This is a genomic window from Sphingobacterium sp. MYb382 (genome assembly GCF_037572665.1).
In the GTDB taxonomy this organism is placed as follows: Bacteria; Bacteroidota; Bacteroidia; order Sphingobacteriales; family Sphingobacteriaceae; genus Sphingobacterium.
On record NZ_JBBGZT010000019.1, the window covers coordinates 2,052 to 59,722 of the forward strand.

Sequence of the window (57,671 nt, forward strand, 5' to 3'; positions counted from 1 at the left end):
CTTGTCGAAGCATCATTTAGAAAGGCTTATTGCACAGTCTATCGTCATCGTTTGAAACGAGGATGCCAGAGGATAGCGTTTGCAACGCTTTATTGGAGTCTTTTGCTTAATTATTAGAACGTGTCCTTAGCCAGGACAGGGCTTCACCCTTTTCCTTGATGAAAAGTGTGGCAAAAATCAAGGCTGGCATACGCTGCTATCTCCATTTGTAAATTCCGGAACAAAACGAACTCGCTACGCTCAGACAGCGTTTTCTTCTTGCGGAATTTACGGCACTACGATTTTACGCAGCAGATGCCTAGGCCTTCTTCTTAGCAACTGCAAGTCATTTATGTTTTGAACACATCTTTCTTTTGTAGTTCCCCATCCAAATTGTCATGCTGTCCTTCGACAGGCTCAGGATGACAACAAGTCGAAGAATCGTTTAGGAAGGTTTGCTTCTATATATAAGGAATACCAGATTTGCTACTGTTCGCTAGTTCTCTCCGTTTGTTTGCACTGCCTATCGTCTTCGTTTGAAACGAGGATGCTGGAGGATAGCGTTTGCAACGCTTATTGAAGGCTTTTGCTTAATTATAGTGCGTGTCCTTAGCCAGGACGAGGCTTCACCCTTTTCCTTGATGAAAAGGGTGGCAAAAATCAAGGCTGGCATACGCTGCTATCTCCATTTGTAAATTCCGGAACAAAACGAACTCGCTACGCTCAGACAGCGTTTTCTTCTTGCGGAATTTACGGCGCTACGATTTACGCAGCAGATGCCTAGGCCTTTTTTCTAGCAACTACAAGATTCAGATTTTTGCAGTTCATCTCGGTTTTGAACTTATTCATTCTTTTATACTTATTGAAACCTTCGACGGGCTCAGGGTGACAGAGCGGCTATTCGCTCACATAGTATATGTATTCCTTACATATACATGCTTTATATATGTATTCCGTTTGTTATATAGCGATAAGGGCTTGTTGAATAGTAGTTGCGCTAGGGATTGGAGCGATTGTTTGAGCTCTTTTGTTTTTTGGGGCTCGAGCGGTACGCGAGGGGAACCACAAAACAAAAAGCGAGTGCGGAAAGCCCGACGTAGGGGCGTAATTTAAAAACGCCCCTAACGGAGCGCCCTCATTATTCTTTATATGTATCTTCTATTATAACTATACGGCTTCTTTGGTATCGAGCTCTTCAAAGATGGAGTTCTGCGAGACAAACTCGGGCACAATTTCCTTCATCTTAGCAACGAGGTGCATGGGCTGTGGCGATGAGCTTGTATTTTTTATAAAGGCACATAGTGTATTTATCTTTGTTTTCCGGTGTTCGACATCGTAGAGATTGACTTTGGCTATCATAATTTTCTCGTGATGTGTCTTTACCGTGTTTTCATCATTAGCGAGTAGCTCTTCGTATATTTTCTCGCCTGGTCGTAATCCGGTGACAACAATTCCGACATCTTGCGGATAGCGATATCCTTTTAGGCGGATCATACGTTTCGCCAATTCCATAATCTTTACGGGCTCCCCCATATCGAAAACGAATATCTCTCCTCCTGCTCCCATCACCGCAGCATCTTGCACCAGTTGGCAAGCTTCGGGAATGGTCATAAAATAGCGGGTAATATCGGGATGAGTGACGGTCAAGGGGCCTCCTTTATTCAGCTGGCTTTCAAAAAGAGGGATTACGGAGCCATTTGACCCTAATACGTTACCAAATCGGGTAACGATAAAATTCGTTGCTGTCTGTTTATTTAATGCGGAAACATAGATTTCGGCAATACGTTTTGTAGCACCCATTACGTTTGTTGGGTTCACTGCCTTATCGGTGGACACCATAACAAACTTATCTACGCCATGTTTTACGGATAAATCGGCAATTACTTTGGAACCATAGATGTTTGTAAGTATTGCTTCATATGGATTTTGCTCCATGAGTGGCACATGTTTATATGCGGCGGCATGGAATACGACATCTGGTTTATACTTTTCAAAAACAGTATCCATAAAGTGAATATCCCGCACATTGCCGACAACATAACGGAGTCCATGTGCCGCAATGTGTTTCAGTTCTTGTTGCAAATCGTATAATGCGGACTCGGCTTGATCAAGAAGGACAAGCTTACTAAATTTGGTGTGTGCAATTTGACGTGCTAGCTCGGAGCCAATCGAACCGGCTGCTCCTGTTATTAATATCACCTTACTACATAAAGATGCTTGCACTTCGGGGTTATTGAGTTTTATGGTCTCTCTACCTAACAGATCGCCTATATTTAATGGGCGTAGCTGCCTTGCTGCTACCTCACCACGAAGTAGCTTGGCGGAAGATGGCATTATTTTCATCTTCACGGGTAGTGGTTCTATATGTGCTGAGATTCGCTGTAAGCGTTCTTTATTATTATCATCGAGGGCTATGATTACGGTTTCTATACCCAATGTTTCCATCATTTCAGATGTCAGCAGTCGAAAATCAATTATATTAAATCCATTTACTCGCCTTCCGATGCGTGCTTCTTTATCATCGGCAATAAGGACAATTTTATATCGGTTTCTAATATCTGTTTTCAGGAGGTTTTGCGTCACTGTTCCCATTTGTCCTGCACCGATTAATACGATAGGTTCCACGTGCCTCCCATAATAAAACAGCTGTTCGTACATATATTTATATACAATGCGTGCTGCCACCATCGCTACCATCGTGAAGACAGCGTGCATAAATAGGACTGCATAGGACAGGTTAAACATGGAATTGCTTGCTATTTCGGCAAAATGACGCAAGCAGAAGGATAGAAACATGAGTGAAACGAGTGCTGAAGCACATGCGGCCATGATACCTTGAGCATCTTTAATGTCGGCCTGACGAATAATTCCTCTATAGGTTTTATAAAATAAGAAGGATAGTCCAAAGACGAATGTCACTAAAAAGGCCTGCTGCATCATCAGCATTTCATCGAGCCGACCTCTGAAGCTATTAATCACATAGTTTGAAAGTAAAAAACAACAGAAGACGATCAATACATCCACCAACAAAACAACCCACCTGGGGTTGTCACGACTCAATCGTTTCTTTATCTGATAAAAGCTCATTCCTAACTATTCGAATACCGGAAATATAACATCAAAAACAAGACCAATTTTATTTTAAAAGAATAAAATTAATCGAATAACAAAAACACTGGGCGTGTAAATTCACGTGAAACAATAAAAAACTACGTTTGCATTTTTTTGTTGTTTAGGGGCGCGCTCTACTTTATCGGGAGTAGGCTTTCAAAAAGGCATATTAAAAAAAAGCTGATCTCTAAAAGAGATCAGCTTCTCCACGATTGCATCGTGCTTATTTTAGGTTAAAGTATTGTGATTATTCGGCACGTAATATTTTAGCAGCTTCTACCATTGATTCTAAAGCAGCTTTAGTCTCTGGCCAAGCACGTGTTTTCAATCCACAGTCAGGGTTAACCCATAATTGTTCTGCAGGAACTACGGCTTTTGCTTTGCGCAATAACTCAACCATTTCTTCTGTACTAGGTACACGTGGCGAGTGAATATCGTAAACACCAGGACCGATATCGTTCGGGTATTTGAAGTCAGCTGCGAAAGCATCTAACAATTCCATTTGCGAACGTGAAGTCTCGATTGTGATTACATCGGCATCCATTGCTGCGATATCTTCGATAATATCGTTGAACTCAGAGTAACACATGTGTGTGTGAATCTGTGTATCATCATCAACATTAGAAGAAGAAACACGGAACGAACGTACTGCCCAGTTTAAATAATCTTGTTGATCAGCTTTACGTAATGGTAAACCTTCACGGATTGCTGGCTCATCAATTTGGATGATTTTGATACCTGCTTTTTCTAAAGCTTGTACTTCATCTAAGATTGCTAATGCGATTTGGTAAGTTGTTGTTGAGCGCGGTTGATCGTTACGCACGAATGACCATTGTAAAATCGTAACCGGACCTGTTAACATACCTTTTACTGGACGGTTTGTCAATGATTGTGCATAAGCAGACCAACGAACAGTCATATCTTCTGGACGGTAAACGTCACCGTAGATTACTGGTGGTTTCACACAACGCGAACCGTAAGATTGTACCCATCCGTTTTTAGTGAATGCATATCCTGCTAATTGCTCACCGAAGTACTCTACCATGTCGTTACGCTCGAACTCACCGTGTACTAATACATCGATATCTAGTTCTTCTTGTAAACGGATTGTTCTTTCCGTTTCTTCAGCGATTTCTTTATCGTATTCCGCTTGTGTGATAGCTCCTTTTTTCAAGTCTGCTCTCCACTTACGTACGTCTTTCGTTTGTGGGAAAGAACCGATTGTTGTTGTTGCGAATGCTGGTAAGTTAAATTTCGCTTGTTGTGCTGCTTTACGTGATGCAAATACTGAAGTACGCTTAGCGTCATCATCAGTGATGTTTGCTGTACGCTCTTTAACCTCTGGTTTGTGGATTAAAGGAGAAGTACGGCGTTTTTCTGCTGCATCTTTGTTAGCTTCGAAACGTTCGGTAGTTTTAGCATCAACTTCGCCATCAGCTAAGATTGCTAAGTCTTTTACTTCCGCTAATTTTTGCTTAGCGAATGCTAACCAGTTTTTAACTTCAGCAGGTAGTGACTCTTCGTTATCTTCATTTTCCAAATCAAATGGAACATGTAATAAAGAAGATGATGGAGCAACCCATACACGGTCAGCACCTAAAGCATCTACTGCTTTTTTAATTTGTCCTAACGATTTCTCGTAGTCATTCTTCCAAATGTTACGTCCTTCAACAACACCTAATGAAAGTGTTAAAGAAGCAGGAACTTTAGCAAGAACAGTATCTAATTGATTTTCTCCACGTACCAAGTCAAGGTGTAAAGCATGAACAGGAAGGTTCAACGCTACTTCCTCGTTGTCGCGAAGAGCTTCGAAATAAGTTGCAACGATTAATTTGACACCTTTAGCTGCTGCTGCAAGTTTTTCGAAAACACGTGCATATAAAGCTTTGGTTGCCGCGTCGATATCTAAAGCTAAGAAAGGCTCATCGATTTGCACGTGCTGTGCTCCTGCTGCTGCCAATTTGCTTAAGATCTCTTCGTAAACAGGTAATAAATTATCGATAAGATCAATACGGTTGAAACCTGTTTCTTTTTCTTTACCTAATAAAAGGTAAGTGATAGGGCCTACTAATACTGGTTTTGTTTCAATACCAATAGCTTTAGCCTCATTGTATTCGTTTAAGAATTTCTCTGAAGTAAGTTTAAATTCTTGGTTTTTAGTAAACTCAGGAACGATATAGTGGTAGTTAGTATCGAACCATTTTGTCATTTCCATTGCTGTAACGTCAACGCCACCTTCTTGGAAACCACGTGCCATCGCGAAGTATAAATCTAAATTATACTGACGATCGATTTTGTCTAATAAAGAGCTGTAACGCGCTGGGATAGCACCTACAGTAAGTGATAAGTCTAATACTTGATCATAAAACGAGAAGTCGTTTGAAGGAATCAAATCGATGCCAGCATCCTTTTGAGTCTTCCAGTTGCCTTCACGGATTTTAAGTCCAGCTTGCAATAATTCTTCCGCGCTGATTTTTTTTGCCCAATAAGCTTCATTGGCTTTTTTCAATTCGCGGAAAGCTCCCACGCGTGGGTAACCTAAATTGTTTGTTAATAACATAAATTCTACTTGTTAAAATCTCATCCTAAAACTATTGCTTGAAGAGAAGGCCACACAGGAGCGGTGACTTCGGCTTATCTTTCCCTAATTAAAGAGTAGAATGTAGCACCTTGTCTAGTGACAGGTTGCCAAGGCTTCATCGGGTCTATTCCCTCTGCCTTTCTCTATAAGCGACGCTAAGGTATGGCTTAGTTTTGAAATTTCAAAACAAATCGACAGAAATCATTAAAATTCTTTATTAATTGGGCTATGGTTTCATAATATTCATAAACGATTCTATATCCTAGATAGGTTTAAGGCCATATTTTTGCATCTCCTTGCTGTAATAGTGCCAATGTTCTTTTTTCCAATAGGCCAAACTTTTGTCACCCTCTCCTTCTATCGCGGCATAGTCGGCATCGATGGCATTAAATGGTAGAACCTCCACTTTTGTCGTTCTTACGATGGCTTTCGGTTCGCCCGCCCAGTTTGTAACAATAGCCACATCGCCAGGCTTGGGCAGTACTTCGTTATGAGTTTCAAACCACCAACGTGACGGAGAAGTTGCCTGTTTAATTTTACAACGCACCAATTCGGCACATTCGTCGGCGACGGCTTTATTATCACCATAGTAATAATGCATAGGCATTTCACTATCTTGGAAAGCGAGATTGGCTGCTTGAAAAGATTTCCAGTAGATTTCAATTGGGTTCATGCTATGAAAATAGTATTTTTATTAAAAACAACACTAAATATGATTCATTTACAGCAAACAAAGGCTAACTCTTCTGATTTCGCAGTCCTTATCGACCAACTTAATCTTTATCTCCACAGTATTAACGGTGAAAGTGACGCTTTTTTTAAGCAACACAATCAAGTAGACTTGAATATGCTGGTTATTATCGCTTACGCGGATGAAAAAGCGGTCGGCTGTGGTGCTTTTAAAGTAATAAACGACCAATACGTCGAAATAAAAAGAATGTTTATCCTTCCAGAATACCGAAAAAAGGGAATTGCTAGTACATTATTGGTCGCTTTGGAGGAGTGGGCTAAAGAACTGGGGTATCAAAAAGCTCGCTTAGAAACTGCGAAAAGTATGGAAGATGCTGTATTTCTCTACCGCAAAAATCACTATTACGAGATTCCTAATTTTGATCAGTATATAGGCGTAGAAAGTAGTGTCTGCTTTGAGAAAAATTTGGCAAAATAGTAGGTAAGAAAAAAACTTATTTTTAATAGGCTACAAGGTTTAAAATATATTAAGCTGACTCCGTATTATATATGCATATTAGCGTCCACATCGTTCAACTAAGTAAATTATCCGCTATTTAAAATTCAAGTGACAAATAAAAACCATAGCAAGATTTCTGTTTTTTAATTTAAATTACAGGCTTCGCACCATTTCTATTCTTGTAATTAATTCATCCACCATGTCATCAACCTTGTACGAAGATCCTTCTATATGAAATCTTATATTTCCTTCTTGATCTACAATTATCTTCGTTGGGAGTAGCTTTACATTATATTTAGTTGCTATCCGCTTATCCCAATCGTTCATTTCATCAAATAAGACATGAAAAGAATAATTATTTATCTTGATAAAATCTGATACTAAAGTTTTATAATTAGATTCCATTTGCGAGGTATTGATAAACAAAAATTCCACTCCTTTATCATTTTTATACTTTTGAATTACAGACTCCATTCCTGGAAAAGAACTTATACAGGGGCCGCACCAAGTAGCCCAGAAATCCAAAACCACTACTTTTCCTTTAAAATCAGACAGTCTAATCTTTTCGTTTGACATATTTAATAACTCAAAATCTTGAGCCTTAATTTTTATCAACTGTTTTTCGAATTGATCAAATTGATTATTCTTAGCTTTTGTATTTAAGCCTGCTAAATATTCTTCTAGACCAATCGAACTACCTTTTACTTTGGTATATACATGTTGAAAATCTGCATCCGTTAATAATTCAGTTAAAGAATAATTGTTTTGAAGTAAATTATCTTCAACAATTTTTAAGACATCTTGATATTTCCCTTGCTTCTGGTTGTTGGTTAGCACATATTTTATGAGGAATAGCTCTCTATTTCCTTTCGTATACAACTTTTTAGCGAGTAAAGAAGCAGCCTTTGTACAATCATTTGCTATTAAGGCCTTTAAATAGACCTGACACACCTCTTCTGCACTAACGTTAATATTATCAGGATTATTTACTATTTTTTGCTGTTGTAGCATCGTATAAGCATCGCTTGATAGTTTTAGTGCCCTGCTAAACTCTTTTTCCTCCAATAAAAGTTTAGCTATTTGCGTATAGCTATTTATTTTATTCGCTATAGAATCTGTTTTAAGGATATAATATACAGCCAAATGGTATTGTTTATTTTCAATGAGCTTTTTGGAAACTTCGAAATAACTCAAATCATAAAATGATAATACCGCAAAACCATATTTTTCGGCCTGTTTGTGATCCTCAAAATATGATTTAGGAAATGTTTTATAAAACTCTTTCAAACGAGGTTCAAGCTCCATATTAGAAAGGCTTTTATCATGTATTAATTGATCAAATTCTAATTGTCGGACTAAATAACCTTTTGGATATTTTTTGCGTATGGCAATTTCTAAACTATCGGCTGCTTTATTATCACCTGAAGCCTGCATTGCAGCATATCCTATCATATTAAGATTTTCATTTTCCAAACGCATTAAACTACTTGACATTTTTTTTAGGCCAGATTTAGATGAATCGGAACCAATTTGGTATAATTGATTTAACTTCTTAACCGCCGAATCAAGATTTAAGGATTGATAGTTACTTACTTGCGAAAAAGACAAGTTCACAGATAAAGCTACTAGTAAGAATAGAAATAGCTGCTTCATAGCACATAATTTAGGTTGTTTTAAATCTACTGATTATTATCAATATAATTAGTGGGGAGATTTCTTATCCAGAAAAATTAACTAAACTGTATCTTTGCACTATTAAAATGCACCCATGATTTATTTCCACATTCCTTTTTGCAAACAGGCATGTCACTATTGTGATTTTCATTTCTCTACTTCCTTAAAATATAAGGAGGAGATGTTGGCGGCTATGCAGCAAGAAATAAAGATGCGAGCACAATACTTAGATGATAAGACTGTTCACTCCATCTACTTTGGTGGAGGCACCCCATCTATCTTAGGTGCAGAAGAAATAAACCGTTTAATTGATGGTGTAGCTCAACATTTTGAGATTGCGAGCGATGCTGAGATTACGCTGGAGGCCAACCCTGATGATTTACATAGCGAAAAGGTAAAAGGCTTACGTAATAGCCCGGTGAATCGTTTCTCCATTGGCATTCAATCCTTCTTTGAGGAAGATTTACGTTGGATGAACCGTGCACATAATGCAGCGGAGGCTGAAGCTTCCATCAAGCGTGTGCAGGACGAAGGTTTCGAGAATATCACCTGTGATCTAATCTATGGCTACCCTTTGCTTAGCGACGTAAAATGGAAAGCTAATATGGCACAACTCATCGAGAATCATGTGCCACATATTTCATCCTATGCGATGACTGTGGAACAAAAGACAGCTTTGAGCAGTATGATTAATAAGGGGAAAACTGCCCCAATGAATGAGGAGCAAAGTGCAACCCAGTTTGAGTTGTTGATGCATACCTTACAGGAGCATGGCTATGACCATTATGAGATATCCAACTTTGCTAAGCCTGGCCATTATGCTAAACATAACAGCAGCTACTGGCGAGGCAAATCATACTTAGGGATTGGCCCGTCGGCACACTCCTTCAATGGCACATCGAGAAGCTGGAATATTGCCAATAATGCTTTGTATATCGCGGATATCCAAAAGAACGAACTTCCTTTAGAAACCGAACAGCTATCATTAGCTGACCGCTTCAACGAGTATGTGATGACGGCTTTACGCACGATGTGGGGTATTGACCTGAACAAGGTACAAGCAGATTTTGGGTCAGATTTAATTTATCATATCGAAAGAGAGACTAAAGGGTATTTGGAAGCCAACGATATTGAAAAAACTGAAGCTAACTTCTTGCGTTTAACTCGCAAAGGAAAACTATTGGCAGACCGCATTGCTTCAGATATCTTCTGGGTAGAAGAAGAGTAACAATCTTAAATTCAATTACTATTATTTCTTGAAAGAGCTTTATAAAAAGCACAAGGCATAAAAAAAGCTAGCGGTATATATTTCTATATCCCGCTAGCTTTTTTATGTAATAATAAGAACAAGGCTATCCTCTCTTTTTCAAAGCACGATTAGCTCTTCTTTTAGCCGTATTAATTTTATAGTGAAACCACTTATCGCTAAAAATCTTACGCATGGTATCATCAAAATAGCGCGTTACAAATAAGTTACGTGCTCCTTTCAATTTCTCACTAACAGAGTTAGGTAAAGCACGCACAGAGATTGAATACCCTTCGGTCTCATATTGAATATAGTGCCACCATCCTGCAGGCATATATAGTGTTTCTCCTGGATGGATAACAGCCTCATAGCCGTCTAAGAATTCCAACCCTGGATAATCACCAACACTGCTTGTTTTTAAATTCGCAATGCTATGGAAGTTGTAAGGCAACTTATACATCAAATCGGACTGATCATTCGGGAATACCCAAATACGCTTTGCCCCTTGGAACTGAGAAATAAAAACATGCGACATATCGATGTCGAAGTGATTACGTGTCGCGGACCCCTCTCCTCCAAAAAACATATAAGGCAGCCACTGCAATACCTTGCCTCCGGTGACATCATTATAGATGACATCTTTCTTCAACTCTGGACGAAGTTTCAACAGGTTAAACATAAATAAACGAAACTCTGTCGGCGCCGCACTAATCTTATCCAGATACTCACCAAAGGTCATACGACCGATAGGTGGACTCGCTGCATGATTTTGAGACTCCTCTTCCCGACCATAAATATCGACTTTCTCATTCCCGGCTATTTCCTTGAAATAGTCATAACTCCACTTTTGCCAACAAGCACTATCTTTGCTGATAAAATCCTTAATAATTACAGGGTGACCTTTCACAAAGTAATTCTTCAGAAAATCTTTTGGAGCTACTCCCGATATACTATCTACTGGTTTTAGTTTCACAAGTTTTTCACTTTACAACCCAATCAAATAAAAAAATATTTCTATCAAACCTACTTCGGTTCCTAATCAGAATTACCTTTTTAGAACCTGTACAATTTAATAGAAATATTCCTAATCTCCTATGACAATAGTCATATTTTTATTAGTAGGACCAAAGGTCCTGCTCGTAATCCATTAATGCTTTTTTGATGCGTTCAGATTCATAAAGACGTCCAACACCATCAGCGATGTAATCTTTAATACGAAGATCTTCAGGGTTCGACTCTTTGACAATGTAGCTTGCAAACATACGTTTAACAAAAACATCGTCGTAACTCAATCCCGTTGCATCATTATTCCGATTCACGACCTCTTTGTTCACAAAGATATGACGAGCCTCCGGAAAGTAAATCCAGAAAGCTGGTGTAGGGTCAACCTGCGGATTGAAACCTTGATCAATCACAGGAGGAGCTACATTATTTTGTGCGCCAGCAGGTTGTTGTGTAGGCTGTACAGCAAACGGATCGAAAGGATCAACAGCAGCTGCACCACCGGCTGGTGTAATTCCAGCAACACTACCCATACCTGGAATCTGTGGCGTAATTAAAGGAGCGATACCAACAATACGTGGTTCAAAAACAGAACGCTGTTTGTCAAAAATCCAATCCTCTTTAATTCTAAACTTAATTACATTTTCACCACTAAAGCCACGTGCCTCATAATGGGAAGAAATAACCTCATTGTTCTCATTGAACTCTTCCACCAATACACTATCAGCACCAAAACGAGCCAATACTTGATCCGAAGGAAGCACGTTTTTGAAGCTATCACCATTAGGATCATTTTCCGTAGGTGTAGGATCGTAAGCCGTCAATTCGCCCTTCATGATCGCTTGAATAATAATATCAATCAATCTTGATTTAGGTGAACTAAAAGACTTGTTCATCTTCTCGCGCAAGTCAATCTCACGCCATACACGCTTTTTATAGGCAACATCCGTTTGACGAATCGTAGCATAAGGAATAACCTTACGATTCTCAATATCTGTTTGCACAAAATAACCATCAACAGGCGGTTCCTCCGCATGAATAGGCTTTGTACTGTTCGAAAGATTTCCCTGTTGCGCGAAAGCGACAAAAGAACAAGCGACAGCTATTGTTGAAAATAAAAACTTTTTCATTGCACCTAAATCTATCTTTTCTACTAATTCGTTACTTGGAACGTAATCGGATCCAAGTTTTGTGCTACACCATCAGGGCCAACGCCCACGATGTCATAAATCATGACTACCGTTCCTGATGTAGCTGCTGCTAATCCTGTTTTCATCTGTGCAGAGAAACTAGCTCCACTCGTCGAATATGGGCCAATAGGGTCTACACGAGGCTTAGCGATATATACGTTAAATTTACTAATTGTAAAGCGTGCATCAAACTCAAAATTGTCTAATGAAGCCGATACCACATTTTGTCCACGTAACTGAGCCGCTGAAATACGTCCTCCTGTTAAGCCTGCAACGCGTGCCGTAGGCTTAGGAATACGCTTCACACGAAACTTAGCGCTACCAATATTTTGGCTTTTACCGTCTACACGTGCTGAAACATTAATCGTAGCCTCACCTGTACTGCTTACATTAGCCACATAACGGTTACCCGATTTCTTAATCGATACTCCCGAGCCTGTAACTTCCAAATTCTCATTTGGTATACCTGGAGCTGAAACCGAAATTGGGTTGTCAACACCGATATAAAGAACATTCATCGCGTCAGGAGAAATAACAGCGGAAGGTTTTGCCACCTGATAAGTCATTGGCTCTGTTTGGTATGTTTTTACCGAACCATCTGTTTGCTGCACACGCACTGTACCTTGCCAAGTAAACACTCCAGCAGTACTGGTATTAACTTGATAAAGACCTTGTCCGTTTGTAACGGATAGATTGCTTCCGCCAACGCTAATTTGAGGACTAGATTTCGAATCGTAAGCCGTCAAAAACACTTTCGCCGTATAAGGCTGACCCTGGATTAAGTAAGACGTTGGAGCAACCGCTACTGCAGCAAATTTATCCAAATTTACTACCGCTTGATCCATCTTACCGAAAACATGCTTCACCGCTGCCGATTCTGCATTTTTAGCATCTGCATTAATCTTCTCTAAGGCTGTAATTGCCGCCGTAAGCGGAATACCATTACCAAAACTAGCCTCTTCCCATGATGTTTTTAATCCTGCACGAGGTGCTGGATCATCAGCATCCAAAGAAAAGCTAATTTCATTATTCGTCAATTTCAACAACTCTGCTTTCGTCGAAACAATAAGCTCACGCAGTTCTTGTGCGCGCTTCTCATTAATCATCAAACGTGCTGAGATATCTGTCGAACTACGATATTTTACGTCACCAGTCTCTTCATCAACGCCACCACCTTCATTTGTCAAAAGCGTATTCAGCTCTTTAAGCTTATCTGTTAATTTCTTAACAGCAGCTTGCGCTTGTTCTGCCTTATCCAAAATTGGCTTTGCACGCTCTGGATTTTCTTTCAATTTCGTTTCCCGGAACGCTAAAAACATGTTATCGATGCCGCTTTGCGTATTCTGGGTTGATGTATTTAAACTATTCCCTAAATTCTTAAAAGCGTCCAAGATAGAGTCACTTACATTCAATGCTACTAAGCCTAGTAACACTAAATATAAAATGCCTATCATCCGCTGTCTAGGAGTCTCTTTTTTACCTGCCATAATGTGTTTTTTTCAATGAATACAAGAATCAATTAAAATACATTATGAACGATTCGTGTTCATAGCCGACAACATATTGCCGTAAATAGCATTTAAAGAAGATAAGTTTTTATTGAAGGTGCTCACCTGCTCTTTGAACTGCTGCATATCTGCAGAAGACTCATTGAACGTTTGTAAGTCGGCAGCTGCACGTTCGAAAGCGTGGCTCAATTGAGCTGCACCCGAAGAAGCTGCATTTAATTTATCTGCAAATTGATTCGTTGCTGATGCCGTATCAGCAACCTTAGAAATAGAAGCTACTTTATCGCCAAAAGAACGTAAGCCATCACCTAAATTTCCGATTAAGTTCTCATCAATCTTTGCATCTTGAAGCAATTTATCTAAAGCCGCAGTGTTGCCAATCGCAACAGGCTGTGCTACTGCTGCTGGACGTGCACTACGTGTAGGAAGCTCTCCATTGAAGTCTTCATCCAATTCCGGATAAACGCGTGTCCAATCTGGTTCTTGCTCCGCCTGCATAAAGCCCATTACAAAGAAAAGTAAAGCCTCAACAGCTAAACCAATACCAATCATCCATTCGCCGCCTTTAAAGTGTAATATCTTGAACATAAGTCCAATGATAACAACCGTTGCTCCCCAGTTAATCAGGGTGTTAATCCCAAATCTGAATTTTCTTTTCTTAGCCATTTTATAAATTAATTAAGATGATTGATTAGCGTGTAGATACGCCCGTATAACGTGTAACGGAACGGAAACCAATATAAGACTTCGCTGTATCTTGGTATTCATACTGGCGCGTACTATTCTGTAAGAAGAAACCTACGTCCTTCCATGATCCACCACGAACAACCTTACGCTTCAATGTTTCGTGATCCGAAGCTTTAGCGTTATAGGTATATGAAGGGTTCATATCGTGGATGAAAGTATTTGCGGATTCATTATAGCTAGATTGTGTCCATTCAGCCACATTACCAGCCATATTATATAAACCAAAGTCATTTGGCCAATAGGAATATACAGGAGCTGTATAGGCAGCACCATCGTCGATATAATTACCACGGCCTGGTTTGAAGTTAGCCATTAAACAACCACGCGCATTACGTGCCGTTGGGCCTCCCCAAGGATATTGCATACCTACTTTACCACCACGAGCAGCATACTCCCACTCCGATTCTGAAGGTAATTGATAGGGCATACGTTCCACTTGTTTATTTCCTGCCGCAGCATCATTAAACAAACGGGTTCTCCATGTATTGAAAGCCTGCGCTTGGCGCCATGTAACCCCTACAACAGGGTAATCATCAAATGATGGATGCGAGAAGTAGCCTTCCACCATAGGCTCATTTTGTGCATAACTAAAATCATTCAACCAAACGGTTGTATCTGGATAAATCAACATTGTGTCACGCATAATAAAATCAGAACGTGATTTCGATTTATCATTTTTTGCGGCTGTCGCCGAACGTAAATCGTACCATTCATAATGGTATTTCAATAAGTTGACGTCAAGCTCATTTTTCCCAAAAATGCGGTTTTCACCTTGATAAAACATGCTGGAAAGACGCTGACGCGCATTCTCATCCTTGGTTTTCCACGGCGAATTGCTATTCACTTTCTTCCAATCTATATGACGTTCGCCATTTCCTTTATCGACAAAGTAGCTATCATCACCCAAAAAGTTGTAAACAAGAATAGAATCCCGAACCCAGTTTACAAACTGACGGTATTCACTATTAGAAATCTCCGTATCGTCCATATAAAATGGAGCAATCGTAACTTGGCGATTTTGAGCCGTTTGCGAAAAGGTGATATCTTCATCAGACTGGCCCATAATGAACGTACCTCCTGGTATTAAAACCATTCCGTAAGGCACCTTACTAGGCTTCAGCTTATTCAAGCGCACCCCAACCAACTCACCTGAATTTGTTGGCCCCTTACATCCGGACAAGCCCAAAAGACATAAAGACAAGAAAACAATAAATTGGTTTGAATATAATTTCATATTAAATGTAATGCCTTATTAGTTACAAAAATCTACTAAAGATAAAACAAACTATTGAATGCAACAATGATTAGTGGGCGAAACTTAGCAAATATACATTAGGTATGCCTTAGCAATAGCCGTGCAAAGAATGTTAAATTGTAAAATTGCTTCTACAATTTAACATGTTTTAACATAAAAAAGTAGCGTTTAGCTACTTTTTATGTTATTTGTTTACAAGTTTTATGTATTGCTCAACGGCCATCGTCATACTTGGAGACGCTGGCGTAGGCGCTGGAATATCTAAAATTAGGTTGTGTTTCAACAACTCTTGCTGGGTACTTGCTCCGAAAGCGGCAACCCGAGTATTCTTTTGCTGAAAATCAGGAAAGTTCTCGTACAAAGATTGAACACTAGAAGGGCTAAAGAACACGATTATATCGTAATAAACTTTCTCTAGATCCTGGATATTGCTAATAACCGTACGAAATAAAACCGCAGGCGTAAAGCTATAACCATTATCTTGAAGCCACTTTTGTGTTTCCTCATTTGCTACATCAGAACAAGGTAAAAGAAACTTCTCTTTACTGTGTTTCTTCAATACCTCTTCCAAATCTTTCGCAGTCTGCTTACCGAAGAAAATTTTACGCTTACGGTATTGAATATACTTTTGAAGGTATAAAGCAATCGTTTCTGAGATACAAAAATATTTTAACTCAGAGGACACCTCGTAACGCATCTCTTCACAAACACGGAAAAAATGATCCACTGCATTTTTACTTGTAAAAATTACAGCGCTATAATCTGCAAAATTGATTTTGTCTTTACGAACATCCCTTGCTGGAACGCCCTCAACGTGAATAAATCCACGAAAATCAAGTTTAAGATTATACTTCTCTGCCAAAGCGAAATAAGGAGATTTGTCATTTTCAGGTTTTGGCAAGGTAACTAAAATACTTTTTACCTTATTGGCTCTTGCTACATCTACTTGCATATTCAACTTTTTAACTACTTAATAGTTTTACCAATATTAATATCGGAGCAACCTCGAGAGTGCAAAGATAAAGAATTAAATAAAAAACTGAAAATCTAAGATTCCCAAAAAGCCTAAAAAATGTTCTTAAAAACCTATAAACAAATAAGCTAGCCACAATCACACTAAACAAAATTAACAAAATCTTAAAATAGGTTGACGGCACAAACAGTAAAGCGAGCAGAAAGGGCATCAGAAAAAGCATGCTATTAAAATACACTAAGTACAAGACAGTCACGTACTCACGTACTAATCTATCCAATTCGAAGATGAAAGAAACAAAACGAATCAAGAGAATTTTAACGATAAAAAGAAGAGAAACAACAAGTGAGACACGCAAATAATTATCGAAACGCAATAAATAATAATGTGTAAATGAAGATTCAATTAAAAGCATAAAAAGACCTAAAGCCAAGCTAAAAATCAAATATAAGAACACATATGGCCATGAAGTCAGCATATTATCTTCCTTACTCACCTGCTGCAACGTGCGCTCATTATAATAAGCATCAACAATCAACATGAAGTCTGTAGGAAAAATCAAACGTACCAAGCCTACGGCAAAGAAAAGAATAAAAACAACAGCCAACACCCACGTCGGGCGCATCTCTTTCTTTCCGCCCTCAGCACTTTCAACCAACCTAGGCTGCGTACCGATAGCGTCCATAGCTTTCTCTAAAGACACACTATTAGCTTGAATCTCCGCCATAAAACGTACAAACAGTTGGTTTGGACGATTTGCAGGAGGGAACACATAATTAAAAGAATCAACAACAATATGTGCTGTCGAATCGGCCGACATCTCCGCTACCACGCCTGGCTGAGTCAACGTATCACGCTGCGCAACAGCAAGCTGAGACATAGCAACAAAAACTAAAAGACTCTGGAAGAAATATCGTAACAAATGCATGAAGCTAAAAATCTTTACTTTGCCGTAAAGTTAGAATAATTTATAACGCTAAAAAAGAAAATAGGAAGCTTCCTGAAGTAGGCATACTACATATTGACCTTACAAGGAAGTTACGCCAAGCCCTAGTAAAGGTCAGCTTATGACAACTTAGCCAATCCTTGTGCAAGGTCAGCAAGAAGATCGTCAATATGCTCAATCCCCACAGAGATACGTAATAGCCCCAACTTTATTCCACCAATAGTCTTTTGTTCAACAGCATGATGACCACCCCACATGCTCGCCGGATGAACAATCAACGACTCCACACCGCCCAAACTAGCCGCATTACTAAAGACCTTCAATGTACCGAGTAACTGTTGCGCCTTCGCAAATTGATCAGCCTCCCCTGCTCCTTCCAGCTCAATGCAAAGCATACCGGTGAAACCACGCATCTGCTCCTTGGCTAAAGCATGCTGCGGATGAGAAGGCAACCCCACATAAGTCACCGCACGAACAGCCTGATGCCCATCTAGCCACTGGGCCAATTGCAATGCATTTTCATTTATTTGTCGAACGCGCAAGGCCAATGTTTTTAACCCTCGTAGCAACAACCAGGAGTCAAAAGGACTTAACGAAGCTCCCAATACTAAAGAACGCTTCCATACTTTATCAATAAAAACCTTTGTCCCACAAACCGCTCCAGCGGTCAAATCACTATGCCCACCCAAATACTTCGTTGCGCTATGCAAAATCACATCAATACCAAAAACATGAGGTTGCTGGTTAATAGGCGATGAAAAAGTGTTATCCACCATCGTCAGAATACCATGCTCTTTCCCCAATTTACCCACGAAGGCCAAATCAGTAATTGCTAAATTAGGATTCGAAGGCGTTTCAACATAAATCAATTTCGTTTCCGGACGAATAGCTGCAGCAATCGCCTCGTTATCCGTTTGATCAACAAAAGTAACCGCCACCCCATAATCTGCCAAAAACTCACGCAGAAAAAGCGAAGCTCCCGAATAGTGTGCATGCTGCGCAATGACATGATCACCAGCTTGCACAGCAGCCAAAACAGCCGTACTAATAGCAGCCATTCCCGTTGCAAGCACAAGCGCATCCTCCGTTTGTTCCAAATGAGCAAGCAACTCCGCCACCTGACTATTCGTCGGATTACCATGACGATGGTAAAAAGTAGGGTGCTTTGTCGCCGTAGCAGCTTCAATATAAATATCGAGGTCATTATCTGCGTAATAAGTAGATGTCTGAAAAATCGGACTTACGACGGCTGAAGTGGTATTGAAATGCTCTCCTTGGTGAACAAGCGCAGTTTCGGTTCTTTGCATAGTTTTGTTTTTTTCAAAAATATAAAAATAACCCACTAAAACCATAGATTAAATATAAAGCAAAAGACCCAAATAATTAACAAAAGCGAATAATAACACGATAAAGATTAAGATATTAGTAAAGCTAATCCCATTTAGCATAATTGATTACCAAATCTTCCCAAAACAAAAAAAATAGCTATTTTAATATTTATGTTTGTTCTTAAATCGCTTAGCCACAGCCTAAAGAAAAAAGATGCCGCAATTTGAGCAGATATTCTGAAGGCTTTTATAAATCATTGCGCACACAAACAGGCTCAATAATTCAAATGCTAAGTTAACCTTATTGTCAATTTTCGTTTGTAATATGCCCTTAAGGGCTTTAAGAGGGCTTTTTCAACAAGCCCTCTTTTATTTACCCCTACTTATCCCAATTCAAATTCTTAACTTTGTTGTATGACTAAAAATCTGCACGTAACAATCGACAAAGACTCAGGTTTCTGCTTCGGAGTTGTCTACGCCATCGACATGGCAGAAGAGATTCTAGAAGAAGAAGGATATCTCTATTGCTTGGGCGATATCGTACATAACGATGAGGAGGTTGCTCGCTTAAAAGCCAAAGGGCTACGCATCATTGGCCATGAAGATTTCATCCAACTAAAGGACGAGAAAGTACTTATCAGAGCGCACGGTGAAGCGCCTGAGACCTATAAAACAGCATTAGAGAATAATATTACACTTATTGACGCTTCATGTCCAGTGGTTCTAAAGCTGCAAAACAGAATTAAAACCTCCCATGATAATGACGAGAAAATACTTATTTTCGGCAAACATGGGCATGCAGAAGTCATCGGGTTACAAGGTCAAACAAACAACGAGGCTCTTGTCTTTCAAGATATAACAGAATTAGACAATAAGGAGCTTCCAGCATCCTTTACGCTCTATAGCCAAACAACAAAAAGTGTTTCAAAATTTTACGAAATTAAAGAAGAACTTATTAGACGCGGCTACGAAATAAAAGCGAACGACACCATCTGTAGACAGGTGTCTAATCGTTACGAAGACTTAGGTGACTTTGCTCGTCAATACGATAAGATTGTATTTGTATCCGGTAAAAAATCATCCAACGGAAAAGTATTATATGACGTTTGCAAACAAGCAAACCCACAGAGCTACTTTGTTTCGGATGTTGCCGAAATTGATGTAACACAGTTCAACACCAATGAAACTGTCGGCATATGTGGTGCAACATCAACACCTATGTGGCTCATGAAAGAGGTAAAGCAAGCCTTAGAGCAACTTTAAAGCATAGCATGTAATTTTCATTTTACACATAGTCAGGCATTTTCGAATATTTTTTAATTACTTTTACATAAATGAGTCATAAAGCAACGAAGGGCGTGTTGTTGGTTCAGCTGGGAACACCAGATTCACCAGCAACCAGTGATGTACATAAATATTTAACGGAGTTTTTAATGGATCCACGCGTACTGGACATTCCATATCTTGGAAGAACAGCGCTGGTAAAAGGGGTTATCGTACCTAAACGTGCCGAGCAATCGGCTGCGACCTATGCAACCATATGGGACGAAAAAACAGGATCTCCATTAATGTATTACAGTGAACTTCAACGCGACCTTCTTCAAAAGGAATTGGGCGACGACTACCATGTCGAATTGGCCATGCGTTACCAAAATCCATCCCTTGAAGACGCACTTAAAAACATGCAAGACATGTTTTTATCCTCTATACGTGTTATTCCACTTTTTCCACAGTATGCTTCTGCTACTACCGGTTCTGTAATTGATCGTGTAATGGAAATTATGCGCACTTGGCAGTACATACCGAGTGTTAGCTTCGTAAGTAATTATTGCGATGATGATGAAATGATTGCGACCTATGCGGCGCATGGACAAAAGCATGATATCGATAGCTTTGACCACGTTTTATTTAGTTACCACGGCCTACCTGTACGCCAATTAGGAAAAGTAGACCCTAGTGGAGCGAAGAAATGTCCTGAATTTGGATGTGAATCTTGCCAACAAGAGAAAAAACCATACTGCTACCTATCTCACTGTTATGCTACAACAAGAGCGATAGTAGCCAAATTAAATTTACCAAAAGAAAAATATACCCTGTGTTTCCAGTCGCGTCTCGGCAAAACACCATGGATTCAACCCTACACTTCAGATACACTACATCAACTCGCTACAAAGGGAGTCAAACGACTACTCGTTTTCAGCCCTGCCTTTGTTGCTGATTGTATTGAAACACTTGATGAAATACTCGTGGAATACGGAAATGAATTTAAAGAATTAGGTGGTGAAGAAGTGGCCATGGTAGAAAGCTTGAACGACGATCCCCAATGGATTAACGTCCTAAAGCGACTTGCACAAGAAAAGTAAAAAATTATGCTTATACTCAATGCTGTATTACTCGTAATATTCGACTTTTATATCTTTTTCGCCCTTCGGGCAACAAAGATCAAAGCTGTTAAAACAAAATGGTTCAGCTTCATCTGGTGGGGCTACTCCATTGGATTATTGGTAGGCTTATTTATATCTGCTAAGTACAACATACCTTTAATGTACCGGTCGATAATTTTGGTTGCCTTCTTCATGACGGCCACCAGCAAGTTTATCTTCATCTTGGTCCTGCTAGCAGATGATATCCGCCGTGGCGGTGTTTGGATAAGCAGGCTATTCTCACCGCGGAAGAGAGAATCGCTTGCCGAGCGTGTAGAAGACCTTGCGGAGCCGCTGCCTGAAAACCCTAAACATGGAATCAGCAGATCCGAGTTTCTAACTAAATCCGGTATATTGGTGGCTTCACTGCCTGTAGTACCGTTGGCATGGGGCGTAATTTCTGGAGGATACGACTATCAAATAAGACGACAAAAATTGTACTTACCAAACCTACCAGCGTCATTCCATGGTATGCGCATAGCGCAAATATCGGATGTACACTCCGGTTCGTTCTACAATAAAAAAGCCGTCCTCGGTGGTGTAGAAATGCTACTCAACGAAAAAGCAGATGTCACCTTCTTCACGGGAGATTTAGTAAATAATATCGCATCTGAGATGCGGGACTATCAAGACATCTTCAGCAAAGTAAAATCCGACCTTGGCGTATACTCCACACTAGGAAATCACGATTACGGGGACTATTACTACGGTCCTACAGATTCCCTCGCGAAGAGAAAAAATCTACAAGATGTTATCGACACCCATAAAGTCATGGGATGGGACCTGCTAATGGATGAACACAGATCCTTAAAATTAAATAACGAAGAGATTTCAATTGTCGGCGTACAAAACTGGGGAACGGGAAGATTTCCGAAAAAAGGAGATCTAAAAAAAGCCCTTATGGGAACAGAAGAATCTCCTGTAAAGCTTCTTTTATCACACGACCCATCACACTGGCGTGCTCAAGTACTCGACACTGATGTAGACGTCATGTTTGCCGGACATACACACGGTATGCAGTTTGGTGTACGTAATGAACATTTCCAGTGGAGCCCTGCGAAATATATCTATAAAGAATGGGCAGGACTATATGAAGAAAAACAACAGAAATTGTATGTAAACGTAGGTTACGGATTTTTAGGTTATCCAGGCCGCGTAGGCATACTTCCTGAAATAACTATTTTTGAACTTATTAAAGGTGAAAAACCACTCGTATAAAAAAGAAAAAGCTGAAAACCAGAACGATAAATAAAACGTAAGGTTTCTTTTTTACTACTTAGTTTTCATACCTTTGCAAAAAATTTGATTAACAAATGGCAACTAACAGAACATTCACAATGATTAAGCCTGATGCAGTAGCAAACGGCCATATCGGAGCAATCTTAAACGACATTATCGCTGGTGGTTTTAAAATCGTAGCGATGAAATACATCCAATTAGGTACAGAGACTGCGGGTAACTTTTATGCAGTACACAAAGAAAGACCTTTCTACGGTGAATTAGTTTCATTCATGACTTCTGGTCCTATCGTTGCAGCTATCTTAGAAAAAGACAATGCTGTTGAAGATTTCCGTACGTTAATTGGTGCTACAAACCCTGCTGACGCTGCTGAAGGAACTATCCGTAACAAATACGCTAAATCTATCGATGCTAACGCAATTCACGGTTCTGATTCAGACGAAAATGCAGCAATCGAAGGTAACTTCTTCTTCTCGCAAATCGAACGCTTCTAATACAAGCTTCTTATATCATTAAAAAAGGGGAACAGCATGCTGTTCCCCTTTTCTATATATTATGATGAGTACACTATTCACCAATTGCGTAATAGATAAAACCCAATTCTTCCAATTTAGCGCGATCAAGAAGCTTACGCCCGTCAAACACAAATGAAGGCTTCTTCATATTTTCTTTTATACGCACCCAATCGTAATCCTTAAATTCATCCCACTCGGTAAGTACCGCAATGGCATGCGCTCCTTTACAGGCCTCGTAAGGGTCTCCACAGACGGTCAACTGCGCTATATTATCTTCCGAAGAACGACTATTTAAATAATCAACATCAAGATATACGCGCTCAGGAGCAACCTTAGGGTCATAAACAGCAAGCAGTGCTTCCTCACTCATCAAATAGTCTGAAACATAAATAGCAGCAGACTCTCGGGTATCATTGGTATCTTTCTTAAAAGCCCAACCCAATATAGCGACCTTCTTGCCAGATACTGTATTGTATAAAGTCTGGATAATATGATCGGCAAAGCGTCTCTTCTGATGCTCGTTCATTAGGATTACTTGATCCCAATAGTCAGCAACCTCCGGCAAGTTATAGGAGCGAGCGATATATACTAGATTTAAAATATCCTTTTGAAAACAAGAACCACCAAAGCCTACAGAAGCCTTTAAAAACTTAGGTCCAATACGCGAATCCATACCAATCGCCTTAGCAACCTCATCTACGTTAGCCCCAGTTTTTTCGCAGAGCTCCGAAATAGAATTAATAGAAGATACACGTTGCGCTAAAAAGGCATTAGCCGTTAATTTTGATAATTCGGAAGACCATAAATTAGTCGTTAAAATACGTTCACGCTCCACCCATTCGGCATAAATATTTACCAAAGCATCAATAGCATCTTTATTTTCACCACCAATAAGCACCCGATCAGGCTTTAACAGATCCGTCACTGCGGTACCTTCAGCAAGAAATTCAGGGTTAGAAAGAATATGAAAATTAACACCATTTCCGGTGTTATCTAAGATGCTTTTCAAAGCAGCGGCCGTACGAACAGGTAGTGTGGATTTCTCTACAACAATTTTATCTGATGTAGCTACTGCGGCAATTTGACGAGCACAAAGCTCGATAAACTTCAAATCAGCAGCCATCCCCTTCCCTTTACCATAATTTTTTGTCGGTGTATTCACGGAAATAAAAATCATATCGGCTTCCGCAATAGCCTTATCTACGTCTGTAGAAAAAAATAAATTACGCCCACGTGCTGAAGCAACAATAGCGTCCAATCCAGGCTCATAAACCGGCAATAGGGATAAATCTTCACTATTCCATGCAGCTATACGCTCCGCATTCATATCTACAATGGTAACCTCAATTGCAGGACATTGACTAGCGACAACAGACATGGTAGGACCGCCTACGTAACCTGCGCCAATACAACAAATCTTTTTTATTTCAAACGACATAATAATCTATAATAGACAAAGGTAATCAATTTAAAGGAGGTGAATTTACAAGATCATGTAGGAAATACACTACAACTTGCTAAATTGATTTTGCAATTACAAAAATAAGTTTGATATTTGTTTCATCATAATTTAGGTTTATAATTGGTTATAAAGGTTTTCATTCTCCCCGTTTGGAAACCTTTTTTTTATGCCCCTAAATGAAGAATTTCCCTACTTTTTTAAGAAAGACCTTCTATTTTTCGATCCCGCAAATCTTGTATGTATATCGATGGTAGCTGCCCTGTTTCTGCTTTAAAAGCGGTTAAAAACTGGCTATGCGAACTAAATCCAGCTAAGGTAGCTATATAGCTTATCTTACACTCCAGAAGCTTTGCATCGGTAGCCAAGCACGCTTGAATATAGTCGATTCGGCAGGCCTGAATAAATTCATTAAAATCCTTACCGCGCCAATTTTTCAACATGTACGACACATACCTTTGGTTGGTATCCATCAAAGAGGCTACTTTAGATAGCGACATATGAGGGTCAAGAAAAAAACTACTCTTCTCTAACTCCAGAAGCCTTTGTAGCAGTCTACTTTCGGTCTCTTTGGCTATAGAAAAATAGGACTCTTCCAAAACAATACTTGTGGAGTCATCGCCTTCAACGGCAGCTATAGTTTCCCTGGTATCCGCAGATCGACGGCGAATAAACCACATACGAAGGAATAAAAATATACAAATAAGTAGCAGGACAAGCACAAAAACGGTTAAAATAAGATGCCTTATTTTTTCCTTTTCTTCCACAGCAGTAGCTTCATCCAAGAGTTCATTCGCCATCTTACGCGTCAAGGCCGCTTGTTGGTCACTCAATTCTTGATATAACTTACGGTAGCTAGCCGCTTGCATCTTATCGACAACATCATAATAGGCGATGTAACTTGAGTAAAGAAGCTTCTTCAACTCTTCACGATCTGAACTCTCTATATAAGGAGCTGCCTGGTCTAAAAACTTTTTAGCGTCTTCATAATTCCCTCTTTTCAACGATACTTCCGCTAAGCCTCGATAAACGTAAGGAACTAAGTTACTCTCCTGCCCCTGAAGATCATTCAGTGCTGCATAAAATAAGACATCAGCGGTATCCAGCTTCCCTAGAGCGAGCTGAGAAACACCTAGTAGCTGATTATTCGTAGCGCGCACCAAACGTGCTCGTGGGTTTATAGAAGAATCGGCGGCCAAATAATGCTGCGCCTCGATTAGAAAGGCTATTGCGGCATCATGCGCGTTCATTTCCACGGCATGAAAAGCCTTTTCCTGCAAAATATTAACTTTCGTCAACTTATACCCCTTAGCATCTTTCTGTCGCTCATTTGCCTTCTCGGCTTTATCAAGATACTTTTTTGATTCCGAGAGCAAACCGACATTACGATAAGTGGTTGCTAAAAAACCGGAAGTACGCGCTTCCCACTCTGCAAAACCGTCAAGTTCCGCAATAGCCTGCGCCTTGACAACATGCTTCAGCGCCATGGAAATATCACCAATACTATGCTTGATATTTGCCAAAAGCATCAGTGTTTTTATCCGTTGTTCATCGTTCTTTGCAGATTGAAAAAGAGAGTCTGCTATACGATAGGCATCCTTAACATCTGCGGCGATTCGAGCGCTATAGACCTCATTGTAACGACGCTCAAAATCATCCTTCTCTTGACCGGAAACTAGCGTTGCCGACAAAAAAAAGAAATAGATAAAAACGAAAAAGAAATTTTTCATGATTCGAGGGGTGATGAACCTATATATTTCTCCCGATAAGCTAATGGGGTACAATCTTTTTCTTGGCTAAAATTACGATAAAATGAAGCTCTGGAACTAAATCCACAGGCAAAAGCTAAATTCTCGACATTAAAATCAACATCAGCTTTCAATAAAAGTTGACATGCATAAGCGATACGCCATGAATTTACTGTACGTACAAAACTATCTTCATATACCTGTTGAAAATACTGCGAAATAATATGCTTCGGAATACTTAAATCTTTCGACATTGTTTCCAACTTAAAAGCTGGATTTAGGTATCTATCTTTCGTTAAGTACTCTTTTATCTTATTAAAAAACGGAAGAGGTATCTCCCGCGATGGCTCAATGCGCTCAATAACAAGAGGAGGAAGTTGTTTAATTTTCGAAGAATGAACCGCAACGACGCGAGAGAATTCAACCAAACGGTTTAATAAATAAAAATACACCGTAAGAACAGCCAAAAGCATCGCAATTAAGGTCACAAGACGAGCAGCTGGCATATCTTGCACAATATGTTGACCGGCACGAAGCACGATAAGAGGCAAGAAAAAAGAAGCCAGCACGATGAGGATAATCATCGCATAACTATAAATAGTACTGCAAACGGCCGTATCCTTACTCCCTTTTAAAATAAGAATTATAGGATAAACAGACCAAGATATCACAATAGTCGTATACAAAGCCGTGTAGTAACTATCCGCATACGCTTCTCTGAAGTTACTATTTATGAGGAAAAAAACATAAGCAACGAATCCAATCGCAAAAGCACTGAGATGCACGATATACTCCCCATTACGGATACGTCTACCATGAGATATTCGATAACCAAAGAACAACAAAGGTCCATAGATAAGTCCAAAAGGAGACCCCAAGTCAACATAGCGATAGCCGCTGAATACCTCCCGAAAAAGGTAAGCATGTCCCATATTGAGAATAGCAACAAACAAAAAGACAATCAAAAGCATGTTCATTGCTGAACGTTCTTTCTGAATAAAGCCTAGATGTATAGCAAGAAAACTTACAGAGAAAATCGCTACATAAAGTAAATCCGTTACCGACATGCTTAGCTAGCAATTAGTTTTGACCGATAGGCTGAAGGAGAAACGCCTACAAAAAGTTTAAAATAACGATAAAACACAGTTTTTGAACTAAAGCCACTTTCATTAGCTATAGCTTCCATCTTCAATTGATCCGTTGTGCTATCCAACAATTCCAAAGCATATTGAATACGGTATTTAGCTAACCATTCATAATAATTACTTTGTGCATGTAGATTAATAAAGTCCGAAATATCTGTCTTCGAAATTGATGTATGCTCAGCAAGATCGGCTAAAGTCAAGCGTGGGTTCAAAAACAACTCATCCTTCAGCATCACCTTTTCCAAAACTTGACCATGATTACTATAAACATGATCCAAAACATTAGCATCATCGTCCGTAGTAATCTCTAAACCTTTTTCCCGCCTACCAAAAAAGCTTCTGTACAAAAAGTGACACGATATAAGGGCACTAAAAAATAAAAATAACGAAAGGGTGAAAGTATATTCCGAAAAAATAGGCGTCACTAGAATTATCTCATCATAGAAAAAGATACAGAAGGCTGATGCTCCGAACCCCATTCCGATAAGCTGACGAACTAAAAGAATATAACTATCACTAATTCCTTTAAAACTTTGACTCATCTTGAAGGATAGAAAAATACAATACGAAAAGGTAGAGACGATGGCGAAAAAGAACGTTACGTTAAAATAATAAGGTGATGGATAAAAAAGCGTCCATACATACCAAATACTAAAAAAAAGAAAAGGAAGAAATTGTACTAAAAATAAACGACTAGAAAATCGCTCACCAGTACTTGTAATATGGTAAATAGCATAAAGTAAGGGACCATACAACAAGCCAAAAGGCACACTCATTGTGAAACTCATCACAATTAAATGCAAAACTTGAACAACAGCAAAACAGAATACATAAGATTCAAAAGCCGTCATCTTTTTAGAACCATATCCTAATATCATCACTAAACGTTAAATTTACAGGTACTTGTTCTTCGATTCGACGATGAGCAATAAAAACATGTCCATACCTAACTACTTCATACATCTACAAATCGCAACACAACAAGATTTTATTACACAAACGATTGCGTAATATGATAATCCGTATGCTTAAAGCGTAAATACTTAGTTAATATGCCATTGGCGAATATTCAAAATTAAGACTTTGAACTGGATTTTGATGAATATAACGTGTCGATTATACAATTTGTAGATGTAGCGCTACAAAAATAAAGAAGAAATGTCGATTAAAAAACAATAAACTATTAACAACGGTTATACTCGGCTTATCTAACAAAAGACTTAACTATTTACGCAATTAAACAGACTAAAAATCCCCATCTGTCTTGAACAACTCACGACGAAGCGTTTGATAGCTACGTAATGTATTTTCTGCATTGGGAATGTCATTTCGCTCCATGTAAACCTGACCTAAGCGATCCGCAATTGCTAATTGTAGCAGCTTGTTTTGCTCCAATTGTGCCAGCTTATCGGCACGAATAAACTCTTGCTCAGCAACCGTATAATTCTTTTGTACTTGTTTCGAAAAGGCTAACATATATTCAATTACCGCCAAATCATTGGTAACGTTCCGTTTTACAGCCAAATCACGTGCCTGAATTAAAAACCATTGCGCTTCTGTATGTTTATTTTGCCATTGGTAAATCTTAGCTAAAGCAACCCAAGCATCGACTTTCTGATCATAAGCTTTCGCTTTATTCAATAAAGGAATAGCCTTACGGATAATGGTACTCTCGGCAGAGATATAATCTTTGTCAAAAGCCTGAATCAACGCTATTTTAACTAGAGAAACAGCCTGTTCTACGCCATTTTTATGCTGAACGGCCATTTTATAGCTTGCCTCTTGGAAGAAACCTGCATTTTCAACGTCTTTAAGGTAAAAATAGATGTTGGCTAAATTGTATTGAATGGTCGCCAAATCACCCGTTTCCTTCGTTTTCTGCGCATGAAGTAATGCCTCGTTTAATAGATGCACCGCCTCTTTAATATCTTGACTTCGCAAAGCCTGAACAGCATAAGCCTGCAACAGCGCATAAGCCAAAGGATAGTTTTCCAAATTTGCTTCATGCTCTACTAGCCTTAACCAATCAGCCTTGTTTATAGGCACCGTTGACAACAAAGGCTGAATACTCGCCTCATTACTCGTCGCCTTAAAACCTTCTACCAATTGTTGAAAATCCAATGCTTTAGTAATGCTATCCTGAAAGCCCAACTTAAGCGTATACGAATCCTGAAGCTTTTCTTTCTTGGACTTCTCTGGATATACTACATAAACGGTTGGACCAATGCCGTTAAATTTTTTATTATACTTCGTTACAGAACCACTATCCCCCTCCGGCAGCTTCTTTGACTGCGCATGCAGCCCCTCAGCCCCCGATAGCAATACCGCGATAGTACCTAAAAAGGATAGACAATATAGTTTATGTACCTTATCAAAACGCCCAAAAGGCGAGATTAAACTGCTTAAAAATCGCATATATTTTATACTCTGATTATATCAAACTTACTGAATTTTAGATTCAAATGCAATAATGCAGATTTCCTGTTGCCGGATTTACGAACCTCAATTCACCTCACAAAAACTAAAACGAACATAAACCACTACTGTTGCTTGTCTAAAATTTTTAGTAATTTCGTATTATTATGGTAACAACAACTCCCTTGGCAGAACGCATGCGTCCAAAAAATATGGCCGACTATATTGGTCAGCAACATATCTTTGGAGAAGGTGCTGTATTACGACAAGCAATTGAACAAAAAAACATACCGTCGATGCTTTTTTGGGGGCCTCCTGGCGTCGGAAAAACAAGCCTTGCACTCCTTATTGCGAATGAGCTAAATCGCCCATTTTTTGCTTTAAGCGCTATTCAATCGGGCGTAAAAGATATTCGAGAAGTACTGGAGAAGGCCGAACAACTACGCAATTTTCATCAGCAACAACCCATCTTATTTATCGATGAGATTCATCGCTTCTCCAAATCACAACAAGATTCTTTACTAGGCGCTGTAGAGCGTGGTATCGTTGTGCTTATTGGGGCGACCACAGAGAATCCTTCGTTTGAGGTCATCTCCGCATTATTATCCCGTTGTCAGGTCTATGTGCTTGAACACCTCTCTGAAGAGGACCTACTGGCCATCCTCCATAGAGCTCAAGAGAAAGATAGCTATATAAAAGAACACCCTGTCGTTATTGAAGAGCATGAAGCTTTATTTAGATTATCCGGTGGAGATGCTCGCAAACTACTCAATGTTTTCGAATTGGTACACAATGCTGCGCTAACGCAAAAGCAAAATATTACCAACGCCTTTGTCTTAAAACAGGTACAGCAGAATTTAGCGCTATACGACAAAAATGGAGAGCAACACTATGATATCATATCGGCCTTCATCAAGTCCATTCGCGGAAGCGACCCGAATGCGGCAATATATTGGCTAGCACGAATGATTCAAGGCGGCGAAGATCCTTCTTTTATTGCTCGCCGACTACTTATTCTTGCATCGGAGGATATTGGCAATGCCAATCCCAATGCGCTACTGCTAGCTAACAACTGCTTTCAAGCAGTAAATGTAATCGGTTGGCCCGAATCGCGTATTATCCTGGCACAAACGGTTACCTATCTAGCCTCCTCAGCAAAAAGTAATGCCTCTTACGAGGCCATCAACACGGCATTATCAATCGTGAAGCAAACCGGAAATCTACCCGTTCCGCTACACTTAAGAAATGCACCGACAAAGCTGATGAAAGAATTGAATTACGGAACAGAATACAAATACGCACATGCTTTCCCTGGGAATTTTGTAGAGCAAGAGTTCTTTCCTGACGAGCTTAGTGGCACGACCTTGTATAAACCAGGAAATAATGCGGGCGAAAGCAAGCTCCGTGAGTCCCTAAAAAATAAATGGAAAGACCGTTACGACTATTAAGTCACAACGGTCTTTCCATTTATATATGAAAGCTATTTTAACCTACAAAAAGGCAATAATGCAATCTGGATAAATACCCGTAATTAAAGTCAAAAGAGCGGCAATCGCAAAAACCACTTTATAGCTTAATGGAGTCTTCCAAGCAAAAGCTTGATCGCTATCCTTGAAATACATATGGATGACGACACGCAAATAGAAATAAACCCCAATAGCTGCATTTACCACCGCCAAGAGCAATAAGATAATATTAGATGTTTGCATCACCTGATTGAACATCATAAATTTACCCATAAAACCAGCTGTCAACGGTATCCCCGCAAGTGACAACATAGCCAACGTTAATACAGCAGCTAACCAAGGCTTACGCTTACCCAAACCGTTAAAAGATTCAAAATGGTCTGATCCTGTTTCCCGCTTCACAAGAATTAAAACACCAAAAGCAATAATGGAAGCTAAAGCATAGGCCGTAGCATAAGTAAACAAACTCGTAGCAGAGCTACCGCTTAAGGCCACCAGCGAAAAAAGCATATAACCAGCATGAGCAATACTAGAGTAAGCCATCATCCGCTTAAAGCTAGATTGCATCAAGGCTGAAATGTTGCCAACGAATAAAGTAATCACCACTATAGTCAGCAATACAGGAGTCCACACCTCGGTTACAGGAATAAACACCATACTGAAAAGGCGTAAAAAAGCTACAAATGAAGCTATCTTAACGACAGTACTCATAAATGCTGTAATCAATATCGGAGCACCATCGTATACGTCGGGCGTCCAAAAATGAAAAGGAGCAGCACCAATCTTAAAGCATAAGCCACATAATAAAAGTAAAAGACCTGCATAGAATAAAGGCGATAAACTATCGGTAGATGACACATACGTGGCTAAGCCCGCCAAATCAAAAGTTCCTGAAGCACCATACAATAAGGTAATACCGAAAAGCAGAAAGCCTGTCGAAAAAGCACCCATTAAAAAGTACTTTAAAGCAGCTTCGTTACCGTGCAAGTCATTCTTACGAATACCGACTAACACATATAAAGCAACAGACATAATCTCAATGCCAATAAAAAGCATAGCAAAATTATGATAAGAGCATACTAATAAAGCACCTGTTAAAGAGAAAAGTAGCAAACAATAATACTCAGCTACATTATCACTGATACTTCGAAAATATTCTTTAGACAGCAATAAAATCAAGGCCGTAATAAAGATGCACAACAAAGAAAAAGACAAGGCAAAGGTATCAAAGCGTACCATGCCATGAAAAATCGGTGCTGCCGACGTATCCCAACTCGCAATGGTCAAGCCAAAGGCTAAAGCTAAGCCCAATAAGGTTACAGGAAGTAATGCATTTTTGGCTTTAAACAAGCCTAAATACAAAACTAAAATCCCCAAGACACACAGTGTTATAATCGCTCCCATAATATATTGATCTCGCTATTTTAAAATTTAATCTGATTTAATAAATTGACGACTGATGCTTCTGACAAGTGCAATAACGAATCCGGAACGACACCCAAAAACAGGGTAACAGTAACGACCGCTAAAAGCACGATAAACTCGGAACAGGACAAAGCAGGCAATGGTCCGTAAGGTGTAGCCGGAGTTCCAAGCATGGTTTTTTGATAAAAACGAAGCATATAAACAGCACCAAAAATTAGTGTTAGCCCTCCAACCGCAGCATACCATACGCCAAATCCAAAAACACCTTTCAGCAATAAAAACTCCCCAATAAACCCATTTGTCAGGGGAAGCCCAATAGCACCCAACAAAATAATGAGGAAGAAGACGGCAAACTCAGGTAGTTTTGAAGCTAAGCCTCCGAGTTCATTTAATTGGCGCGTATGCGTACGCTTCTCTATAATGTCAATTACTAAGAATAAACCAACCACACTAAAACCATGGTTCACCATCTGGATAATCGCCCCTTGTAAACCTTCGCCACGCAAAGAGATTACTCCTGCGGTAATCAAACCGACGTGCGCAATCGAAGAAAAAGCAATCAACCGTTTTGCATCTCTCTGTTTAAATGCAATAATAGAAGCATACACTAAGCCAATGACACAAAGGGTCATTACCAAAGGACCATAACTCAATACCGCAAAAGGAGCAACAGGCAGCAGCCAACGGATGATGCCGTATACGCCCATTTTTAGCATAACACCAGCCAACAACATAGTACCTGCAGAAGGGGCATGGGTATAGGTTGCTGGTTGCCAAGTATGTAAAGGGAAAATAGGAATCTTAATCGCAAAGGCGATAAAGAAAGCCCAGAAAACCCAACGTTGCGTAGATTCCGATAAGTCTAAATGAACAAAAGAACTCCATTCAAAATTGCGCTCTGGCACCTGATTGTATAGGTACAAAATGGCAACTAACATCAGAAGACTACCAAAAAAGGTATAAATAAAGAATTTTAAGTTAACACGAATACGATCTCCTTCTCCCCATAGACCACAAATAAAATAAATAGGAATCAAGGCTACTTCCCAACCGACATAGAAAGAGAAAGCATCCAAAGCAAGGAAAACCAACAATAATCCGGCTTGCATAAAAGCAACCAAACCATAGAAATTACCTTTAAAATCTTTATCAAAAGTCGTTAATACAATCAAAGGAATTAACGCATTAGTCAGCAGCACCAACGGCAAGCTGATACCATCCACCCCAATATGTAAGCGAACGCCTAAGGCACTTATCCAATTCCAGCTTTGCTCAAACTGCATCAAGCCTTCAGGCTGAAAAGCCAAGAGAAATGGAATAGTAGCCAATACTTGTACCAAAGCCAAGCCTAAAGCCAACCGTCTTGCAAGCACCGTATTTTTGATTCCGAACAAAGCAAATGCCGATAGCAACGGAATCAATAGAAGTATAAATAGGTTATTCATTAATCGTCAATATTAAATGCTAAAAAACGTCTTAAATTGTGATGATGCCATAAATCAGAACGGCCATAATCCCTAAAACCATCATCAGGATATAGAAGCCTACATAGCCACTTTGCAGCTGCCTCACTCCTTTTCCCGAACCTACAAAGAAAGAAGCAATACCATTCACAAAGCCATCGATACCGAGCTTCTCCACATATGTATATAAAAAGTTAGAAAGCCATTTGAGTGGTTTTACAATCAGCGTATCATAAAACTCATCGATATATAGCTTATGATATGACAGGTTGTATAAAAGGCCCTTCGTTGTAGCATCTTCTGTAGGAATACTATTCTTAGCAGCATATTGGCGGTACGCATAAAGTGCAACTCCAATAGCAATTACTGCAGAAACAGCCATTAATATATATTCCGTCTCATGACTTAGCTGCAATGCATAGTTCTCTATCGCACTACCCGAATAAACAGGGGCTAAAAAATTAGCCAATGCGTGATGTCCTCCCAATGCCTCTGGTAAATTAATCAAGCCACCAACGACCGATAATATGGCTAAAACAACCAGTGGAACCGTCATCTGCCAAGGAGACTCATGCAAATGCGCACGTTGGTCATCCGTTCCTCTAAAGGAGCCAAAGAAAGTTAAAAACAATAACCTGAACATATAGAAAGCCGTAAACAAAGCCGTTAAAATACCCACAGCCCAGTACACGATATTAGCCTGAAAAGCATGAGCTAGAATCTCATCTTTAGAGAAGAAGCCTGCAAATGGAGGAATACCACTTATCGCAATTGTCGCAATAAACATGGTTGCAAACGTAACAGGTAAAGCTTTCCGTAAGCCACCCATACGGCGCATATCTTGCTCATTACCCATCGCATGAATCACAGAACCAGCGCCCAAGAAAAGTAAAGCCTTAAAGAAAGCATGCGTCAAAACGTGGAAAAAAGCCCCTGTAAAAGCGCCAACACCTAAGCCTAAAAACATATAGCCTAATTGTGAAACCGTAGAATAGGCCAATACCTTTTTGATATCATTCTGCGTAAGCGCTATAAAAGCGGCAACCAAAGCTGTCGCTAACCCGACGATAGCCATAATCTCTAGCGTCAAAGGCGACAATAGAAATAACACATTAGAACGCACAACCATATAAACACCTGCCGTCACCATCGTCGCTGCGTGAATCAACGCCGAAACGGGCGTCGGTCCTGCCATCGCATCAGGGAGCCAAGTGAACAATGGAATCTGTGCCGATTTCCCTGTTGCTGCTACAAAAAGTAATAAGGTGATGATAACAACCGTGCTATCCCCAACACTTAAGGAAGCCGCTTGATCAAAAACAGCGGAGTATTCTAGTGAGCCAAAATGCCCTAAGATAAAGAACAATGCTATCAAAAAGCCCAAATCACCAATTCTATTCATCACAAAAGCTTTCTTGGCGGCTGATGCGTAAGAGGAGTTGGTAAACCAAAAACCGATGAGTAGGTAAGAACATAAACCAACGCCTTCCCAACCGATAAACATCACCAAATAGTTGGAGCCCATCACCAATAAGGTCATGAAGAAGATGAACAAATTTAGAAAAGCAAAGAATTTGCCTAGCTCCTTATCATTATGCATATAACTATAGGAGTACAGATGGATTAAAAAACCGATACCGGTGATGATTAACAACATCGTCGCACTCAAAGGATCTACCAAGAAGGATAAACCAACATGGAGACTCCCTACTGAAAACCAATCAAATAAATGCTGATAAATAGCAACAGACTCTCCTGCTTGCCGCGCAGCCCATACCTCTGAAAAAAGAAGTAAACTCAAAACAAAAGGAACAAAAACAGCTACAGAGCCCAGCAAACCAATTACAGGTTTCGGAAAACTATGCCGCCCCAGTCCGTTTAAAACAAATCCTAAAAAGGGTATTAAAGGTATTAACCAAAGTAATTCTGCCATAAAAATCGTACTAAAGAACTGTTAATTGTTTACCAACGTAGTTTACTCAATGACTCAATATCAACCGACTTCGTATTCCTATACACCATCACAATAATCGCCAAACCAACGGCAACCTCTGCGGCAGCCAAGGCCATTACAAAGAATACAAACACCTGTCCACTCGGATCCCCACGATAGGCCGAGAAAGCAGCCAACAACACGTTGACCGAGTTGAGCATCAACTCAATGGACATCATAATGATAATGACATTGCGACGAATTAGAACGCCTACAACACCAATCGCAAAAAGGATGCTACTAAAAATAATATAGTGGTCTAAAGGCACCCCTTGCATCTGTTGAACAATATTTTCCATTATGCTTTCTTTACGTCTTTTTTAGCTAATAAAACTGCCCCCACCATTGCTGTAAGTAGCAAAATAGATGAAATCTCAAAAGGCAGTAGAAACTCCTTAAACAAAACCTTACCGAGGTTCTTCACCAGGCCTACATCGCTATTGGCAACAATCATGGCATGGCTAGGCTCCAACACACGGAACGCTCCCAATAAGGTTGCTATTAAACACATGCCAGCAATACCACCAATAACTTTCACCAAGGTAGACTTCATCGGCTCCGACTCTTTATTCAGGTTTAACAACATCAGAATAAAAAGAAACAGCACCATAATCGCCCCCATATACACGATAAAATTAACGACAGCTAAAAACTGTGCATTCAACAAAATATAATGAATAGTTAACGTGAAAAAGGTAATCACCAGATATAGCACACTATGTACAGGGTTCTTGGTTAGAATCGTCATAATGGCGAAAAAGATAGCCAGGAAAGCTGCTAAATAAAATACAGACATACTAAATTGGTTTTTCTTGGTTTAATTTTTTAATATCAAATACAGGCTCCACAAGCTTATCCTTACCATAGATAAAATCCTTACGTAAGTATTCAGCGGTCACATGTGAGCCATCCAGATAGATAGCTTCCTTCGGACAAGCTTCCTCACAAAGGCCACAAAAAATACAACGCAGCATATTGATTTCATAAACGGCAGCATATTTCTCCTCACGGTACAAAGCCTCCTCTCCAGGCTTACGCTCTGCAGCAGTCATCGTGATGGCCTCTGCTGGGCATGACAAAGCACATAAGCCGCAGGCTGTGCAACGCTCACGTCCTTGTTCATCACGCTTCAAGGAGTGCTGCCCCCTAAAATTCTTCGAATAAGGACGTAGCTCTTCCGGATATTTCACCGTAGGTATCTTCATGAAAAAGTGACGAATCGTGATGCGTAGCCCTTTTGCAATAGCGGGCAAATACATACGTTCCCAAAAATTCATGGGTTTCTGCTCTATAACTTTCTTTCTATTTGATAATGACTGCATATTCATTTTCTTAAGCGGCCAAGCCGCGTCTATTGATCTATCCTAGTAACAAGAATGCTAAAAATAAAGGTCCTTCACCACGGTTACGATTCCCGTCAGTACAATATTGGCGATAGCCAAAGGAATCAATATTTTCCATCCTAGATTTAACAACTGGTCATAACGGAAGCGCGGTAAAGTCCAGCGAATCCACATGAAGAAGAAGATAAATCCAAATATTTTAAGGAAAAAGACCAGCACCCCAATAATAGTTATCCAGTTTTGGGACAAGCCCAAGTCATTCATAAAAGGGAAATTGTATCCACCAAAGTATAAAGCCGCCATCAATGCTGATGAAACAAACATATTGATATACTCAGAGAACATGTATAAACCTAGTTTCATCGACGAATACTCCGTATGATAACCGCCAATCAACTCGGTCTCACACTCCGGAAGGTCAAAAGGAACCCGGTTACACTCGGCAAACACACAAACAATAAAAATTAGGAAACCCAAAGGCTGCACCCATATATTCCAGTTGACAAAACCACTTTGCTGCGCGACGATTTCACGCATAGAAAGTGTACCCGTAACCATCAATAATGCAATAATAGCCAAGCCCATCCCAATCTCATAGCTGATACTCTGCGAAGCAGCACGTATCGTTCCCATAAGAGAGAATTTATTGTTAGATGCCCATCCCCCAAGCATAATGCCATATACACCTAAGGCGACAACACCAAATACATATAGGATGCCCACATTAATATCCGCCACCTGCAAAACAATCTCACGACCACCAATTGTCAAATTTTGCCCCCACGGAATAACCGCCGAGCTAATACAGGCTGTGATGATGGCCAAAGTAGGGCCTAGAATGAATAAAGTCTTATGTGCCCCTGCGGGGATAATCTCTTCCTTAAAGAAGAATTTACCGCCATCACATAAAGGCTGTAAAATACCGCCAATACCTGCCCGATTTGGACCATGGCGATCCTGCATAAAACCAGCGATTTTACGCTCTGCCAAGGTAGAGTACATTGCGATTACCAACGAAATGGTAAACACAATAACCACCAAAACCAATTTTTCTATAATAAAAGTAGCTTCCATGCTTAACGCTGTTTTTTATTTTAATCGTTCCGTTCTTGCCAACTGCTCCGCATTGGCCTCTTGCAATATCTCATCACGCTGAATAACCGCTGGTGGTGCAAAGCTGGTATAATGATTGGCCGTAATCACCGAATCTTTATCCACCTTAGTAGGCTCATCCAACACCCAATCTTTCGTCTCTTTCTTATCAAAACGACAGGTATTACAGATAAACTCATCCACCTCATTGTATTCATCTTTACGCCCTGTCACACGTAACACCTCTTCTCCTTTATACCAAAGGGTAACCTTGCCAGAGCAAGTCGGACAATCGCGATGTGCATCGACGGGCTTCGTAAACCAAACTCTACTTTTAAAGCGGAAAGTCTTATCCGTTAAAGCGCCAACAGGGCATACATCGATTACATTACCAATAAAGTCATGATCGATAGCTTTCTCAATGTAAGTGGATATTTCAGAATGATCACCACGATATAAAATACCGTGCTCACGTGTATCTGTCAGTTGGTTTGCTACAAATACACAACGGTAGCAAAGAATACAACGATTCATATGTAGCTGAATCTGCTCACCAATATCGATACGTTCAAAAGTTCGACGAGGGAAAGCATAACGTGTCTGCTCTGCTCCATGCTCATAACTTAAATCTTGAAGCTTACACTCCCCTGCTTGGTCACAAACAGGACAATCAAGCGGGTGGTTAATTAACAAAAGCTCTACGACAGATTTACGAGCATCTAATACCTCTGGAGAAGTGATGTTTTCAACCTCCATACCGTCCATCACTGTCGTGCGGCAAGAAGCAACAAGCTTCGGCATCGGTCGCGGGTCTTTGTCAGATCCTTTTGAAACTTTAACCAAGCAGGTACGGCATTTACCACCACTACCTTCTAGTTTGGAATAGTAACACATCGCCGGAGGCACAATGTCTCCGCCTATTTGTCGTGCTGCATTTAATATCGTCGTTCCGGGATCTACCTCCAACGGTATCCCATCAATCGTTACTTTAAATTTTTCGTCTGCCATTTTTCGTTCGCTAAAAAAGTAAATGTTACAGGTCTTAAACAAGTGGCATGCGCGGTTCAGCATAATGCGCTAAACCGAAATTCCTAGTTTGGGCTTCTTGTGGATGTTTGACATGCCATTCAAACTCATCTCTAAAATGTCTAATAGCCGCTGCCACCGGCCAAGCCGCCGCATCGCCCAATGGACAAATTGTATTTCCCTCAATCTTACTTTGTATATCCCATAATAAATCAATCTCCTCCATAGAGCCATGACCTGACTCAATGTTATGCAGCACCTTCTCCATCCATCCCGTTCCTTCGCGACATGGAGAACACTGACCACAACTTTCATGATGATAGAAACGTGTAAAATTCCACGTGTTGCGCACGACACATTGGTCTTCATCAAAAACAATGAAACCGCCCGACCCCATCATAGTCCCCGTCTGAAATCCACCATCAGCTAATGACTCATAGGTCATCAGGCGTGCATCACCTTTCGCTGTAGTCGACACCAAATTTGCCGGAATAATAGGAACCGAAGAACCGCCAGCTACCAAAGCCTTTAAGCGTTTGCCATTAGCGATTCCTCCACAATACTCGTCGGAATACAAAAATTCCTCGACGGGTAAACCCAATTCAATTTCATAAACACCAGGATTCACAATATTTCCGGAGACCGAAATCAATTTCGTTCCTGTACTACGCTCAATACCAATTTTAGCATACTCCTCACCCCCATCATTAATAATAGGCACAGTGGATGCTATGGACTCCACATTGTTTACCACCGTAGGACAGCCATAGAGCCCCGATACCGCTGGGAATGGTGGCTTTATACGTGGGTTACCACGCTTACCCTCCAAGGACTCTAATAGGGCTGTTTCTTCGCCACAGATATATGCACCACCACCAGGTTGCACATATATTTCCAAGTCGTAGCCTTTACCCAATATATTTTTACCTAAAAAGCCCGCGGCCTTTGCTTCGGCAATTGCTTTCTCAAGAATTCGAATCTGTGGCATCATTTCGCCACGCACATAGATATAAGATGTATGTGCCCCTAAGGCATAGCTAGAAACAATCATCCCTTCAATCAAAGCATGAGGAATCTTCGTCATCAAATAACGATCCTTAAACGTTCCTGGTTCAGACTCATCAGCGTTGCACACCAAATAACGAGCAACACCTTCTGGCTTCGCAAGAAAGCTCCACTTCATTCCTGTCGGAAAGCCTGCTCCACCGCGACCACGAAGGCCCGATTTCTTCACCTCTTCCACGACTTCATCTGGAGTCATGCCATTCAATACTTTCTCGACTGCGCGGTAACCGCCCTTTTGACGATAAACATCATAGGTAGCTATTCCCGGAACATCGATATGTGTCAACAATAATTTACGTGCCATACTAAATCTATTGTGCTTTCTTTTTTAATTCAGTTAATAGTTCATCCACACTTTCGGTCGTCAGGTTTTCATAGAATGTGTAGTCAGGACCAATTTGTAAAACAGGACCAAAGCCACATGCGGCCACACATTCTACCCCACGCCAAGAGAATAAACCATCGCTCGTAACCTCTCCTTCTTTCACCCCCAAACGGGCTTCAAGATGATCGATAATTTTCTCTGCACCGACCAAGCAACAAGGACCAGTACGGCATACCTCCAGCACATATTTGCCTTTCGGCTCCAAGAAAAACATCGTGTAAAAAGTGGCTACCTCATAAACCTCAATAGGTTCAATGTGTAAATAGGCTGCTACTTTCTCCATAGCATCTACACTCAACCAGCCGTACTCGGCTTGCACCAAGTGCAGAATAGGCAATAGTGCCGATTTCTGTCGCTTCTCGGGATAGCGCAACACCACCTCCTCAAATTGCTTCAACAGTTCCGCTGAGAAGCTTACTTTCATATTTTCTTTAACACTAAGCATCTAATTCTCCTGCAATAACGTTTAAACTACTCATATTGATAATCGCATCAGACAGTAACATGCCACTACTCATTGGCGCAAACATCTGATAGTTTATAAAAGAAGGTCTTCTGAAATGTAGACGGTAAGGCGCACGCCCACCATCATGGATAAGATAAAAACCCAACTCCCCATTTGCCCCTTCTACAGAATGGTAAACTTCCGATTGCGGCGAATCCCATTCACCCATCACAATCTTAAAATGATAAATCAAAGCCTCCATATTGGTATACACTTGCTCCTTCGGAGGAAGATAGAAAGCAGGAACATCCGCATGGAATACTCCAGCAGGCTCCTTAGCTATTTTTTCTAATGCTTGCTCGATAATACGTAGAGATTGTATCATCTCGTCGTTACGTACCATAAAACGATCATATACATCACCCGTTGTACCTACAGGGACATCAAACTCAAACTCTTCATAAGAACAATAAGGAGCCGAGACACGGACATCGTAATCCACGCCTGTAGCGCGCAAAATCGGCCCCGACCAGCTATAGCTTAAGGCCTCCTCAGGCGTCACAGCGGCAACTCCAGAGGTACGCTCAATAAAAATACGGTTGCGCACAAACATTTCTTCAAACTCAGCAAGAATCGCCGGGAAACGCTTAATAAAGGCTTCTATTTTTGCGAAAGCAACATCATTGAAGTCACGCTCAAAACCGCCGATACGCCCTATATTTGTGGTTAAGCGAGCACCACATATCTCTTCAAAAATTTCATAAATCAATTCGCGCTCCTGCATCAAATACAAGAATCCAGAGAAAGCACCTGTATCAACACCAAGAATACCGTTACAGATAATATGATCCGCAACGCGAGCAAGCTCCATAACAATAACACGCATGTATTGAACACGCTTAGGAATCTCAATCTCCAGCAGCTTCTCTACAGTCATGTGCCAGCCCATATTGTTTATAGGAGCCGAACAATAGTTCAGACGATCAGTAAGGGGAGTAATTTGATAAAATGGGCGATGTTCAGCTATTTTTTCAAAAGCACGGTGGATATAACCGATGGTAGAAACACCACTGACAATACGCTCACCATCTATCTTCACAACATTTTGGAAAACGCCATGTGTCGCAGGGTGCGTAGGGCCAATGTTTAGGGTCACTAATTCATCCTGCGGATCATTATCAACATATACGGGTCTATTCGGGCTTATCTTGGTAATTGGGTTGCTCATCTCTTCTCTAAGTTTTAACGTCCAAAATAAAAGTCTTTCTTATCTATACGGTTTGGATCTTCCAGTGGATATTCCTTCCGCATTGGAAAGACATCCAGGTCATCCATATTTAAAATACGCCGCAAATCGGGATGACCAATGAAGTTGATTCCATAAAAGTCATACGTCTCTCGCTCCATCCAATTAGCACCGTTCCACAATACTGTTGCACTAGCAATACTTGGATCCGAAGCTGGGAGGAATGCCTTAATCCGTAATCGATAATTTTCATACATATTATGGAGATGGTATACCACACAAAACTCACGATCGGCTTGCTTAGGATAATGCACTCCCGTGATATCCGTCAGATAGTTTAACTGCAACTGCGAATCTTCCTTAGCAAACTCGAGCAGTTCTATAAGACGGTCTTTAGCGACCTCAATAGTCAATAAACCATATGGTACGCCTAACTCTTGCACCGCGTCGCCAAATTTAAGCTGCAGGTGCTGTAATACGCTGTTATTATCCATTTTCTGTCGTTATGCCATAACTCTCCAACAATGCACGATACTCTGGTGTATTACGTCTATTGAGCGATTCATTTTTAACAATCTCCTGCAACTTCAACACGCCGTCCAAAATAGCCTCGGGACGAGGAGGACAGCCTGGCACATACACATCGACAGGAATAATCTCATCAATCCCCTGCAATACGGAATATGTATCGAAGATGCCTCCACTAGAAGCACAAGCACCTACGGCAATCACCCAGCGGGGTTCAGCCATCTGCACATATACCTGCTTCAGTACGGGCGCCATTTTCTTGGCAATCGTTCCCATCACTAATAGCATATCTGCCTGTCTTGGCGAAAAGCTAGGTCGCTCGGCACCAAAACGTGCTAAATCATAGGTAGAACCCATGGTTGCCATAAATTCAATCCCACAACAGGACGTCGCAAAAGGTAAAGGCCACAACGAATTAGCACGCGCCAATCCAATAGCCTTGTCCAAGCTTGTCGCAAAAAAACCTGCCCCTTCAATACCGGGAGGCGCTTCTGCTAATGTCACTACTTTACTCATGACTATATTTTATTTATTGTTTACAGTTTATATTATGACATCCTTGGGCGAAAAGGAGGCCTAGAAAGAAAGGGTGGTTTAATCCCAGTCTAACGCTTTTTTCTTGATTACGTAGATAAAGCCTAAGAGCAGTAAGCCCATGAAGACAAACATCTCGATAAGTCCTTGAACACCAAACTCACGAAAGTTCACAGCCCAAGGGTACATAAAGATGACCTCTACATCAAAAATTACAAATAAGATGGCGACCAAAAAATATTTAATGGAAAAAGGCTGACGGGCATTACCCATCACCTCAACGCCAGATTCAAAAGCATCCAATTTATTGGCGGTTCGAACCTTCGGACCAATCATATGTGTTCCGATAATTGTCAAAACACCAAATGAAACGGCTACTCCCAATTGCACTAAAATTGGGATATAATCAACGGGAGTGCTACTTAGGACTACACTTTCCATAACATTAGTATATTATCTATCTCATTAACAAATATATAATTTTTTTCCATAAAAAAAAGGGACCGATATCAGTCCCTTTCAATTTAATGTAACTTTAATATTACAACTGGTTCACAAACTGACCAGCGAATTCGTCCTCAGGACTAATCTTAACAGTTTCTTTGAAAAATGCTTTTGCTTTTGCAGTATCACCTTTTAAATAGTTGAAATATCCTAAGTAGTTGTTGGCATCAACAATGTATGCATTCAAACTACCATCGGTAACATTTGCCTCTTTAGCTGCTTGCAATAAGCGCGTAAATGAGTCTACAAATAAGCCCTTAGATTTTTCAGGATCGTACATTACATTATCCAATGCTAATTCCGATAATCCTTTGTAGTATAAAGAGCTTACACGGTATTTTTTAACTACATCTTCTTTGTTTGCGTCAGCAACAATCGTTAATGATTTTACCGCTTCGTCCAAGAAAGGCTTAGCTTCTGCTAATTTCTTAAGACCTAAAGCTGGTGTTAATTCCTCATCTTCAGCTGGAGACACAATTTTAGAACCTTTACCATATAAAGCAGAACCTAAATAGAAGTTTGCATCATAGTAGTAATCTGAAGTAGGTTTAGACGCTGGAATACGGAAAATCTTGATAGCTGTTTCTACTTCACCATCTTGGTATTTCGCGAATGCTGTTTCTGCAATCTCTGCTTCTAAGTTATCTTCTTCAGTTTGTTTCTCTACCGCTTGTTTTAACAATTCTAAACCTTTAGCCTCATCTCCACTAGTAAGGTTAGCTAAACCAGCCATCAAATAGTCACGAGGGATTAAACGCTCAGGCTTAACGCGCGAGAATAAGGTATTTAAATATTCTGCCGCTTTAGCGTAGTCTTTATCTTGTAAATAGCTAGTGTAGCCTAAGTAACGAAAAACTTTAGCATCAGCACCCGGCATATTAGCAAGCTCTTGTGATACAGTTTTCAATTCATCATAGTTACCCGAGTAAACCAAGAAATCGGCATAACGAGTTTTTGCTTCTACAGAGTTATCACCTGTTAAAGTCAAATATTTTTTGTAGTTCTCTACAGCTTTTTTGTTAATCTCACGGTATTTATCCTCAGGAGCTTTTAGAGAAGATAAGTAATAAGTTTCCGCAAGCTCACGTAAAATTGGAGCGTAGTTAGGGTTTTCAGTACCTAATTCTTCAAACGACTCTAATACCACATCGTAAGCTTGTGCTCTACGTGAAATAACAGCTTGACCAATTTTAGCCTTCAATAAAGAAGGATCAATATACTCTGCATCACGGTAGCTGATATAAGCAGGGCTACTCTCGCCTAAACCTGCGTAAGCATTACCTAAAGCGATTAAGATATTTGCATCTTTCTCATTTTTAGCTTTTGCTTGTGTTAAATACTCAACAGCTTTTGTATAATCAGGTTTTGGAGCATCAATATATGCCTCACCAATATACAATAATGGTAAATAATCTTTCTTACCTAATCCAGAAACCGCCGTAGCAAATTTAGATTCTGCTGCACTCTGATTACCACTTAATAAATCTACGATACCTAAACCTACGTTGTTCAATTGCTCTTTTGGAGCATTTGTTATACCTTGATTAAATACATAAGCAGCAGAATCCACTTTATCATTGATTAAATGAAGTTTACCTAAGTAAAAGTAGTTCTCGCCGTCTTTTGCTTTCTTCTCCACTAAGTTTTGCAAAATACCTTTTGCCTTACTGTATTGCTCTGAACTGATGGCCGCCTTTGCATCTTTCAAACTTTGTGCATTTACAGAACCAACTGCACCAGCTAATAATAAACTTAAAACTAATTTGCTGTTTGTCATAATCTATGTATGTTCTATTTTATTTCAAAATTAAATCTTATCTCTGACAATGATCTCCCTCCCAGGCATCGTTGCAGGCACAAGGCCAGACTTTAATACAATACGTTGTCCTCTATCGCCCGTTAAAAAAGCGGAGAAACCAAGCCCTAAACCTAAATTCGGTTGATAATTTAAAACGTAAAATGTACGTCTTAAAGGATACTGTTCTGCAGCAATCGTCGATTGATTGGGCTTGTAATATATATTATCGGGCTTATCCCCAATCGTATTCTTCACGCTCAAGATACGAATATTATTTGAAAACGATAATTTCAAATCTAAATATTCATTATAACTTATTACACCGATTTTTCCCGCTGTAGCAGCAACGGTTTCAAGAACCTCTTTTGCTGTATTTGCACCTTCTACGAAAGAAGAAGCAACTTTATCCAAATTCCCCAAGGACTTAAGTTGTCGAAAGCTACTCGAATTTAAATTATCAAATAAAAGTCGCTTTCCTGAAGTACTTGTTCCTTTCATTAAGTCTAAAACCTCTTGAATAGTAACGCTGGTATCGGACGAATTAGTATGACTAACAAACACAATAGCGTCTGAAAATATAGGAAAGACACGTGGCTGAATCGAGCGGCTTGCAAAATTCTTATTCTCTTCTTCACTCAATTTACGTGCTAAAATAGCCACAGAGCCCTTATCTTCTAGCAAATTCTTAACAGCTAAGACTTCAGGTTTAGCAATAAAATTAAGCTTCGCATTCGGATAAGCGGAAAGGAAAACATCCTCTTGTTCTTTCAATAAAGGGAAAACCGATGCATCAACAATAACATTTAAGCTTCCGACTAAAATATCCTCTTTAACACTTGCAGGGGCTTTACTTTCACTAGTCCCTTGCTGTTTACTGTTATTCGAACAAGAAGCGCTACCAAAGAGCATAAGAGCTGCGGCTCCCATATATATAAACCTATTCATATTCATCTCCTTTAAAATTACTACTGCTACTACCTTATGAAGTTATTCTGCCACAATCGAGCAAAACGCATAAATGAATAAACAATTAGCAGCATGCCGAAAAAATTCTTGTACGCAGGGTCAATTGCTATTGGAAAATTCTTCCAAAAGATAATTAACATGCCTACAACGAAGTAAAAAAGAAACATCGCTAGGCCTAAAATGGACAGAAACCGCCTACTAGGCGATTTCTGTCTAAAATTGTTTGTGCTTTTATTAAAACCACTCATACTATTGCTGAAGGTCTAAAGTCATTGGTAATTGGTATTGTACACGAACTGGGCGACCGTTTTGTATACCGGCTTTCCATTTTTTCGCTTTTTTCAACACGTTCATCAATGCCTGTCCAGTACCGTAAGATAAATCTTTCACTACTTTAAAGTCAGTCAACTCACCATTTCTCTCAACAACGAAAGAAACAACAATCTGACCTTTCACACCGGCATCAATCGCACCTTGCGGATACGTGTAGTTGTCTTGTACCCATCTACGGAAAGCGTTAATACCGCCTTGTGGCTCTGGATTAACCTCTACCGCTGTAAATACCTTGTCTAAATCTGGGTTACCATCTGGCGTACCTTCGGCACTACCAGTGATTCCTCCTTCGATTTTTTTAGGACCAAATTCACCCGTAGGAACACCAGATCCTGCTTTACTACCTTTTAAGTTAATACGTGCTGTTGTTACGTTATCTTTTTTAAGCTCTTCTGTAGCAACAACCTCTTCTTTCACCTGGCTTTGAGGCACAACCTTCGGCTCTGGGAAACGCACCAAATCTTCAATTGGTGGCTCTTGAGCGATACGCTGTGGCTGTTCTTCTTCTGGTGGAAGAGGCTCTTCTTCTTTCTCAGGCTCTGGGATATCTAAATCTTCCAAAGTAACTTCCGTAATCGTTGGAGCTGCCTCCACCGGCTTATCCGGAAAAACTTTGATATTAAGAACCTTTGGAGCACTCAAAACAAGAACTGCTGATACAATTGCGAGCAAACCGATATTAGTTGCCTTCGGAGCGAAGTTACGCAAGTCGTAAGCACCATATTCTTTGTTTCTATTCGCAAAAACGACATCAAGCCATTCTTTTTTGAATATATCTAATTTAGAACCAAACATATAATTTCTTAATTATGCGATTAGTCGTTGTATAGACCTTCGCGTTTTAACACTTCAATTTCGTCATTATTGATTTTTGAAATCATATAGCGTTTTACGTCTACAATTTTCATCTCATCTAAAATATCAACAAGATTACTTTGTACCGATTTATCGCTCGGTCTGATAACTACAATCAAATCTTTACCTTCGCTACGCGCTGGAACTTCTTTTTGCATTTTCAACAACACTTGACGAATACCTTCTTTGCTGTAGTCTACAGTAACTGGAGCGTAGATAGGTTTTGCAAGCTGTCCATAATACCAAGAAATTTTATTATCCGAACCTAAAAGAAGCGTAATTGAACGTGTATCAGCAATCTCAAGATTGTCTTTTTCGTTCAACTTATTCTTATCAGGCATGGCTACATCCATCGCTTGAGGCTTATTTAATGACGTCGTAAGCATGAAGAACGTAATCAATAAGAAGGCTAAGTCAACCATGGCTGTCAAATCGACTTTACCACCGCTTTTCTTGGCTCTTACCTTTCCGCCTTTACCACCCTTACCACTATCTTGATTTAATTCTGCCATTTCTTAAATTTTTAATCGATTATTTATCGTTTCTTAAGCCCGTTACAAAACTAAATTTGTTTTGCTTTTGGTTACGAAGCGTCTCGATAATTAAATTAACTGTAGGATATTTCTCGTTTGCATCCGCTTTAATCGCAACTTTCATCACGCCTGGATCAACGAAATCCTTCTCACCTTCACGGTCTTTGTTGTATCTAAGAGTAGCTAAACGTGCTTGTTGAACCCACTGATATAACTCATTTGAGTTTGTCTCCGTGCTATCAACAGGAATACCTACCTGCAAACCAACTTCACGTTTATCGTTCGGAAGAGAAAGTAGCTGGCGTAGGTTTTTCAACGGAACACCGAACTCATCCAATTTCTTAAACTCTTCGTAGTCTTTATCAGAAAACGCGATATCATACTTCGCCGACATGCTTTTCAAAGTCTCCTCACGAACTGTAGGATTCTTAATACTGAAAAACACTTTCTGACCTTTTACAGAGATAATAGAAACATTATCATCTGGTAATTTGTCTGGTGTCGAAGATGCAGGAACGTCTACTGTCAAAACCTCTGGCTGACGAGCTGTAGCTGTCAAAACGAAGAAAGTAAGAAGCAAGAACGATACGTCACACATCGCCGTCATGTCGATGGATGTACTGGCTCTTTTTACTTTTGCTTTGCCCATTTTCTTTACTTCTTTAAATTAACAATTACTTATTCTTTTATTCATGATGCTTAAAAAGATTCAATTCCATAAAGAATTTTAATCTTTTTAAAAACATCTTACTTGTGGTTTGCAGCGTACGTTTGTACGATAGAGAAACCAGCTTCGTCGATAGAATAAGTTAAGTTGTCAATCTTAGCTGTTAATACGTTGTAAAGAATAATAGCGAATGTAGAAGTCGCGATACCCGTAGCCGTGTTAATTAAGGCCTCAGAGATACCGTTTGCTAATTTTGCTGAATCTGGTGCACCACCTGTTGCTAAAGCCGAGAATGCTTTAATCATACCTGTTACTGTACCTAATAGACCACTTAATGTACCGATAGATACTAATGTAGCAAGAACGTTCATGTTCTTCTCTAACATTGGCATTTCTAATGATGTAGTCTCTTCGATTTCTTTTTGGATAGCCAATGCTGATTTCTCAGAATCTAAACCTGCGTTTGCTGAAACATCTTTGTATTTCAATAAACCTGCTTTTACTACGTTTGCAACAGAACCTTTTTGTTTGTCACACTCAGCGATAGCTGAATCAATGTTACCACCGTTGATTAACGTTTGGATTTTTCTTACGAAAAGACCTACGTTACCTGTACCAGCAGCACGGCCGATTACGATGAAACGTTCAATAGAGAATACCCATACCATCAAGAATAAACCGATCAACACAGGTACGATAACACCAGCATGGTAAACCATACCTAAGTAATTTCCTTCTAACGGTTGGTTTTCGGAATTGTTATCAATGAAGTTTGAAGGAGCTCCCATTACAAATTTCCATACAAGGTAACCCACGATGAAACAGATAACGATTGCTAAACTCGCAAATAAATTACTTGAATTTCCGCTCTCATTTTTAGCAGGAGTAGTAGTTTTTGGTGCGTTTGCCATTTTACTAATTTTTAGATTTTACTGTTGTTTAATATTAATGTTTAATTCAATTTTAAGCAATTTAAAAGGCATTGCTTTGCCGCTAAGCAAAACAAATATACTGTTTTGTATCAAAAATAAAATTTTCTTTACAATTATTTACGCCTTTATTAAATGTTCTCATACCAGTGAACCATCAGCAGATTCCTCATCCTTCTGGTCTTGTTCTCCGTATCGATAGCTACCACGATTTTGTGTGATATATTTTACAATGAAAACCATTTTTTTTGGTTTATGCAAATTAAAAAATTGTTACCTGCAAAAATTAAGTAAGTATTCACTCATCTTTACTTTTCCGTCGATGTCTGTTTAAACACAGGAACTCCAAAACTAAGAGCCTCGCAATCAACTGCTATACAAACTGATCTTCTGCAAGAATAATGTTACAAACAACTATCCACCAGCCATTTTTACGCCATAGCCATCTTGCTGCAGCATTTCAAAAATTTTAAGCTTAAAGTCGCCTTGTATTAGAATCTCCCCATCTTTGGCCGCTCCACCCACACCACACTTTTGCTTAAGCTTCTTCGCTAAGACCTGTAAATCATCATCCGTACCGATATAACCGTTTACAATTGTAACAACCTTTCCTTTTCTAGATTTACGGTCTAGCATCACTTTCAACTTCTGCTGACGAGCAGTCAACGTAGTAACCTCTTCTGTTGGCTCAGCATCTACATAGGAAAAATCATCCGCTGTAGAATACACAACGCCATCAAATCTTTGCTTCTTCATTTTAGCCATAACATTAACAAATTATTTTTAGCGATTTATGTTTAATAGAAATCTCTAATTCCTCGCCCATTTCTACAGGCTCTCCATCCACATGTACAGGACCGCGAGCATCACGAACGATTTTAATATTTTTACCAGGAATGATTTCGACGTAGTCGGATTGATCCGCACTTTTTGTGAAAAGATGAAAAATCATCTTCGGTAATAAGTAAAGCGGGAACTTATGAACAATACATACGTCTAAGATACCATCGGTAATGGAAGCCTGAGGAGCGATATAAGCATTATTCCCATATTGAGGTGAATTTGCTACGCTAATCATGAATGCTTCGCGTTCATAGGGCTTACCATCTATATATAAGGTATAGTCACTCGGTTTAAACTTACTAAACACGTTCATGGACGAACGTAAATAGCCAATCGGGCCACGGATATTCTCTGTTGCAAAATGGTCACTGACGAAAGCGTCAAAGCCAATTCCTGCAATATTAAAGAAATTGCGTCCATTGATTTCGCCGGTATCCACCTCTACTGTTTCAAACTTATTGATACGTCGAATTGCTGCTGCTTCATTTAATGGGATACCTAAATATAAAGCTAAGCCATTACCGGAGCCCTCAGGAATGATACCAAGCGGCATATCAGTTCCTAAAATAGCGGAACCTAGCTCATTGATTGTACCATCACCGCCTACAGCAACAACAGCATCATACCCTTCATTTATCGCCTGCTTACCCAATTCATAAGCATGATTCGGATGATTTGTAATCTTAAACGTAGGATCAAACTTCTTTAAATCAAGAACCTCTAAGACCTGCTTATTAAAAGCTGTCTTCTTCTTACCTCCAGATATTGGGTTTATAACAAATAATATTCGCTTGCGCATAAAATTAACTTACTCTTAAGCCGATAAAGATAGGGGAAATCGTTTACTTGACGAACAGTTTGTTTTTTGAAAATAGGCAATCGTTTGAGGCAAGCAACAAAAAGGCAGTTCAATCGTAAAAAAATAGAGATAAAGTTTTTTTTACACTACAATTAGCAAATCCTTTTTTATTAATCAGGAAAGAGTAGTACTTTTGCCCTTAATAAAAATGTGGACTGATTTGCGCAAGGCATACACACCTATGACTTAGGAGATTGCAACCACGGTAAAAAAGTGCTAAAACCAGAAAAAATGTTTTTCCACTTCTACTTGGAGCTTCCTCTCGCTGGCGTATAATCACAATAAAACGCTCAAATGGCATATTTATTTACTTCAGAATCGGTGTCCGAAGGACATCCAGATAAAGTAGCAGATCAAATCTCTGACGCTTTAATCGATAATTTCCTCGCGTGGGACGAAGATTCGCGCGTAGCTATAGAAACGCTAGTAACCACGGGGCAGGTCGTACTTGCCGGCGAGGTGAAATCAAAAATTTATCTAGACGTACAAAAAATCACACGTGCTGTCATTCAAAAAATCGGCTATACGAAGTCCGAGTACATGTTTGAAGCAAATTCATGTGGTGTCTTGTCTGCCATTCACGAACAATCGGCAGACATCAACCAAGGGGTAGATCGCGTAACAAGACAAGAACAAGGAGCTGGTGACCAAGGTATCATGTTTGGCTATGCCAACAACGAAACCGATAACTACATGCCTTTAGCATTAGACCTAGCACACCGTTTGTTGTTTGAACTTGCTGCTTTACGTCGTGAGAATAAAGAAATCACCTACCTAAGACCTGATGCTAAATCGCAAGTAACCTTAGAATACAGTGACGACCACAAACCGCAACGTATTGACACCATTGTAATTTCTACGCAGCATGATGACTTTGACGAAGAAGGAACAATGCTTGCTAAAATTACGGAAGACATCAAAAATATATTGATTCCTCGCGTAAAAGCACAGTTGAAACCTGAACTTCAAGCTTTATTCAACGATGAGATCACCTTCCACGTAAACCCAACAGGTAAATTCGTAATCGGTGGACCACATGGAGATACTGGATTAACAGGAAGAAAAATTATCGTTGATACGTATGGTGGTAAAGGGGCTCATGGTGGTGGTGCTTTCTCCGGAAAAGACCCTTCCAAGGTAGACCGATCTGCAGCTTATGCCACACGCCACATTGCTAAAAACTTAGTAGCAGCAGGTGTAGCAGATGAACTACTAGTACAAATCTCCTATGCTATCGGTGTTAAAGACCCAATGGGTATCTACGTAAACACATACGGAACAAGCAAGGTAAACTTAACAGATGGTGAAATTGCCAATAAGATTACGGAGCTCTTCGATATGACGCCTTACGGCATCGAAACACGCTTAGGCTTACGCAGTCCTATTTATTCAGAAACCGCAGCATACGGCCACATGGGCAGAACGCCACAAACGGTAACCAAAACGTTCGAAAGTTCTAACGGAGAGGTAAAAACAATAGAAGTAGACTTATTCACATGGGAAAAACTAGACCATGTAGATAAAATAAAATCCGCCTTCGGATTATAAAAAATTAAAGCGAGCCAAATGGCTCGCTTTTTTTATGGGTACCCTAAAGCAAAGGATGGTCTTTCAAAAAAAAAACGTAACTTTTGTTCCCAAATTAACCTATATAGAAATGTCTACTAAAAATCAGTTTTCATACAACCCTGCCTATCCATCTATTGCGGATCTCAGAAAGAAAGCTAAGACGCGTATTCCTAAATTTGCCTTCGACTACCTCGAGGGGGGAGCAAATGAAGAGTTAAACCTCTACCATAATGAGCATGACTTTGATAAAATACACCTGAAACCTCGCTACTTGGAGGAAACAGGAGAAATCGACCTCAGTACTACCCTATTTGGTAGAAAATACGACGCTCCATTTGGGATATCGCCTATTGGTCTACAAGGACTCATGTGGCCCAATGCTCCCGAAATATTAGCAAAGGCAGCAGCTAAGCATAAAATTCCTTATACCTTAAGTACCGTTTCTACATCAAGTATTGAACGTATCGCCGACATGTCTGAAGGTAGCGCTTGGTTTCAACTCTACCATCCCACGGAAGACCGCCTACGCGACGACATCATAAACCGACTAAAAGCGGTGGAATGCCCTGTTTTAGTCGTCTTAGTAGATGTGCCAGCTTTCGGTCTTCGCTACCGCGAAATAAAAAGCGGCCTGTCGATGCCTCCAAAAATGAATATTGCCAACATCTTCCAGGCGATGACACGCCCCTACTGGGGAATAAAAACATTGCAACATGGCATCCCTTCCTTTGCAACATTAAAACCGTACATGGAGAAAGGACTCGACTTAAGCCAGCTTGGTCAATTTATGAATAAAACATTTACAGGCAAGGTAACCTTTGAAAAGGTGAAAGCTATACGCGACCTGTGGCCAGGCCCACTTGTCCTCAAAGGTATTGCGAGTGATGAAGACATGGAAGATGCTATCGCTTTAGGTGCAGATGGTATTATCGTCTCTAACCATGGTGGCCGTCAGTTGGATGCTGCCGAATCGTCTATCAACTCACTAATAAGGTTAGCCAACAATCCTACATATCAAGGTAAAATAAAGATCATGCTCGATGGCGGTATGCGATCAGGCGTAGATTTAGCGCGTGCTCATGCCGTAGGCTCGTCCTTCAACTTTATGGGACGCCCGTTTATGTACGGATTAGGCGCATTGGATGACCAAGGGGGTGACCATACCATAAACATGTTTAAAGCACATCTATATCAGATTATGAAACAACTATCGATTGACAAAGTTGACAGATTTTCAGAAAGGCTTCTTCAATAGCCTTTCTATTCCTACCTTTGTCTTATGATTATTGCAGAAAGATACCATGACATATCTTGTGGTCACCGCGTGGTAGGCCATGAAGGGAAATGTCGCTTTTTACACGGACATAACTATCGTATACACTTCAGCCTTGCGGCCGATGCTTTAGATGAAATAGGCAGAGTTGTTGACTTCTCAGTCATCAAATCACGTTTATGCATGTGGTTAGAAGATAATTTTGACCATAAATTTTTAATCTGGGAACAGGATGAGATGTTAAACCAACTACAGGCTATCACGGCCGAAAGTTTAGTTGTCGTACCATTTAACCCAACGGCAGAAAACATTGCCCGCTATTTAGTGGAAGTTATTGCTCCCAAACAATTGGAAGACTTACAGGTAAAACTTATTGCTTGTAAAGTGGAAGAAACAGCAAAATGCTCGGCTAGTTATACCTTATAATAGGTGTAGCTATGCTACAGCCTAGCATCAACCTGCTGTCGGTCAAGCACCGATTTGCAGTCAAACAAAACCGACAAAGGCTTACGTAACGCATTAATATCCAGACGCAAGAAATCGTCGTGAGCTACGGCTAAAATAACCGCATCGTACTTATGCTTGGCTGGTTGGTCTTTAAAAGCTACATCTGGCGGTGATGTTAAATTGCGCAATAGCGGAATACCAAACTCTGCCGATACCCGATCAGCGTCCACCCAAGGGTCATAAATGTATGGATGTGCCCTATACTGCTTCAGTTCAGCATAAATATCCATAACCTTCGTATTACGCACATCAGGACAATTCTCTTTAAAGGTAACACCAAGAATTAACACCTCAGCTCCCTTAACGGGAATCTCCTTATTCAGCATCAACTTAACAACTTTGGAGGCTACAAATTCTGCCATGCTATCATTAACACGACGCCCCGACAAGATAACCTCTGGATGGTAGCCCAACTGAGATGCTTTGTGCGCGAGATAATAAGGATCTACCGATATGCAATGCCCGCCAACCAAACCTGGTTTGTATTTCAAAAAATTATACTTCGTAGCCGCAGCATCCAACACTTCGTGTGTGTCTATACCTACACGATCAAAGATTAAAGCCAGTTCATTCACAAAAGATATATTAACATCCCGTTGTGCATTCTCAATAGCCTTAGCAGCCTCAGCGACCTTGATACTCGAAGCCTTAAAAGTGCCTGCTGTAATGATACGCTGGTAAAGTATATCAATCTCTTCGGCAATTGCTGGCGTACTGCCCGAGGTAACCTTAATAACATTTTGCAATGTATGTTTCTTATCCCCCGGATTAATACGTTCAGGCGAGTAACCTACAAAAAAATCTTCATTATAAACGAGCGCAGAAACACGCTCTAAAACAGGAATACAGTCTTCCTCGGTACAACCGGGATAGACTGTAGACTCATAAATAACAATATCACCCTTCTTTAAAACAGACCCAATATCGGTTGAGGCCGATAGTAGAAAGCTTAAATCTGGGGCATTAAATTCGTCAATGGGAGTAGGAACAGTAACGATATAGATCTGTGCATCAGCAATTGCTGATAAATCAGCAGTAGCCCGATAACCAGCATCTGTTGCTAAATCTTTAGCCAACAATTGTTTCAGCTGGTCTTCGTCTGCTTCCAGTGTACGGTCCCAGCCGCTGTTCAACTCTGCGACCCGCTGATCATCAATATCAAAACCTATAACAGGAAAATAAGCGGCAAAAGCCAAAGCCAAAGGTAGACCTACATATCCCTGTCCAATAACCGCTATTTTCTTATCCATACTCACCTATTAAAATCAGACTAATAAAGAGCCTTCTTTTTCTAATGCTTCATAAACATGTTTCACATCCTGTGCATGTGCTTTATCCAATATCAGGACAGCATCTGGTGTATTGACAACGACGCAATCTTTAACACCCAAAAATACGGTATGTCGGTCAGAGCCAATGGCCACGTTCCCATGCTCATCCTTCGGATGTCCTTTGCTCGTCAAATAGTCGTACAACGATTCAAAAGAACCCATATCAGACCATTGGAAGAAAGAAGGAACGACTTTAATGCTATCACTACGCTCCATAATGGCATAGTCAACACTCTTAGAAGGAATTTTCATCGAAAGCTCAACATCTAATAAACCATCGTTAGCACTTTCATAAGCAAGCTTTGCCGAAGCATATATCTTAGGATCAAAGCGTTCTAACTCCTGCAAATAAGTACCTGCCGTGAAACAAAATATACCCGAGTTCCAAAAGAAATCTCCACGTTTTAAAAAATCTCTAGCCGTTTCAAAGTTTGGCTTTTCACGGAAAGAAAGCACATCCGTACCGTCAGCCTCAATATAACCATAGCCTGTTTCTGGACGTGTTGGGTTAATACCGAAAGTCACTAAGAAGCCTTCTTTTGCAAACTCAATACCACGCTTCATCGCTTGTAAATATTGTTCTTCACCTTCAATCAAATGATCTGAAGGAGTCACAATCAATACATCATCAGCCGCTGAGGCAAAAGCTGCAAAAGCAATCGCCGCCGCCGTATTACGCGGAGCTGCTTCTACAATAATATCGTGGGAGACCTTACTAAGGTCTTCTTTTGCTAAATCTATATTTTGAAAGGAACCGACGAGTATCACATGGTTACAAACCTTCTGATTACGCTCTACGGTTAATCCAAATAGCGATTGGTCTTGAAATATAGGAAGATACTGTTTAGGTTTAGCCTTACGAGATAAAGGCCATAAGCGCGATCCTACTCCGCCGGAAAGGACTACGTTAATTATTCTACTCATATTATTTATGTTCTTTTTTGGTGATGTCTTCTGCGGGGAAATGTAATGCTATCAACTCAGGAGTTACCTGATCGCGCATTAAATACAACTGTGAAC

The 57,671-nt window shown here is 40.0% G+C and carries 52 protein-coding genes and 1 riboswitch (1 of these 53 only partly in view); of the genes, 10 read left to right on the forward strand and 42 right to left on the reverse strand.

Going from position 1 to position 57,671, the window contains the following annotated elements:
- Positions 1 to 1,146: 1,146 nt before the first annotated feature.
- The 3 genes from WH223_RS07975 to WH223_RS07985 form a co-directional block, all read right to left on the reverse strand.
- Positions 1,147 to 3,066 carry a polysaccharide biosynthesis protein gene (locus WH223_RS07975; protein ID WP_340047024.1) on the reverse strand — a complete coding sequence of 640 codons (1,920 nt, stop codon included), beginning with the start codon at positions 3,064 to 3,066 and terminating at the stop codon, positions 1,147 to 1,149.
- A gap of 271 nt (positions 3,067 to 3,337) precedes the next feature.
- On the reverse strand, positions 3,338 to 5,650 hold the full coding sequence (metE, locus tag WH223_RS07980; protein WP_340047025.1) for a 5-methyltetrahydropteroyltriglutamate--homocysteine S-methyltransferase: 2,313 nt from the start codon (positions 5,648 to 5,650) through the stop codon (positions 3,338 to 3,340).
- Between the two features lie 71 nt (positions 5,651 to 5,721).
- A riboswitch (SAM riboswitch) is annotated at positions 5,722 to 5,823 on the reverse strand.
- Positions 5,824 to 5,933: 110 nt separating this feature from the next.
- On the reverse strand, positions 5,934 to 6,344 hold the full coding sequence (locus tag WH223_RS07985) for an ASCH domain-containing protein (RefSeq protein WP_340047026.1): 411 nt from the start codon (positions 6,342 to 6,344) through the stop codon (positions 5,934 to 5,936).
- A 39-nt stretch (positions 6,345 to 6,383) separates the two neighbouring features.
- On the opposite strand from WH223_RS07985, the gene WH223_RS07990 reads away from it, so the two are divergent.
- A complete protein-coding gene (locus tag WH223_RS07990; RefSeq protein WP_340047028.1) occupies positions 6,384 to 6,839 on the forward strand; it encodes a GNAT family N-acetyltransferase in 456 nt (151 codons plus the stop codon).
- 174 nt (positions 6,840 to 7,013) lie between these two features.
- Here WH223_RS07990 and WH223_RS07995 read toward each other — a convergent pair whose 3' ends face one another.
- Complete coding sequence (locus tag WH223_RS07995) at positions 7,014 to 8,513, reverse strand: peroxiredoxin family protein (RefSeq protein ID WP_340047029.1); 1,500 nt, start codon at positions 8,511 to 8,513, stop codon at positions 7,014 to 7,016.
- A gap of 115 nt (positions 8,514 to 8,628) precedes the next feature.
- Between WH223_RS07995 and hemW the strand changes: the two genes are divergently transcribed.
- On the forward strand, positions 8,629 to 9,762 hold the full coding sequence (gene hemW, locus WH223_RS08000) for a radical SAM family heme chaperone HemW (RefSeq protein ID WP_340047031.1): 1,134 nt from the start codon (positions 8,629 to 8,631) through the stop codon (positions 9,760 to 9,762).
- Positions 9,763 to 9,886: 124 nt separating this feature from the next.
- Here hemW and WH223_RS08005 read toward each other — a convergent pair whose 3' ends face one another.
- The 8 genes from WH223_RS08005 to WH223_RS08040 all read right to left on the reverse strand — a co-directional run bounded on the left by WH223_RS08005 (position 9,887) and on the right by WH223_RS08040 (position 18,708).
- On the reverse strand, positions 9,887 to 10,753 hold the full coding sequence (locus WH223_RS08005) for a cupin-like domain-containing protein (RefSeq protein ID WP_340047033.1): 867 nt from the start codon (positions 10,751 to 10,753) through the stop codon (positions 9,887 to 9,889).
- A 142-nt stretch (positions 10,754 to 10,895) separates the two neighbouring features.
- A complete protein-coding gene (porN, locus tag WH223_RS08010) occupies positions 10,896 to 11,912 on the reverse strand; it encodes a type IX secretion system ring protein PorN/GldN (RefSeq protein WP_340047034.1) in 1,017 nt (338 codons plus the stop codon).
- Positions 11,913 to 11,935: 23 nt separating this feature from the next.
- The gene (gene porM / locus WH223_RS08015) at positions 11,936 to 13,459 is read right to left on the reverse strand and encodes a type IX secretion system motor protein PorM/GldM (protein ID WP_340047035.1); all 1,524 of its coding nucleotides are present in this window, start codon (positions 13,457 to 13,459) and stop codon (positions 11,936 to 11,938) included.
- A 42-nt stretch (positions 13,460 to 13,501) separates the two neighbouring features.
- Positions 13,502 to 14,146 carry a type IX secretion system motor protein PorL/GldL gene (gene porL, locus WH223_RS08020; protein ID WP_340047037.1) on the reverse strand — a complete coding sequence of 215 codons (645 nt, stop codon included), beginning with the start codon at positions 14,144 to 14,146 and terminating at the stop codon, positions 13,502 to 13,504.
- 25 nt (positions 14,147 to 14,171) lie between these two features.
- Positions 14,172 to 15,461 (reverse strand): type IX secretion system lipoprotein PorK/GldK, encoded by a 1,290-nt coding sequence (gene porK / locus WH223_RS08025; RefSeq protein WP_340047038.1) that lies wholly within the window; start codon positions 15,459 to 15,461, stop codon positions 14,172 to 14,174.
- A 205-nt stretch (positions 15,462 to 15,666) separates the two neighbouring features.
- Complete coding sequence (locus tag WH223_RS08030) at positions 15,667 to 16,434, reverse strand: uroporphyrinogen-III synthase (protein WP_340047039.1); 768 nt, start codon at positions 16,432 to 16,434, stop codon at positions 15,667 to 15,669.
- 10 nt (positions 16,435 to 16,444) lie between these two features.
- Positions 16,445 to 17,383 carry a DUF4271 domain-containing protein gene (locus WH223_RS08035; protein ID WP_340047040.1) on the reverse strand — a complete coding sequence of 313 codons (939 nt, stop codon included), beginning with the start codon at positions 17,381 to 17,383 and terminating at the stop codon, positions 16,445 to 16,447.
- 137 nt (positions 17,384 to 17,520) lie between these two features.
- Positions 17,521 to 18,708, reverse strand: coding sequence for a trans-sulfuration enzyme family protein (locus tag WH223_RS08040; RefSeq protein WP_340047041.1), 1,188 nt, complete (start codon positions 18,706 to 18,708; stop codon positions 17,521 to 17,523).
- A gap of 435 nt (positions 18,709 to 19,143) precedes the next feature.
- Here WH223_RS08040 and WH223_RS08045 point away from each other — a divergent pair, with 435 nt between their 5' ends.
- The 4 genes from WH223_RS08045 to WH223_RS08060 all read left to right on the forward strand — a co-directional run bounded on the left by WH223_RS08045 (position 19,144) and on the right by WH223_RS08060 (position 22,885).
- Positions 19,144 to 19,992 carry a 4-hydroxy-3-methylbut-2-enyl diphosphate reductase gene (locus WH223_RS08045; RefSeq protein ID WP_340047042.1) on the forward strand — a complete coding sequence of 283 codons (849 nt, stop codon included), beginning with the start codon at positions 19,144 to 19,146 and terminating at the stop codon, positions 19,990 to 19,992.
- A 71-nt stretch (positions 19,993 to 20,063) separates the two neighbouring features.
- Positions 20,064 to 21,092, forward strand: coding sequence for a ferrochelatase (gene hemH, locus WH223_RS08050; RefSeq protein WP_340047044.1), 1,029 nt, complete (start codon positions 20,064 to 20,066; stop codon positions 21,090 to 21,092).
- Positions 21,093 to 21,098: 6 nt separating this feature from the next.
- Entirely contained in the window at positions 21,099 to 22,370 is a 1,272-nt protein-coding gene (locus tag WH223_RS08055) for a metallophosphoesterase (RefSeq protein ID WP_340047045.1), read from the forward strand.
- A 95-nt stretch (positions 22,371 to 22,465) separates the two neighbouring features.
- Positions 22,466 to 22,885: a nucleoside-diphosphate kinase gene (locus WH223_RS08060; RefSeq protein ID WP_340047046.1), complete on the forward strand. Its 420-nt coding sequence runs from the start codon at positions 22,466 to 22,468 to the stop codon at positions 22,883 to 22,885.
- Positions 22,886 to 22,958: 73 nt separating this feature from the next.
- On the opposite strand, the gene WH223_RS08065 is transcribed toward WH223_RS08060, so the two are convergent.
- The 5 genes from WH223_RS08065 to WH223_RS08085 form a co-directional block, all read right to left on the reverse strand.
- Complete coding sequence (locus WH223_RS08065; protein ID WP_340047047.1) at positions 22,959 to 24,344, reverse strand: nucleotide sugar dehydrogenase; 1,386 nt, start codon at positions 24,342 to 24,344, stop codon at positions 22,959 to 22,961.
- 221 nt (positions 24,345 to 24,565) lie between these two features.
- Entirely contained in the window at positions 24,566 to 26,095 is a 1,530-nt protein-coding gene (locus tag WH223_RS08070) for a helix-turn-helix domain-containing protein (protein WP_340047048.1), read from the reverse strand.
- Positions 26,092 to 27,180, reverse strand: a complete 1,089-nt coding sequence (locus WH223_RS08075; RefSeq protein ID WP_340047050.1) for a helix-turn-helix domain-containing protein — start codon at positions 27,178 to 27,180, stop codon at positions 26,092 to 26,094. The genes WH223_RS08070 and WH223_RS08075 overlap by 4 nt, the downstream gene beginning before the upstream one ends.
- A 2-nt stretch (positions 27,181 to 27,182) precedes the next feature.
- Positions 27,183 to 28,136, reverse strand: coding sequence for a helix-turn-helix domain-containing protein (locus tag WH223_RS08080; RefSeq protein WP_340047051.1), 954 nt, complete (start codon positions 28,134 to 28,136; stop codon positions 27,183 to 27,185).
- 367 nt (positions 28,137 to 28,503) lie between these two features.
- Complete coding sequence (locus tag WH223_RS08085; RefSeq protein WP_340047052.1) at positions 28,504 to 29,673, reverse strand: tetratricopeptide repeat protein; 1,170 nt, start codon at positions 29,671 to 29,673, stop codon at positions 28,504 to 28,506.
- A gap of 167 nt (positions 29,674 to 29,840) precedes the next feature.
- Here WH223_RS08085 and WH223_RS08090 point away from each other — a divergent pair, with 167 nt between their 5' ends.
- The gene (locus WH223_RS08090) at positions 29,841 to 31,121 is read left to right on the forward strand and encodes a replication-associated recombination protein A (RefSeq protein ID WP_340047053.1); all 1,281 of its coding nucleotides are present in this window, start codon (positions 29,841 to 29,843) and stop codon (positions 31,119 to 31,121) included.
- Positions 31,122 to 31,163: 42 nt separating this feature from the next.
- Here the strand turns inward: WH223_RS08090 and WH223_RS08095 are convergent, their stop codons facing one another.
- The 22 genes from WH223_RS08095 to WH223_RS08200 form a co-directional block, all read right to left on the reverse strand.
- The gene (locus WH223_RS08095) at positions 31,164 to 32,543 is read right to left on the reverse strand and encodes an NADH-quinone oxidoreductase subunit N (protein WP_340047054.1); all 1,380 of its coding nucleotides are present in this window, start codon (positions 32,541 to 32,543) and stop codon (positions 31,164 to 31,166) included.
- A 20-nt stretch (positions 32,544 to 32,563) separates the two neighbouring features.
- Positions 32,564 to 34,009, reverse strand: a complete 1,446-nt coding sequence (locus WH223_RS08100; protein WP_340047055.1) for a complex I subunit 4 family protein — start codon at positions 34,007 to 34,009, stop codon at positions 32,564 to 32,566.
- A gap of 31 nt (positions 34,010 to 34,040) precedes the next feature.
- On the reverse strand, positions 34,041 to 35,960 hold the full coding sequence (gene nuoL / locus WH223_RS08105; protein WP_340047056.1) for an NADH-quinone oxidoreductase subunit L: 1,920 nt from the start codon (positions 35,958 to 35,960) through the stop codon (positions 34,041 to 34,043).
- A gap of 29 nt (positions 35,961 to 35,989) precedes the next feature.
- Positions 35,990 to 36,319: an NADH-quinone oxidoreductase subunit NuoK gene (gene nuoK, locus WH223_RS08110; RefSeq protein ID WP_340047058.1), complete on the reverse strand. Its 330-nt coding sequence runs from the start codon at positions 36,317 to 36,319 to the stop codon at positions 35,990 to 35,992.
- Positions 36,319 to 36,816 (reverse strand): NADH-quinone oxidoreductase subunit J family protein, encoded by a 498-nt coding sequence (locus WH223_RS08115; protein WP_340047059.1) that lies wholly within the window; start codon positions 36,814 to 36,816, stop codon positions 36,319 to 36,321. Before WH223_RS08115 ends, nuoK begins: the two co-directional genes overlap by 1 nt.
- A gap of 1 nt (position 36,817) precedes the next feature.
- Positions 36,818 to 37,342 (reverse strand): NuoI/complex I 23 kDa subunit family protein, encoded by a 525-nt coding sequence (locus tag WH223_RS08120; RefSeq protein WP_340047060.1) that lies wholly within the window; start codon positions 37,340 to 37,342, stop codon positions 36,818 to 36,820.
- 57 nt (positions 37,343 to 37,399) lie between these two features.
- Positions 37,400 to 38,437 carry an NADH-quinone oxidoreductase subunit NuoH gene (gene nuoH / locus WH223_RS08125; protein ID WP_340047061.1) on the reverse strand — a complete coding sequence of 346 codons (1,038 nt, stop codon included), beginning with the start codon at positions 38,435 to 38,437 and terminating at the stop codon, positions 37,400 to 37,402.
- Between the two features lie 15 nt (positions 38,438 to 38,452).
- A complete protein-coding gene (locus WH223_RS08130) occupies positions 38,453 to 39,463 on the reverse strand; it encodes a 2Fe-2S iron-sulfur cluster-binding protein (protein WP_340047062.1) in 1,011 nt (336 codons plus the stop codon).
- Positions 39,464 to 39,497: 34 nt separating this feature from the next.
- Positions 39,498 to 40,850: an NADH-quinone oxidoreductase subunit NuoF gene (gene nuoF, locus WH223_RS08135; protein WP_340047063.1), complete on the reverse strand. Its 1,353-nt coding sequence runs from the start codon at positions 40,848 to 40,850 to the stop codon at positions 39,498 to 39,500.
- 7 nt (positions 40,851 to 40,857) lie between these two features.
- Positions 40,858 to 41,376 carry an NADH-quinone oxidoreductase subunit NuoE family protein gene (locus tag WH223_RS08140; RefSeq protein ID WP_340047064.1) on the reverse strand — a complete coding sequence of 173 codons (519 nt, stop codon included), beginning with the start codon at positions 41,374 to 41,376 and terminating at the stop codon, positions 40,858 to 40,860.
- Positions 41,369 to 42,604, reverse strand: a complete 1,236-nt coding sequence (locus WH223_RS08145) for an NADH-quinone oxidoreductase subunit D (protein WP_340047065.1) — start codon at positions 42,602 to 42,604, stop codon at positions 41,369 to 41,371. Before WH223_RS08145 ends, WH223_RS08140 begins: the two co-directional genes overlap by 8 nt.
- Positions 42,605 to 42,618: 14 nt before the next feature.
- Positions 42,619 to 43,116, reverse strand: a complete 498-nt coding sequence (locus WH223_RS08150; RefSeq protein ID WP_340047066.1) for an NADH-quinone oxidoreductase subunit C — start codon at positions 43,114 to 43,116, stop codon at positions 42,619 to 42,621.
- Complete coding sequence (locus WH223_RS08155) at positions 43,109 to 43,666, reverse strand: NADH-quinone oxidoreductase subunit B (protein WP_340047067.1); 558 nt, start codon at positions 43,664 to 43,666, stop codon at positions 43,109 to 43,111. The genes WH223_RS08150 and WH223_RS08155 overlap by 8 nt, the downstream gene beginning before the upstream one ends.
- Before the next feature lie 78 nt (positions 43,667 to 43,744).
- Positions 43,745 to 44,125 carry an NADH-quinone oxidoreductase subunit A gene (locus WH223_RS08160; protein WP_340047069.1) on the reverse strand — a complete coding sequence of 127 codons (381 nt, stop codon included), beginning with the start codon at positions 44,123 to 44,125 and terminating at the stop codon, positions 43,745 to 43,747.
- A gap of 100 nt (positions 44,126 to 44,225) precedes the next feature.
- Positions 44,226 to 45,965, reverse strand: a complete 1,740-nt coding sequence (locus tag WH223_RS08165; protein ID WP_340047070.1) for a tetratricopeptide repeat protein — start codon at positions 45,963 to 45,965, stop codon at positions 44,226 to 44,228.
- A gap of 30 nt (positions 45,966 to 45,995) precedes the next feature.
- A complete protein-coding gene (locus tag WH223_RS08170) occupies positions 45,996 to 46,931 on the reverse strand; it encodes a PstS family phosphate ABC transporter substrate-binding protein (RefSeq protein WP_340047071.1) in 936 nt (311 codons plus the stop codon).
- 270 nt (positions 46,932 to 47,201) lie between these two features.
- Positions 47,202 to 48,080, reverse strand: a complete 879-nt coding sequence (locus tag WH223_RS08175; protein WP_340047072.1) for an energy transducer TonB — start codon at positions 48,078 to 48,080, stop codon at positions 47,202 to 47,204.
- Positions 48,081 to 48,100: 20 nt separating this feature from the next.
- Entirely contained in the window at positions 48,101 to 48,652 is a 552-nt protein-coding gene (locus tag WH223_RS08180; RefSeq protein WP_340047074.1) for an ExbD/TolR family protein, read from the reverse strand.
- A 19-nt stretch (positions 48,653 to 48,671) separates the two neighbouring features.
- A complete protein-coding gene (locus WH223_RS08185; protein WP_340047076.1) occupies positions 48,672 to 49,322 on the reverse strand; it encodes an ExbD/TolR family protein in 651 nt (216 codons plus the stop codon).
- A gap of 98 nt (positions 49,323 to 49,420) precedes the next feature.
- Positions 49,421 to 50,251: a MotA/TolQ/ExbB proton channel family protein gene (locus tag WH223_RS08190; RefSeq protein ID WP_340047077.1), complete on the reverse strand. Its 831-nt coding sequence runs from the start codon at positions 50,249 to 50,251 to the stop codon at positions 49,421 to 49,423.
- 432 nt (positions 50,252 to 50,683) lie between these two features.
- Entirely contained in the window at positions 50,684 to 51,034 is a 351-nt protein-coding gene (locus WH223_RS08195; RefSeq protein WP_340047078.1) for a translation initiation factor, read from the reverse strand.
- A gap of 4 nt (positions 51,035 to 51,038) precedes the next feature.
- Positions 51,039 to 51,911 carry a diacylglycerol/lipid kinase family protein gene (locus tag WH223_RS08200; protein WP_340047079.1) on the reverse strand — a complete coding sequence of 291 codons (873 nt, stop codon included), beginning with the start codon at positions 51,909 to 51,911 and terminating at the stop codon, positions 51,039 to 51,041.
- 354 nt (positions 51,912 to 52,265) lie between these two features.
- Here WH223_RS08200 and metK point away from each other — a divergent pair, with 354 nt between their 5' ends.
- The 3 genes from metK (at position 52,266) to WH223_RS08215 (ending at position 55,239) form a co-directional block, all read left to right on the forward strand.
- Positions 52,266 to 53,519: a methionine adenosyltransferase gene (metK, locus tag WH223_RS08205; protein WP_340047080.1), complete on the forward strand. Its 1,254-nt coding sequence runs from the start codon at positions 52,266 to 52,268 to the stop codon at positions 53,517 to 53,519.
- 109 nt (positions 53,520 to 53,628) lie between these two features.
- A complete protein-coding gene (locus tag WH223_RS08210; RefSeq protein WP_340047082.1) occupies positions 53,629 to 54,795 on the forward strand; it encodes an alpha-hydroxy acid oxidase in 1,167 nt (388 codons plus the stop codon).
- Between the two features lie 24 nt (positions 54,796 to 54,819).
- Positions 54,820 to 55,239: a 6-pyruvoyl trahydropterin synthase family protein gene (locus WH223_RS08215; RefSeq protein WP_340047083.1), complete on the forward strand. Its 420-nt coding sequence runs from the start codon at positions 54,820 to 54,822 to the stop codon at positions 55,237 to 55,239.
- 14 nt (positions 55,240 to 55,253) lie between these two features.
- Here the strand turns inward: WH223_RS08215 and WH223_RS08220 are convergent, their stop codons facing one another.
- The 3 genes in view from WH223_RS08220 to WH223_RS08230 are tightly spaced (at most 15 nt apart) and all read right to left on the reverse strand, a layout consistent with a single transcriptional unit that may run on beyond the window.
- A complete protein-coding gene (locus tag WH223_RS08220) occupies positions 55,254 to 56,570 on the reverse strand; it encodes a nucleotide sugar dehydrogenase (protein WP_340047084.1) in 1,317 nt (438 codons plus the stop codon).
- A 15-nt stretch (positions 56,571 to 56,585) separates the two neighbouring features.
- Complete coding sequence (locus WH223_RS08225; protein ID WP_340047085.1) at positions 56,586 to 57,575, reverse strand: mannose-1-phosphate guanylyltransferase; 990 nt, start codon at positions 57,573 to 57,575, stop codon at positions 56,586 to 56,588.
- A 1-nt stretch (position 57,576) separates the two neighbouring features.
- On the reverse strand, positions 57,577 to 57,671 hold the 3' portion of the coding sequence (locus WH223_RS08230) for a 3'-5' exonuclease (RefSeq protein WP_340047086.1). Its footprint extends 469 nt past the window's final position; 95 of the gene's 564 nt are visible here — the last part of the coding sequence; its start codon lies beyond the right edge, outside the window; it ends in the stop codon at positions 57,577 to 57,579.

Bases quoted from the DNA above. Each gene is read 5' to 3' on its own strand.
- WH223_RS08140 (WP_340047064.1), bottom strand. From the start codon at position 41,376: ATGCTTAGTGTTAAAGAAAATATGAAAGTAAGCTTCTCAGCGGAACTG.
- WH223_RS08160 (WP_340047069.1), bottom strand. From the start codon at position 44,125: ATGGAAAGTGTAGTCCTAAGTAGCACTCCCGTTGATTATATCCCAATT.
- WH223_RS08155 (WP_340047067.1), bottom strand. From the start codon at position 43,666: ATGAGTAAAGTAGTGACATTAGCAGAAGCGCCTCCCGGTATTGAAGGG.
- WH223_RS08195 (WP_340047078.1), bottom strand. From the start codon at position 51,034: ATGGCTAAAATGAAGAAGCAAAGATTTGATGGCGTTGTGTATTCTACA.
- WH223_RS08130 (WP_340047062.1), bottom strand. From the start codon at position 39,463: ATGGCAGACGAAAAATTTAAAGTAACGATTGATGGGATACCGTTGGAG.
- WH223_RS08115 (WP_340047059.1), bottom strand. From the start codon at position 36,816: ATGTCTGTATTTTATTTAGCAGCTTTCCTGGCTATCTTTTTCGCCATT.
- WH223_RS08170 (WP_340047071.1), bottom strand. From the start codon at position 46,931: ATGAATAGGTTTATATATATGGGAGCCGCAGCTCTTATGCTCTTTGGT.
- nuoH (WP_340047061.1), bottom strand. From the start codon at position 38,437: ATGGAAGCTACTTTTATTATAGAAAAATTGGTTTTGGTGGTTATTGTG.
- metK (WP_340047080.1), top strand. From the start codon at position 52,266: ATGGCATATTTATTTACTTCAGAATCGGTGTCCGAAGGACATCCAGAT.
- WH223_RS08215 (WP_340047083.1), top strand. From the start codon at position 54,820: ATGATTATTGCAGAAAGATACCATGACATATCTTGTGGTCACCGCGTG.
- porL (WP_340047037.1), bottom strand. From the start codon at position 14,146: ATGGCTAAGAAAAGAAAATTCAGATTTGGGATTAACACCCTGATTAAC.
- WH223_RS08150 (WP_340047066.1), bottom strand. From the start codon at position 43,116: ATGGATAATAACAGCGTATTACAGCACCTGCAGCTTAAATTTGGCGAC.
- WH223_RS08060 (WP_340047046.1), top strand. From the start codon at position 22,466: ATGGCAACTAACAGAACATTCACAATGATTAAGCCTGATGCAGTAGCA.
- porK (WP_340047038.1), bottom strand. From the start codon at position 15,461: ATGAAATTATATTCAAACCAATTTATTGTTTTCTTGTCTTTATGTCTT.
- WH223_RS08045 (WP_340047042.1), top strand. From the start codon at position 19,144: ATGACTAAAAATCTGCACGTAACAATCGACAAAGACTCAGGTTTCTGC.
- WH223_RS08180 (WP_340047074.1), bottom strand. From the start codon at position 48,652: ATGGCAGAATTAAATCAAGATAGTGGTAAGGGTGGTAAAGGCGGAAAG.
- WH223_RS08175 (WP_340047072.1), bottom strand. From the start codon at position 48,080: ATGTTTGGTTCTAAATTAGATATATTCAAAAAAGAATGGCTTGATGTC.
- WH223_RS07975 (WP_340047024.1), bottom strand. From the start codon at position 3,066: ATGAGCTTTTATCAGATAAAGAAACGATTGAGTCGTGACAACCCCAGG.
- WH223_RS08210 (WP_340047082.1), top strand. From the start codon at position 53,629: ATGTCTACTAAAAATCAGTTTTCATACAACCCTGCCTATCCATCTATT.
- WH223_RS08225 (WP_340047085.1), bottom strand. From the start codon at position 57,575: ATGAGTAGAATAATTAACGTAGTCCTTTCCGGCGGAGTAGGATCGCGC.
- WH223_RS08080 (WP_340047051.1), bottom strand. From the start codon at position 28,136: ATGATATTAGGATATGGTTCTAAAAAGATGACGGCTTTTGAATCTTAT.
- nuoK (WP_340047058.1), bottom strand. From the start codon at position 36,319: ATGGAAAATATTGTTCAACAGATGCAAGGGGTGCCTTTAGACCACTAT.
- WH223_RS07995 (WP_340047029.1), bottom strand. From the start codon at position 8,513: ATGAAGCAGCTATTTCTATTCTTACTAGTAGCTTTATCTGTGAACTTG.
- WH223_RS08090 (WP_340047053.1), top strand. From the start codon at position 29,841: ATGGTAACAACAACTCCCTTGGCAGAACGCATGCGTCCAAAAAATATG.
- hemW (WP_340047031.1), top strand. From the start codon at position 8,629: ATGATTTATTTCCACATTCCTTTTTGCAAACAGGCATGTCACTATTGT.
- nuoF (WP_340047063.1), bottom strand. From the start codon at position 40,850: ATGGCACGTAAATTATTGTTGACACATATCGATGTTCCGGGAATAGCT.
- WH223_RS08145 (WP_340047065.1), bottom strand. From the start codon at position 42,604: ATGAGCAACCCAATTACCAAGATAAGCCCGAATAGACCCGTATATGTT.
- WH223_RS08065 (WP_340047047.1), bottom strand. From the start codon at position 24,344: ATGTCGTTTGAAATAAAAAAGATTTGTTGTATTGGCGCAGGTTACGTA.
- WH223_RS08035 (WP_340047040.1), bottom strand. From the start codon at position 17,383: ATGCATTTGTTACGATATTTCTTCCAGAGTCTTTTAGTTTTTGTTGCT.
- WH223_RS08030 (WP_340047039.1), bottom strand. From the start codon at position 16,434: ATGCAAGTAGATGTAGCAAGAGCCAATAAGGTAAAAAGTATTTTAGTT.
- WH223_RS08200 (WP_340047079.1), bottom strand. From the start codon at position 51,911: ATGCGCAAGCGAATATTATTTGTTATAAACCCAATATCTGGAGGTAAG.
- WH223_RS08075 (WP_340047050.1), bottom strand. From the start codon at position 27,180: ATGTCGGTAACGGATTTACTTTATGTAGCGATTTTCTCTGTAAGTTTT.
- hemH (WP_340047044.1), top strand. From the start codon at position 20,064: ATGAGTCATAAAGCAACGAAGGGCGTGTTGTTGGTTCAGCTGGGAACA.
- nuoL (WP_340047056.1), bottom strand. From the start codon at position 35,960: ATGGCAGAATTACTTTGGTTAATACCTTTAATACCCTTTTTAGGATTT.
- WH223_RS08185 (WP_340047076.1), bottom strand. From the start codon at position 49,322: ATGGGCAAAGCAAAAGTAAAAAGAGCCAGTACATCCATCGACATGACG.
- WH223_RS08095 (WP_340047054.1), bottom strand. From the start codon at position 32,543: ATGGGAGCGATTATAACACTGTGTGTCTTGGGGATTTTAGTTTTGTAT.
- WH223_RS08120 (WP_340047060.1), bottom strand. From the start codon at position 37,342: ATGCAGTCATTATCAAATAGAAAGAAAGTTATAGAGCAGAAACCCATG.
- WH223_RS08040 (WP_340047041.1), bottom strand. From the start codon at position 18,708: ATGCAAAGAACCGAAACTGCGCTTGTTCACCAAGGAGAGCATTTCAAT.
- porN (WP_340047034.1), bottom strand. From the start codon at position 11,912: ATGAAAAAGTTTTTATTTTCAACAATAGCTGTCGCTTGTTCTTTTGTC.
- porM (WP_340047035.1), bottom strand. From the start codon at position 13,459: ATGGCAGGTAAAAAAGAGACTCCTAGACAGCGGATGATAGGCATTTTA.
- WH223_RS08190 (WP_340047077.1), bottom strand. From the start codon at position 50,251: ATGGCAAACGCACCAAAAACTACTACTCCTGCTAAAAATGAGAGCGGA.
- WH223_RS08055 (WP_340047045.1), top strand. From the start codon at position 21,099: ATGCTTATACTCAATGCTGTATTACTCGTAATATTCGACTTTTATATC.
- WH223_RS08070 (WP_340047048.1), bottom strand. From the start codon at position 26,095: ATGAAAAATTTCTTTTTCGTTTTTATCTATTTCTTTTTTTTGTCGGCA.
- WH223_RS07990 (WP_340047028.1), top strand. From the start codon at position 6,384: ATGATTCATTTACAGCAAACAAAGGCTAACTCTTCTGATTTCGCAGTC.
- WH223_RS08085 (WP_340047052.1), bottom strand. From the start codon at position 29,673: ATGCGATTTTTAAGCAGTTTAATCTCGCCTTTTGGGCGTTTTGATAAG.
- WH223_RS07985 (WP_340047026.1), bottom strand. From the start codon at position 6,344: ATGAACCCAATTGAAATCTACTGGAAATCTTTTCAAGCAGCCAATCTC.
- WH223_RS08165 (WP_340047070.1), bottom strand. From the start codon at position 45,965: ATGACAAACAGCAAATTAGTTTTAAGTTTATTATTAGCTGGTGCAGTT.
- WH223_RS08100 (WP_340047055.1), bottom strand. From the start codon at position 34,009: ATGAATAACCTATTTATACTTCTATTGATTCCGTTGCTATCGGCATTT.
- metE (WP_340047025.1), bottom strand. From the start codon at position 5,650: ATGTTATTAACAAACAATTTAGGTTACCCACGCGTGGGAGCTTTCCGC.
- WH223_RS08220 (WP_340047084.1), bottom strand. From the start codon at position 56,570: ATGGATAAGAAAATAGCGGTTATTGGACAGGGATATGTAGGTCTACCT.